This window comes from Pseudomonas sp. FP603 (genome assembly GCF_030687415.1).
Lineage (GTDB): Bacteria > Pseudomonadota > Gammaproteobacteria > Pseudomonadales > Pseudomonadaceae > Aquipseudomonas > Aquipseudomonas wuhanensis.
In genome coordinates, this window is the sequence record NZ_CP117431.1 from 6797003 (window position 1) to 6854349 (window position 57347).

Here is a 57347-nt window from a genome sequence, read left to right on the forward strand (position 1 = left end):
CACAAAAAAGTCGCGATCCTCGATGTCGATTACCACCACGGCAACGGCACCCAATCGATTTTCTATGAACGCAGCGATGTGCTGTTCACCTCGATCCATGGCCATCCGCAAGCCGAGTTTCCGTTCTTTCTCGGTTACGAAGATGAACACGGTGAAGGCGCAGGCGAAGGGTTCAACTTCAACTACCCTTTGCCCGCCGGTTCAGGCTGGGACAGCTGGAGTGCAGCGCTGGAGCAGGCCTGCAAAGAGATCGAAAAGTACGGCGCCGACATCGTCGTCGTGTCCTTGGGCGTCGATACGTTCAAGGACGACCCGATCTCCCAATTCAAACTCGACAGCCCGGATTACCTGGCGATGGGCGCGCGCATCGCGGGCCTCGGCAAGCCGACACTGTTCGTGATGGAAGGCGGTTACGCGGTAGAAGAAATCGGCATCAATGCCGTGAACGTTCTCGAAGGTTTTGAACGCGCTCAATGAGGAATTAGAACAGATGAACCGACTCAAGCGTCTCGCTCCAATGCTATGCGCCACAGTGTTCAGTGGCGCCATTCACGCAGAAGAACGTACTTTGCGGGTGTACAACTGGTTCGACTACATCACCCCCAAAGCGCTGGAAGATTTCAAGGCCCAGAACACCCAGACCAAACTGGTCTACGACATCTTCGACACCAACGAAGCGCTCGAGGCCAAGTTGCTGACCGGCAACTCCGGCTACGACGTGGTGGTGCCATCCAACGTATTCCTCGCCAAGCAGATCGAAGCCGGGGTATTCCAGCCGCTGGACCGCAGCAAACTGCCGAACTGGAACCACCTCGATCCGAAGCTGATGAAGCTGATCGAAGCCAACGACCCGGGTAACAAATTCGCCGTGCCGTACATGTACGGGACCATCCTGATCGGCTTCAACCCGGACAAGGTCAAGGCGGCTTTGGGCGACAACGCACCGCTGGACAGCTGGGACCTGATCTTCAAGGAAGAGAACATCAGCAAGCTCAAACAGTGCGGCGTAGCCCTGCTCGACTCGCCATCGGAGATCCTGCCGCTGGCCCTGCAACACCTGGGCCTGGACCCCAACAGCAAGAAGCCGGCGGACTACGCCAAGGCTGAAGCGCTGCTGATGAAGATTCGCCCGTACATCACCTACTTCCATTCGTCCAAGTACATGGCCGACATTGCCAACGGTGACATCTGCGTGGCGGTCGGTTACTCCGGCAGCTTCTCCCAGGCCGCCAACCGCGCCAAGGAAGCCAAGAATGGCGTGATCGTCGACATGCGCCTGCCTAAAGAAGGCGCGCCGATCTGGTTCGACATGCTCGCCATTCCGAAAGGCGCGAAAAACCCGGAAGACGCCTACACCTTCATCAACTACTTGCTGCAACCCCAGGTGATCGCACCGGTCAGCGATTTCGTCGGCTACCCGAACCCGAACAAGGACGCCACGGAAATGGTCGATCCGGCAATCCGCAACAACCCGAACCTGTACCCGACCGAAGCAGCGATGAGCACGCTCTACACCCTGCAACCGTTGCCTCGCGATGCCGAACGGGCACGGACCCGCGCCTGGACCAAGATCAAGTCAGGGACCTGATCCGGGCGGCGCAGTTCACACCGGGAGCCAGACCTCTCTGAGCCTTGCCAGTGCCGATTCGATAGCCGTCTCCGGCACTGCGGCGAACCCCAGGACCAGCCCAGCTCGCTGGTCCTCGGGGAGCGTCGTGTCCGGCAGCCAATAACTGCTCAGTCCATTGACCTCCACCCCGACGCTGGTGGCTTGTTCGATCAATTCGCGCTCACGGGCCACGCTGTCGACACGTACCGTCAGGTGCAAACCGGCCGCCACACTGGGCAGCTTACCGACGCCCGGGATACCTCTAGGCCAGCCATCAAGCAAAACGTTACGCCGACTCAACGCAGCACGGCGCATACGCCGGATGTGTCGCTGGAAATGCCCGGCCGCCATGAACTCAGCCATGACCGCTTGAGTGCTGACCTCCGAGTGCCGCACGTCCACCGCACGACGCTGGGAGAACGCCTCAACCAATCCGGGCGGCAACACCAGGTAACCCAGTCTTAATGCCGGGAATGCGACCTTGCCGAACGTCCCGACATACAGCACCCGCCCCTGCCGGTCGAGTGCCGCCAACGGCGCCAGCGGTGCGCCGCTGTAGCGGTATTCGCCATCGTAGTCGTCCTCGACGATCCAGCCTTGGGTGCGTTCGGCCCAGGTCAATAATTCAAGGCGCCGCGCCAGACTCATGACCACTCCGGTCGGGTACTGATGCGACGGCGTGACGTAAGCCAATCGACAATCGCTGAGCCCCGCCAATTCGGTGCAATCAATCCCCTCGCTGTCCACCGCTATCCCGTGCAATCGCGCGCCGGCTACAGCGAACGCATGACCCGCCGCTCGATACCCCGGATTTTCAATGCCCACCCCGTCGCCAGGCTCCACCAGCAACTGTGCACAAAGGCTAATCCCCTGTTGCGCGCCACTGGTGATCACTATTTGCTCAGCGGAGCACTGCATGCCCCTCGAACTGCGCAAGTACGCAGCAATCAGCCCACGTAATCGTGCATCACCCGCAGGGTCGCCGTAACACAGTTGCTGTAAATCCGGCTTACGCCAGAAAGCCGCGTTCAGCTTGGCCCAGACCTCGAAAGGAAATAGATCAAAGGCCGGTACGCCGACACGAAATGCTCGAGGCGGACCACTGGGAGGCAAGGCCAAATGGTTCTTTTCAACCCGGCCCAAAGCACCGCTGTGGATAACTTTACTGGATGAAACCACAGGTAAATCCAGCCAATTTGTGGATAAGGCTGTGGGTAACCCTGTTGAAAACCCTGTGGATACTTTTGTGGATAATTTTTTTACCGGTACCGTGGCTTGAGGCAATTGCGCGACATAAGTCCCGTCGCCAACACGCCCCTCGATGAAGCCCTCAGCGTAAAGCTGATCGTAGGCACGGACCACGCTGTTGCGGGAAATCGATAACGCCGCCGCCAGATCGCGACTGGCCGGCAGTCGTGTGCCGCTGGTCAATCGTCCGTCGAGCACACGCATTCGCAACGCTTGATAGAGCTGACGACTCAGACCTTGGCGGCGGTCGAGTTCGATACCCGCCGGATTGAACGACGAGGGAAGCGGCGGATTCGGCATGGTAATGGACCTATTAAATTGGTCATTAATGGCTCTTACAACAGACCATTAGCCTGCCTAGGATGCAGACATTCGCCAAGGAAAATTTCCATGTACACGCCCAGCAATTTCGCCATCGATGATTTGAATGAACTGCATCAGCAGATACTCGGCACTCGCCTGGCGGTCTTGGTCACCCGGGGTGAACAGGGCCTGCAAGCCAGTCATCTGCCGCTGCTGCTGAATGTTGACCAAGGCCCGAATGGCACCCTCTACGGGCACCTCGCCCGGGCCAACCCTCAATGGCGGGAATTGCAGAACGGCGCCGAGGCGCTGGTGATTTTTGCGGGTGCGGATGCTTACGTCAGCCCGGGGTTTTACCCGAGTAAAGCCGAGCATGGGAAAGTTGTGCCAACCTGGAACTACGTCGCCGTACACGCCTATGGCATGGCCGAAGTTTTCACCGACGCCGATCGGTTGCGCAATCTGGTCAGCGCCCTGACCGATCGTCATGAAGCGGGCCGTGCTAATCCGTGGAAAGTCGCCGATGCCCCCACCGACTACATTGACGGGATGCTCAAAGCCATCGTCGGTTTTGCCTTGCCGATCCAGCGTCTGGAGGGCAAACGCAAGCTCAGCCAGAACCGCAATGCTGCAGACATCGCCGGTGTGCGCGAGGGGCTGTCCGCCAGCCCTGATGTGCATGACCAGGCCCTCGCCCACTTGATGCGTTAAGGAACCCACATGAGTCAGATCGACATCCGCCAGGTCACCGCCGACGATCACGCCGCCTGGCTGCCGTTGTGGCAAGCCTACTTGCGCTTCTACAACACCGAACTGCCCGACGCTGTCACCCGGAGCACCTGGCAGCGCCTGCTCGACCCGAGCGAACCGACCCACGGGGCGCTGGCCTGGGCCGATGGCAAAGCGGTGGGCATGGTGCATTTCATCTACCACCGCTCGAACTGGAGTATCGAAAACTCCTGCTACCTGCAAGATTTACTGGTGACGCCCGAAACCCGTGGCACCGGTGTCGGTCGGCAACTGATCGAATTCGTCTACACCACGGCCAAGGCCGATGGCTGCTGCAAGGTTCATTGGTTGACCCACGAAACCAACGCCACCGCGATCCAGCTCTATGAGCGTATCGCCGAGCGTCCCGGTTTCATCCAGTTTCGCCACGCCCTATAAGGTTCAAGGAGAGCAGCATGTCGACTTCACTCGCGGACTGGAAAGGCGTTCCGCCGCCCTCGGTTCAACTGATCGAAGGGCGTTTCATCCGCCTGGAAAAACTTGACCCGGCGCGTCACGCCGACGGCTTGTGGAAAGCCCTTGAAGGCCCGGGCTCGGATCCGAAACTCTGGGACTATTTGCCTTACGGTCCTTTCCCGGAGCGCAGCGCGTTCAACGATTGGCTGAACAACCACGCGGCCAACAGCGACCCGTATTTCTTCACGGTGATCGACCGCGCCAGCGGCGACGTGCAGGGTATCCTCAGCCTGATGTCGATTGTGCCTTCTCAGGGTCGCATCGAGATCGGCCATGTGACCTTCGGCGCACCGATGCAACGTTCACCAAAAAGCACCGAGGCGGTTTACCTGCTGGCCAGGGAATCCTTTGCCTTGGGTTACCGGCGTCTGGAATGGAAGTGCAACAACGGCAATGCCCGTTCCAAGTATGCGGCGGAGCGGTTGGGGTTCAGTTTTGAAGGGGTGTTCCGCCAGCACATGGTGGTCAAGGGACAGAACCGTGACACGGCGTGGTATTCGATTCTGGATTCGGAGTGGCCGGCGATTGGCGCGGGGTTCGAGCGGTGGCTGTCCGATGAGAACCAGACGGAATCGGGGCAGGTGAAAACCCTGGTGGAGTGCCGCACCAGATGATCGTTCCCACGCTCCTGCGTGGGAATGCAGCCACGGATGCTCTGCGTTCGATCCGGAAGGCGACGCAGAGCGTCGCGGGATGCGTTCCTTTGCTGCGCGTGGGAATGATCTTTCAAACCAGTTTCTGGGCGAGCACTGCAATATGCTCCGGCCCGATCCCGCAGCAACCGCCCAAATGGCTGGCCCCACGCTTCTGCCAATCGGCCGCCCATTGCAGATAACCCGGCGGGTCGAGATCGTCGCGCAACGGGTCCAGCCCGTCATTGGCCGTGGCCTCTTTCGGCTGCGGCGGGAAGGCATTGGCGTATGCGCCGATGTGAATCTTCACACCCAAGCGTTCGAAGGTTTCCCGCGCCGCATCAATCGCCACGCCGATCACTTCCGGCTGGCTGCAGTTGAACAGCAATGTCTCGACGCCCAACTCAGCCGCCACCGCGGCAGCCTCAGCCACCGGCTCACCGGAACGCAGACGCGGCACTTCGTCGGTGTCTTCATCCTTCAGGGTAAACGACAGCCAGAGCGGCTTGCCGTCCTTCGGCAGCCCGGCATGGATCGCCCGTGCCTCGATAATCGAGCTCTGGGTTTCGGCCAGCCACAGGTCGACATGAGGCGCCAGGCCATTGACCAGAGGCGTCAGCAGTTCAGTCACCCGCGCAGCATCGAACAGGTCCGGGCGATAGGAGCCGAACAACGGTGGCAATGAACCGGCCACGCGCACCGGTTTGCCCGCCGCATCGACTGCACGACGGGCCAGCTCACCGGCCAATGCCGCGAGCGCCTGGCCCTCAGCGGCAAAACGCTCTTCGCCAATATGGAACGGCACCACCGCATAACTGTTGCTGGTGATCACGTTGGCACCGCTTTCGATGTAAGCCGCATGCACGGCCTCCACGGCTTGCGGCGCTTCGCTCAAAGCTAGCGCGGACCATTCAGGTTGCCTGAACGGCGCCCCTCGGCGTTGCAGCTCACGACCCATGCCGCCATCCAGAATTACCGTGCTGCCTGCGCCCATATGCTTTTCACTCATAAGCTTATGAAAATAACTCACTATCAGAGTCGTTCTTATAACTATTTAATACGCACCACCCGGTTAATAACAACCTCTTTTTTTTTCAGGGATCAACTGTGAAATTTCAACCACTGCTGGCCCTGGGCCTGACGATTTTGGCTGCCTCTACCCAAGCCTTTGCGGGCGCCACTCTGGATCGCATCGAGAAAAAGAAAGAACTGGTGGGTGTGTTGATGGAAAGCTATCCGCCCTTCTCATTCCTCAACGATCAAAACCAGCTCGACGGTTTCGACGTCGACGTGGCCAAGGCCGTGGCGGACAAACTGGGCGTCAAGCTGCGCCTTGAAACACCTTCTTGGGATGTGATCGCTGCCGGTCGCTGGAGCGGGCGTTATGACATCTGCATCTGCTCCATGACCCCGAGCAAAGCCCGCGCCGAAGTCTTCGACTTCCCGGTCGAGTACTACGCCTCCCCTGCTGTAATCGTGGTCAACGCCAAGGACAACAGCATTCACAGCGCCAAGGACCTGAGCGGCAAAAAAGTCGGCCTCACCAGCGCCTCCAGTTATGAAAGCTACCTGAACAAAAACCTGGTGATCGAAGGTGCCGAAGATACCCAACTGCAGTACCCGTTCGAGAATGTGCAGATCGCCCCGTATGACACCGACAACGTCGCGTTCCAGGATTTGGGCCTGGGCGCTGGCGTGCGTCTGGACGCGATCCTCACGAACCTGGTGACCGCGCAACCACGCCTGAACGAAGACAAACGCTTCAAACTCGCCGGTGACCCGCTGTACTCGGAGCCAAACTCGGTGGCCATCGAAAAAGGCGACGCCCAGTGGGACGCCAAAGTACGTGATGTGTTTGCCCAGTTGAAACAGGACGGCACCTTGAGCAAGCTGTCGCAAAAATGGATCGGCGCCGACATCAGCAAATGACTTCTTTCCCCAAACCACCTCAGCCGCCGCAACCGGTGGCTGAGTCATTACTGCAACGGGTCTTCGGTTTCCGCACACGGCTGTACCTGACCTGGGCGGCGATGTTCGGCTTGTTCGCGAGTTTCTTCCTGAGCTTCGACCTGAAGTTCTCGATCATCCTCGACAAACTGCCGAACCTGATCGGCCTGCACCTGGCGCCCAACGGCTTTCTACAAGGCGCGGCGCTGACGTTGTTCTTGTGCCTGTGCTCGATCGTGACGTCTTCGCTGTTGGGCTTCATCACGGCTTTGGCACGGCTGTCGAAAAGCGCGGTGGCGTTCGGTATTGCGAGCTTCTATGCCTCGTTCTTTCGCGGCACACCGCTGCTGATTCAGATTCTGCTGATTTACCTCGGCTTGCCACAACTCGGCATCGTGCCCGGCGCCATCGCCGCTGGCATCATCGCCCTGTCACTGAACTACGGCGCCTACCTGAGCGAAATCTTCCGCGCCGGCATCCTCGGCGTCCCCCATGGCCAACGCGAAGCATCATTGGCCCTGGGCATGCGCGAAACCGTGATCTTCTGGCGCGTCACCCTGCCCCAAGCCATGCGCACCATCATCCCGCCCACCACCAACCAGTTCATCTCCATGCTCAAGGACTCGTCACTGATTTCGGTGATGGGGGTTTGGGAAGTGATGTTCCTGGCGCAGTCGTATGGGCGCTCGAGCTATCGCTATATCGAAATGCTGACGACGGCGGCGGTGATTTATTGGGTGATGTCGATTGGGCTGGAGCTGATTCAGGCGCGGATGGAGCGGCATTATGGGAAGGCGTATTTGAGCCGTAGTTAGCGAAAGGAAGATGAGTTTCCGAGGTGCGATAGCCGACCGTTTCTCGATTTGTTGTAAGAAAAAGCGTCTGTCCGAACGGATAAAAACAACCTTCCTCAGGAGGCTGGCAATTTTCTACACAACCTTCTGACAACCCCCGCAAACCCGTCAGAAGCAGCTGACATCGGTACCTATAGCCTCCCTCTTAGAGTTGGCCTCCTTTCAAAAGAGGCCGTACTCGATGCCCGCTCAACACAAATACCGCCCGAAACACCTGGCGTTGGCCATTGCGTTTGCAGTGGGTTGCGCAGAATTTACAAACGCCCAAGAACTACCAGAGCATGCTGAACCGACGGGCCTCACTGAGGCAACCAAGCGGCCGGAATCTATACCGAACCCGTTTTCCCGGCTCCAAGCCTTTATCAATGCGGACAGCACCTTCAAAAAGGAGATTGATTCGCCCCAACCTGCTCGGCGAGGTATTTCTGTGAGACCGGAAGACAGAGATGACCTCATCATCGTCAAGAATGGTGGAAGCTTCGAAGGTCGGGTCGATGGCGGCAAAGGAACCAACGTCATACAACTTATTGGTACCGACGGTGGCCAATTGGGGAACACCCGCAACTTCAACGGTCTGTATGTTTCCCAAGGTTCTTGGACGTTGACCAGCACAGGAGATTTTCACGAAGGTGTGTTGGTGCTGAATGACGGGATACTGACCAATAAAGGAGAAATCGAAGGCGGAGCGATTGCAGCCGGAATGCTCTTCAACAACGGCGATATAAAGGGCCATGTGGACGTCTACGAGGAAGGTACTTTTGCAGGAGCAGGCACCATTGCTAGCCTGGATGTGCAGGGGCGTCTCACCGTCAACAGCTTGCATGGCGCCCCAAAGGTCAAAGGTGACTTGAATCTCTCCAAGACCGCTGTACTCGCCTATGAGGTCAATCCCGACGGCCGTCACGAAACGATCAAAGTCGACGGTACCGCCCGCCTCAGCGGTGCAACCCTGAAAATCGTCGCAGCATCGGGTGACTATCCGCAAACCACCCAGTACACCATCATCGAGGCCGACAAGGTCGATGGGCATTTCGGCAATATTGAAAACAATCTCGCATTCATGACGGCCACCCCGGACTACGGCGACGAAAAGGCCGTCCGCCTGACCTACGCTCGCAACGAAGTGACTTTCGAGAGTCTCGCGACGAACGAAAACGGTCGGGAACTCGCCCGCAGTATTGAAGAGCCCAAAGCCAGTCCGACGGCGCAGACACCTCCCAATACCGCTAACGCCGCTGTCACGGCCCTGCTCGCCTCCACCACCGAAACAGCCTCCCAGGCCATCAACCAACTGGACGGCGCCAACAACGCCAACCTTGCGAAAGCGACCCTGAACAGTGACAGCCCAATCAGCGCAACCATGCTCTCGGCCATGCGCCAGCTGGACAGCGCCCGTAGCTACAGCAATTCCACCAGGCGCAATGCACCACGCCTGGCCGCCGGCAGCGAAGACAATGGCCGAGTCTGGCTTCAAGCATTGGGTCACGGCGGGACGCTGGATCGCGACTATGACGCTCTGAAACACACAACCCACGGTCTGGTCCTGGGAGCTGATTGGGGCATCGATGAGGAATGGCGCATCGGGGTGATGAGCGGCAAATCCGAAACGCGCCTGGACAGCCGCGGACTCGACGGCGATCTCGACAGCTGGCATTTGGGAGCTTATACCCTACGTCAAAACGGACCGATGTCCCTGCGCCTGGGTGCGACCTACAGCAGTCACGATGGCAGCACTAAACGCCGGGTTGCCTTCAAAGGTTTCAGCGACCGCCCCGAAGGCCGTTACGGTGCCAACACCCAGCAAGCCTTTGCGGAATTGGGTTACAACCTGGGGCGGGCGAACATCAGCATCGAACCGTTTGCCAGCCTGGGCTACCAGCGCTATCAGCGCGACGCCTACACGGAAAAAGGTGGCGCAGCGGCGCTGAAGGTACACGGTCAAACGCAGAACAATTTAAACAGCACATTCGGCCTGCGGCTGGCGAAGCTCAACACTCTGGATAACGGCATGCAACTGACGCCACGGTTCAGTGCCAGCTGGAAACACACTTACGGGGACGTCTACAGCGATACTCGCCAACGATTGGTTACGGGCGGAAAAAACTTCACCGTTTCCGGTGCGCCGCTGGATCGTGACAGTCTGCTGGTCGATGCAGCGCTGGACCTTGGATTGTCAGCAAAACACACCTTGGGCGTCGGTCTCTCTGGCGAGATCGGCACCGACAGCCGCAACCACGGCGTGACGGGGCAATGGCGAATGAGTTTCTAACAGCCACAAACCCGGGGCGAAAAAAAAAGGGGAGCACATGCCCCCCCGAGGTTTAAAACGGTATATCGAGGCTGTTAACTCAGCCTTCGATCTCGATCAGAATCTCGCCCGGGTTCACCCGGTCGCCCTTGGCCACGTGGATGGCGGTGACTTTGCCGGCGATGGCCGATTGGACTTCGGTTTCCATCTTCATCGCTTCGGTGATCAGCACGGCCTGGCCGGCTTTCACGGTGTCGCCTTCCTTGACCAGCACATCGACGATGTTGCCCGGCATGGTGGTGCTGACGTGACCCGGTGCAGTGGCTTGCTTGCGCTTGCTGCTGCCACCGCTGACGAACTCGTTGAGTGGTTCGAACACCACTTCTTCCGGCATGCCGTCGATGGACAGGTAGAAGTGGCGCTTGCCTTCCGACTTGACGCCGACACCGGTGATGTCGACGCGGTAGGTCTCGCCGTGAACGTCGATGACGAACTCGGTCGGCACGCCTTCGCCGCCGGCCGACGCCACGCCGCCCGCTTCCGGAATCGGCAACAGCACTTCTGGCGTGAGGGTGCCGGCTGCGCGTTCTTCGAGGAACTTGCGGCCGATGTCCGGAAACATGGCGTAGGTCAGCACGTCTTCTTCAGACTTGGCCACGGCGCCAATTTCGGCACGCAACTTGGTCATCTCCGGCTTGAGCAGATCGGCCGGACGCACGTCGATCACTTCTTCGCTGCCGATTGCCTGACGACGCAGCTTTTCGTTCACGGTGCCCGGCGCTTTGCCGTAGCCGCCTTGCAGGTAGAGCTTCACTTCGTTGGTGATGGTCTTGTAGCGCTCGCCGGCCAGCACGTTGAAAAACGCCTGAGTACCGACGATTTGCGAGGTCGGGGTCACCAGCGGCGGGAAACCGAGGTCTTCACGAACGCGCGGGATTTCCGCAAGCACTTCCGCCATGCGATTCAGGGCGCCCTGCTCTTTCAACTGGTTGGCCAGGTTGGAGATCATCCCGCCCGGTACCTGGTTGACTTGAACGCGGGTGTCGACGGCGGTGAATTCGCTTTCGAACTGGTGGTACTTCTTGCGCACGGCGTAGAAGTACAAGCCGATTTCCTGCAACAGCTCCAGGTTCAGGCCGGTATCGAACTCGCTGCCTTTAAGGGCGGCGACCATCGATTCGGTGCCCGGATGGCTGGTGCCCCAAGCGAAGCTGGAGATCGCGGTGTCGATATGGTCGGCGCCGTTTTCGATGCCCTTGAGTTGGCACATCGCAGCCAAACCAGCAGTGTCGTGGGAATGGATGAACACCGGCAGCGACTGCTCGGCTTTCAGTGCCTTGACCAGCTCACCCGTAGCGTACGGGGTCAGCAGACCGGCCATGTCTTTGATCGCCACCGAGTCGCAACCCATGGCTTCCATTTGCTTGGCCTGCGCCACGAAAGCCTCGATGGTGTGCACCGGGCTGGTGGTGTAGGCGATGGTGCCCTGGGCGTGTTTGCCAGCTGCCTTCACTGCTTCGATGGCCACGCGCAGGTTACGCACGTCGTTCATCGCGTCGAAGATGCGGAACACGTCGATGCCGTTGACCGCGGCCTTGGCGACGAAGGCTTTGACCACGTCGTCGCTATAATGGCGATAACCGAGCAGGTTCTGGCCACGCAGGAGCATTTGCAGACGGGTATTAGGCAACGCCGCGCGCAGTTGGCGCAGACGCTCCCACGGGTCTTCTTTCAGGAAGCGTACGCAGGCGTCGAAGGTCGCGCCGCCCCAGCACTCCAGCGACCAGTAGCCGACTTTGTCGAGCTTGTCGCAGATCGGCAGCATGTCTTCGGTGCGCATGCGGGTGGCGAGCAGCGATTGGTGGGCGTCGCGCAGGATTGTGTCGGTAACGTGGATTTTCTTAGTCATTGGAATATTCCTCACAGGCCTGCGTGGGCGGCGATGGCGGCGGCGATGGCCAGGGCCAGCTCTTCGGGTTTGCGCTTGATCGAGTAGTTGGTCAGTTCAGGGTGGCTTTCAACGAAGCTGGTGTTGAACTGGCCGCTACGGAATTCCGGGTTACGGAGGATTTCCTGGTAATACGCGGCGGTGGTCTTGACCCCTTGCAGACGCATGTCGTCCAGAGCTCGCAAGCCACGGTCCATCGCTTCTTCCCAAGTCAGCGCCCAGACCACCAGTTTCAGGCACATGGAATCGTAGAACGGCGGAATGGTGTAGCCGGTGTAGATCGCTGTATCGGTGCGCACGCCGGGACCGCCAGGCGCGTAGTAACGGGTGATCTTGCCGAAGCTCGGCAGGAAGTTGTTTTTCGGGTCTTCGGCGTTAATCCGGAACTGCAGCGCGAAACCGCGGTGCTGGATGTCTTCCTGTTTCACCGAAAGCGGCAGGCCGGAGGCGATGCGGATCTGCTCGCGAACGATGTCGATGCCGGTAATTTCTTCGGTGATGGTGTGTTCCACCTGCACCCGGGTGTTCATCTCCATGAAGTACACCTCGCCCTCGGCGAGCAGGAACTCCACGGTGCCGGCGTTCTCGTAGCCCACGGCCTTGGCTGCGCGCACCGACAGGTCGCCGATATAGGCGCGCTGTTCCGGGGTCAGTTGTGGGCTCGGAGCGATCTCGATCAGCTTCTGGTTGCGACGCTGGATCGAGCAGTCACGCTCGAACAGGTGCACTACGTTGCCAAAGCTGTCGCCGAGAATCTGCGCTTCGATGTGCTTCGGATTGACGATGCATTTTTCCAGGAACACTTCCGCCGAACCGAAAGCCTTGGTGGCTTCGGAAATCACTCGTGGAAAGGCTTGTTCGAGTTCTTCGCGGCTGTTGCAGCGACGAATGCCGCGGCCGCCACCACCGGATGTGGCCTTGAGCATCACCGGGTAACCGATGCGGTCACCTTCGGTCAGGGCTTCTTCGATGCCCGACACGTTGCCTTCGGTGCCTGGGGTGACCGGTACGCCGGCCTTGATCATGCTGCGGCGCGCTTCGGTCTTGTCGCCCATGCGGCGAATCACTTCAGCCGATGGACCAATGAATTTGATACCGCGTTCGGCGCAGATGTCCGCCAGCTCGGCATTTTCCGAAAGGAAGCCGTAGCCAGGGTGCAATGCATCGCAACCGGTTTCCACCGCCAGATTCACCAGCTTGCGCGGGTTCAGATAGCCGGCCAGTGGTTCAGCACCGATGCTGTGGGCCTCGTCCGCACGCTTCACATGCAAGGCATGGCGGTCGGCGTCGGAATAGATCGCGACCGAGCGAATGCCCATTTCCGCGCAGGCACGCACGATTCGTACGGCAATCTCACCACGGTTGGCGATCAGGATCTTTTTTATCACTTGGAGGTTCCCTTGAGCCGGTGGTACCCACGACCTGTCACACCAGGTCGACGCGTGACCAAATGTTTCAATTCAGTCGCAGCTCCACACTAGCTCTCGCAAGGGATTAACAAAAATGAATAATAATTGGGTTACACATAAGCAAAGACTTATAGTTGAGGCATCAGCCTCCGCTCAGGATCTCTAGAAAATGCGTAAGTCATTGATGCGTATGACATTGCGTCAATTGCAGATCTTCAATGAGGTGTGCGATTTAAGGTCCTACAGCCGCGCTGCCGACGAAATGTCTCTCACACAACCTGCCGTGAGCCTACAGATTCGTCAACTCGAAGAGCTGATCGGACAACCGTTGTTCGATTATGTCGGCAAAAAACTCTACATGACCGAGGCGGCCGAAGCACTGCAGCGCGCCAGCCGGGATATTTTCGGGCGCCTGGAAAACCTCGATATGCAGCTATCGGACATGCAAGGCTCATTGCAGGGTCAGCTGAAACTGGCGGTGGAATCCAGCGCCAAGTATTTCGTACCGCATCTGTTTGCCGCCTTCAAGCGCCAGCACCCGGAAGTAAACCTGCACCTGACAGTGGTCAATCGTGGCCAGGTTATTCGGCGACTGTCGGACAACCGTGATGACTTGGTGATCATGTCGATGGTCCCACAAGACATGGGGCTGGAGTTTCTGCCGTTCCTCAACAACCCGATTGTAGCCGTGGCGCCGCCGGATCATCCGCTGTGCCACATGGGGCCGTTGCGCTTGCAGGATCTGGAACCCTACACGCTGCTGTTGCGCGAACCCGGTTCCGGTACGCGATTGGCGTGCGAAGAGTATTTCAAAGAGAAGCGCGTGCATTTCACCCAGACCCAGGAGGTCGCCTCGGCCGAAGCTCAGCGTGAATGCGTATTGGCGGGTCTGGGCCTGGCGCTATTGACGCGCCACGCCCTGAACCTTGAGTTGGCGACCGGCGCCCTGATTGAGCTGCCGGTCGAAGAGCTGCCGCTGCTGCGTAGCTGGTGCCTGGTGCAGGCCAAGGCCAAACGGCTGTCGCCGGTGGCCCACGCATTCCTTGCGTTTATCCGCAGCGAACGGACGCAGATCAGCGCGTTGGTTGGGCGTTTCGACGGGAAGCTACCGGTGCTGCCTGCCAATAGTTGAGTTCGAGGTCTTCAGGAAAATCGCCAATTTCGGCCAGTAGCTGGCGGCGTTCGCAGCGATCTTCGATGGCGCGGCGAAATTCCATGCGGCGCTGATCTTCTTGCTGACGACGGGTCTTGACGGCGCTGTTGCGTTCTTCGTAGGGCTGAGCCATTTCGAGTCTCCCAAGGCGAGTACGGGAGTTACAAGATAGGTGCGAGGGATGACGGTTTGGCGGCGGGAGGGTTACAGAGGTGTGAACATTGGCAGATGACAGGGTGTTTTTGAGGACGCCTTCGCGGGCAAGCCCGCGAAAAGGTCGGAACGACCTTCCGGCAATATCAGATCGAGCTCAATCGTCGAGGGCTTTTACTGACTTGGGCGACAGCCGCAAGCTGCGAAGGCTGCGTTTGACGCTTTTCAGGTGATTGACCAGGCTCGGACCGCGGGCCATGGCCACACCCATCGCCAGCACATCGATCACCACCAGGTGCGCAATGCGCGACGTCAGCGGCGTATAGATTTCGGTGTCTTCGTGCACATCGATCGCCAGATTGACGGTCGACAGCTCGGCCAACGGCGTCTGGCTCGGGCACAACGTGATCAACGAAGCGCCACTCTCGCGCACCAGATTGGCGGTGATCAACAGATCCTTGGAACGCCCCGACTGGGAAATGCAGATCGCCACGTCGCTCGGTTTCAGGGTAACCGCCGACATCGCCTGCATGTGCGGGTCGGAATACGCCGCTGCAGTCAGCAGCAAACGGAAGAACTTGTGCTGGGCATCCGCCGCCACTGCGCCCGAAGCACCGAATCCATAGAACTCGACACGCTGGGCCTGAGACATGAGCGACACCGCCCTCTGCAACTCCACCGGATCGAGTTTCTCGCGAACTTCCATCAGGGTGTGCAGGGTGGTGTCGAAGATTTTCAGGCTGTAATCGGCGACCGAATCGTCTTCATGGATCGCGAATTGCCCGAAGCTCGCGCCAGCCGCCAGGCTTTGCGCCAGTTTCAGCTTCAAATCCTGAAACCCGGAGCAACCGATGGCGCGGCAAAACCGCACGATGGTCGGCTCGCTGATGCCCACGCTGTGGGCCAGGTCGGCCATGGAACTGTGCATCACCGCCGCAGGATCAAGCAGCACGTGGTCGGCGACCTTGAGCTCCGACTTGCGTAACAGGTGGCGTGACTGGGCGATGTGTTGCAGCAGATTCAAGGGGCTGGACTCTTTGTTATTGGCAGGTGCCGGGGATGTAGCACGCTTGTAGTTATACTACATGAATCGGCTTTTTGCCTGCTCAATGCGTAACTCAATGTCCCCATTTCATGCATGATGGGCTTCATGTAGCCCTCTCGGTCCGTGTAGCAGCTGGCGAAGCCTGCGTTCGGCTGCGAAGCAGTGGTGAAGATGAATACGGTTTAACAGGAAAAATCCGGTTTCGCAGGTTTTACGACTGCTACGCAGCCGAACGCAGCCTTCGGCAGCTGCTACAAAGGGTTGGCGTCGCGACGTAAAAGCTCGGCCAGGTCGGCGGCCTCGACCGGACGGCTGACCCAATAGCCCTGTACTTCATCGCAGCGCTCGGCTTTCAGAAACTCCAACTGCTCCGGTCGCTCGACGCCTTCAGCCACCACTTTCAGCGACAGGCCATGCGCCATCGCGATAATCGCCCGGGTGATCGCCGCATCTTCACTGCTCTCCCCCAGCCCACGGATAAATGCCTGATCGATTTTCACGTAGTCCACGGGGATGCGCTTGAGGTAGTTCAGAGACGAATAGCCAGTGCCAAAATCGTCGATCGCCAGCTTCACCCCAAGGTCGCGCAACTGCTGGAAGGTCGCAATGATGTGCTCGACGCTGTCCAGCAACTGGCTTTCGGTGAGTTCCAGTTCCAGGTAGTGCGGCGCCAGACCGGTTTCCTCCAGCACCTGGCGCACCAGGCTGACCAGTTTTCCCTGACGCAGTTGATGCACCGACAGGTTGACCGACACCCGAATCGGCTCCAGTCCCTGACGCTGCCACTCACAAGCTTGCCAACAGGCCTGGCGCAAAACGAACTCGCCGATAGCACCGATCAACCCGGTTTCCTCGGCCAGACCGATGAAATCCCCCGGCGGTACCTGGCCCAGGGTCGGATGATTCCAGCGTACCAACGCCTCGGCGGCATTCAGCCGGCCGGTGGCGAGGCAGAGTTTCGGTTGATAAAACACTTTCAGCTGCTTTTCTTCGATGGCTTTGCGCAATTGGTTCTCGAGCTGCAAACGCTCGAGCGTGCTGGCTTGCAGGCTGTCTGTATAGAACTGGAAGTTGTTGCCGCCCAAGTGTTTGGCATGCTGCATGGCCATGTTCGACTGGCTGACCAGCGCAGAAATCTCCCGCGCGGTGTCCGGCAAGAGGCTGATGCCCATGGATGCGCTCATCACCAGTTCATGCCCCTGGACGGTGATCGGCAAACGCAGTTTGGTCGACAATCGGGTCGCCACACGCGCCAGGCTCGACAGGTTGCCGTAGGCGTCGAACAGCACCGCAAATTCATCGCCGGACAACCGGGCGATGGTGTCCGCTTCCGGCAGCGCATTGACCAGCCGCCGGGACATTTTCTGTAACAGCTGATCGGCAATTTCATGGCCGAGGCTATCGTTGAGCAGTTTGAAGCGATCCAGATTGATGTGCAGTAATGCCAGACTGCGCCGACCGCCCTGGCGCACCCGCTGATGAGCCTCACGCAGCCGTTCGTGGAACAACGAACGGTTGGCCAATCCCGTGAGTTCGTCGTAATGCGTGAGGTAGCGCATGCGCTCTTCGGATTCACGCCGAGCAGACAGATCGGCGAAGAAGCCGACAATATGGCTCACATTTCCCCGTGAATCGCGCACGGCATTCAATTGCAGCCATTGCGGATACAACTCGCCATTCTTGCGGGTCTCGACCAACTCGCCCTGCCAACTACCGTGCTGCTCCAGCGCCTGACGAATCGCTGCGTAATGCCGGCGGGCGTCGCGGCTGCAAGGCAAATCGACCACGTTGCGCCCAAGCATGTCGTCGATTTCATAGCCAGTCACCCGACTGAAAGCCTGATTGACCGCGATCAGCGCGTAATTCGGGTCGAAAATCACAATGCCTTCGCTGGCCGCCTCGAACACTGTCGCCGCCAGTTGGCGCTGTTCTTCCAGGCCCTTGCTGGCGCTGATATCGCGGCGGGTGCCGACCATGCGGATCACCCGGCCGTTCTCGGCGCGCTCCACCGCTCGACCACGATCCTCGATCCAGACCCAATGGCCATCGCCATGCCGTACCCGATACTCGATCTGGTAATCCTCGCTGCGGCCCTTCAAATGCTCGACCAGCGCCCGCTTCAGCGATGGCAAGTCGTCGGGGTGCAGCCTGGGCTTGAGGTGGCGGAGCATCGCTGTCACGTATTCCGGCTCCAGCCCGAACAGCTCCTGGAGTTGGGTGTGATGGACTTCGTCTGTCTGCAGGTTCCAGTCCCACAACCCGAGCTCGCTCGCCTTCAATGCCAGCGCCAGCCGCGCTTCGCTCTTGCTCAAGGCCTGGTTGGCGGCGTCCAGCTCCAGACTGCGTTGGGCGACTCGATTCTCGAGGTCGACCTGAGTTTCGCGCAATTCGTCTTCGGCTCGTCGGCGCTGGTCGACTTCCTTGCCCAGCTCTTGGTTGAGCTGATCGCTGCGACTTTGCGCCTGCTGCAAGTGCTCGATCAGGGCCTGATTTTGAAAGCGCCGCAGCAGCCCTTGGTTGATCAGCCGATTGACCTGCCAGGCGACCACGCTCAACGAACCCAGCAAAATCAGCCCAAACCAACCCCAGCCCTGTTCCTGCTCGTCCCCGCCCCAGAACAGATAGCCGATGGCCGGCAACAGACAGGGCAAGGTAAAGGACAGAAAAGCCGGCAAGCTGACAGCATAAGCGACACTGGCCGAGAGCGCCGCGGCGCCGATCAGGCCGAACACCCAGGCTTGCTGCATGAAATTGTCAGCGGGCACCAACGCGATACCGGCACCGGCCAGGGTCAGGCCAGTCATCGCAGAGCCGAGCATGAACATGCGACGCCAGACCGGATGGGCCTGACGGTTGGGGATCGCCGAATCGAAGGCCGCGACCTGAATCACCCGCAACGCCACCAGCGACAATAACCAAATCAACCAGACGCTGACCACAAAGTAACGCTGCGGGCTCCAGAGCAAGCCGGCGCACACCAGACCGTTGATCAGCATGAACAGCGTGGGCAACAGCGAGCCTTGGTACAGCAGGCGCGTGCGTTCGACCGCCATCTCCATGGCGTACTGTTTGCGGATAACCCGAGGCTCCACAGAGGGGCCCGACAGGTCGGAGCTGAGGGTCATAGGCAATGTTCTTGTTCTTATAGTTGAGCATGAGAGCCCGAATTGTGAACGGAGCATACACAAGCAAATGACCGGACCAAACAGTCCAAGGTCATAAAACAGACGAAAGTTTGAGCCGCCCGCCCCGGTCCAAAAGCGGCCAGACGCGCACCGCCCACGCTTGCAGCCGGTGACCGACCGGTCGTCATCGGTATTTCTTTCATCGGCTAATGCAAAGCTCGGTTTGCCCGGTGTGACGCCGCACCCTAGAATGCCCTGATGCGCGATGATCTCTCCCTTCTGCTGAACTCCCTCAACGATGCCCAACGTCAGGCCGTAGCTGCCTCCGTGGGTCGTCAGTTGGTCCTGGCCGGTGCTGGTTCCGGTAAAACCCGAGTGCTGGTGCACCGTATCGCCTGGTTGATCCAGGTCGAAAACGCCTCGCCCCACTCCATTCTGTCGGTGACCTTCACCAACAAGGCCGCTGCCGAGATGCGTCATCGCATCGAGCAGCTGATGGGTATCAACCCGGCCGGCATGTGGGTCGGCACCTTCCACGGCCTGGCGCACCGCTTGCTGCGGGCGCACTGGCAGGAAGCCGGCCTGAGCCAGACCTTCCAGATTCTCGACAGCGACGACCAGCAACGACTGGTCAAGCGGGTGATCCGCGAGCTGGGCCTGGACGAGCAACGCTGGCCGGTCCGACAGGCCCAGTGGTTTATCAACGGGCAGAAAGACGAAGGTCTGCGTCCGCAACATATTCAAGCCAGCGGCGATCTGTTCCTGGCAACCATGCGCAGCATTTATGAAGCCTATGAGGCCGCGTGCCTGCGCGCCGGCGTCATCGACTTCTCTGAACTGCTGCTGCGCGCCCTCGATCTGTGGCGCGATAACCCGGGCCTGCTCGCCCATTATCAGAAGCGCTTCCGGCACATTCTGGTGGACGAGTTCCAGGACACCAACGCCGTGCAGTACGCCTGGTTGCGTCTGCTGGCCAAGGGTGGCGACAGCCTGATGGTGGTTGGCGACGACGATCAGTCGATCTACGGCTGGCGTGGCGCGAAAATCGAGAACATTTATCAGTATTCGGACGACTTCCCGGATGCCCAGATTATTCGCCTGGAGCAAAACTACCGCTCCACAGCCGGGATCCTCAAAGCCGCCAACGCCCTGATCGCCAACAATACCGGGCGCATGGGCAAAGAGCTGTGGACCGATGGCGGCGAAGGCGAAGCGATCAATCTGTACGCCGCCTTCAACGAACACGATGAAGCACGCTACGTGGTTGAAACCATCGAAAGCGCGCTGAAAACAGGCTTGGCCCGCAGCGATATCGCGATTTTGTACCGCTCCAACGCCCAATCGCGCGTTTTGGAAGAAGCCTTGCTCCGTGAGCGCATTCCGTACCGCATTTATGGCGGCCAGCGCTTCTTCGAACGGGCAGAAATCAAGAACGCCATGGCGTACATGCGTTTGCTGGAAGGCCGTGGCAACGATGCGGCGCTAGAGCGGGTGATCAACGTTCCGGCCCGTGGCATTGGCGAAAAAACCGTCGAAGCCATCCGCGATCATGCGCGCCACAGCCATGTGTCAATGTGGGAAGCCATGCGTCAGCTGGTGGCCAACAAAGGCCTGACTGGCCGTGCTGCCGGCGCCCTGGGGGCGTTTATGGAGCTGATCGACGACCTCGCCGCCAAGTGCCTGGAAATGCCGCTTCACTTGATGACCCAAACCGTGATCGAGCAATCGGGGTTGATTGCTTACCACCAGGCGGAAAAAGGCGAGAAAGGCCAGGCCCGGGTAGAAAACCTTGAGGAACTGGTCAGCGCCGCGCGCAACTTCGAAAATCCGGAAGAGGATGAAGAGCAGTCGCCACTGTCAGCGTTCCTCGGTCACGCCTCACTGGAGGCCGGAGACACCCAGGCCGATGAGCACGAAGACAGCATTCAGTTGATGACCCTGCACAGCGCCAAGGGCCTGGAATTCCCTTACGTGTTCCTGGTGGGCATGGAAGAGGGCCTGTTTCCGCACAAGATGAGCCTGGAAGAACCCGGCCGTCTTGAAGAGGAACGCCGTCTGGCCTACGTCGGTATCACCCGGGCGATGCAGAACCTGGTGCTGACCTATGCTGAAACCCGACGCCTGTACGGCAGCGAGACCTACAACAAAGTGTCGCGTTTCGTACGTGAAGTGCCGAAAGGCCTGATCCAGGAAGTGCGGCTGTCCAACAGCGTCAGCCGTCCGTTCGGTGGTGGCCAGCAGCAGAGCTCCAGCAGCCTGTTCGGCGGCAGCGAGATCCCGGACACCGGGTTCAGCCTCGGCCAGACCGTGCGGCATTCGGTGTTTGGCGATGGTGTGATCCTGAATTTCGAAGGCGCTGGCGCTCAGGCGCGGGTACAGGTGAACTTCAGCGAAGGCAGCAAGTGGTTGATGCTGGGTTACGCCAAGCTGGAAGCGGTATAAAGACAACCAAGAGCCTTTTGTGGGAGCCCTGACTCCTACAGAACTTATCCACTCGTCCTACAGACCAAAGTTAACAGGCCTTATTGCGCTGACTGAAGCTGAACACAACCTGTCAGGCAAAAGCCCGAAACACTCTGCCGCTAGCCAGTAACACTTCAGCTGTGCAACATGGCGCGCGTGCCTTCCACAAATGGGAATTCCCTTTATGAAACGTTTTCTTAGCATCGCCATGGCGTTGTGCATTGGCCTGACGATGAGCCTCGACGCCAATGCCGCCAAGCGCTTTGGTGGTGGCAAGAGCTCCGGCGCTGCGCCGACTCACCAGACCAGCCAAATGGCTCCTTCTTCTGCTGCAGGCGGCGCTGCTGCCACTGCGGGCGCGGCCGGTGCTGCTGGCGCCGCTACCAAGGCCAGCGGTGCTTCGCGCTGGCTCGGCCCCCTGGCCGGTATCGCGGCTGGTGGCCTGCTGGCCTCCATGTTCATGGGCGATGGCTTCCAGGGCATGCAGATCTTCGACATCCTGATCATGGCGGTCATTGCCTTCCTGGTCTTCCGTTTCATCGCCGCTCGTCGTCGCAAGCAGCAGGAGCACATGGCTCCAGCCGGCGCGCCGATGCAGCGTGAAGTCTTCGAACAGAAACCAACAGCCATGGGTTCGATCTTCGGCGGCTCGGCCGCACCTGCTGCCGCTCGTCCGGTGATCAACGCGCCAGCCTGGTTCAATGAAAACAACTTCATTGAAGCGGCCCGCAACCACTTCCAGTCCCTGCAACAACACTGGGACGCCAACGAAATGGACAAGATCGCCGAGTTCGTGACTCCACAACTGCTGGAGTTCCTCAAGCGCGAACGTGCCGACCTGGGCGACGGCTTCCAGTCGACCTACATCGATAACCTCCAGGTACAACTGGATGGCGTTGATGACCGTGCGGACAAGACCATCGCCACCCTGACCTTCAGCGGCGTGTCGAAGTCCTCGCGCTTCGACCAGGGCGAAGTGTTCAGCGAAAGCTGGAACATGGAACGTCTACAGGGCGAAAACCAGCCTTGGCTGGTGGCCGGTATCCGCCAGAACGGCTGATCACTTCCCGCGTTTCACCTGTTGTAATAAAACCCCGGCCTCGGCCGGGGTTTTCTATTTCGCGGTTGCATCTATAGCGAGCTACTGTATAAACCGCCCCAACTAAACCGCGCCATCAAGCAAGAGGATCCCGGACGTGGAAGAAATCATCGAACAACTGCGTGAAGCCAACGAACCGGTACCGGTCCCCTTGGAGTTACCCGACGAAGATCAGATTGTGGAAATCGAAGAACAACTGTTCATCGACATCCCGTTCGTCTTCAGAGAATTTTTGCTGACCGTCAGCGATGTGGTCTACGGCAGCCTGGAGCCGGTGACTGTCACCGACCCGCAGTCCCACACCTACCTGCCGGACGTTGCCGCCAACGCCTGGGATGCTGGCGTCGATCGCAGCATGATTCCGATCTGCCAGGACGGTGACAATTACTACCTGGTCGAAGAAGACGGCACCGTGGTGCTGTGGCTGGCCGAGGAAGAATTGCTTGCCGAAGAAACCTGGGAATCGGTCTGGCACTGGGCGCGGGACGTCTGGCTGGAAAGCTGATCCGTCCTGATGCATTGCGTGGTCAATGCCCGGACGAGTCCTTGTGATTGTCCAGCGTTTCCAGTAAGGCCACCTGCATCCGCGTATGCACGCGAATGAACCAGCGCCAGAGCAGCGCCGCCACCGCGGCCGCGACTATGACGATCAGCACCAGCAACTTGTTGGTCGGCAGAATACTGGCCGACAAGGCTGCCAGCAGCAGGAAAATCACTAACAGCGAGAGTATCGGGATCACTTCGGCGATCACCCGACGCACTCGCTGCGTGTGGCGGCCAGCCATTTCCGGCTTCACGCCCATCTCTGCCAGCAACATCGACAGTGCCTTGAGCTTGCGATAGGCGGCGATCAGGAACGGCAGCGACAACAGCAACGCCCCGCCCCAGATCAATGCTTTCTGCCAGCTCGGATCGCTGATCCAGTCCTGCAGGTAAACGGACATGCGCTCGGCGAAGAACGCGCCTGAGAGAAAGATCGCAGTCACCAACGCCAGATTGACCCCTACCTGCAATAGAATCCGCCGAATCATCGACGCCAACAGTGCGCCCTCGCCCTGAGGCTGAATGCTGCGCAGCCATTCGCCATACATCCCCAGCACACGACCCAGACGCTGCGGCATCACCGCAGCAAGCTTGATCGACAGCGGATCGGCCGCGCGAATCAGATACGGCGTCAACAGCGTGGTGATCACCGAGACGGCCACCGCCACTGGATAAAGGAAGTTGCTGGTGACCTGCAGCGTCATGCCCAGCGCCGCGATGATGAAGGAGGAGAATTCGCCAATCTGTGAAAGCCCCATCCCCACGCGCAGTGAGGTGCGTCCGTCATTACCGGCGATAAAGGCACCGAGGCCGCAGGACAACATCTTGCCCAGCACCACAGCCACGGTGATCACCGCGATCGGCCAGGCGTATTGCAGCAGGATCGTCGGGTCGAGCATCAGGCCGATGGCGACGAAGAAAATCGCACTGAACAAGTCGCGAACCGGCTCGATCAACTGCTCGATTTTCAGCAGTTGCCGCGATTCGGCCATGATCGCGCCGATCAGGAACGCGCCGAGGACCATGCTGTATTCAAGTTTGACCACTAGCAGACAGAAGCCGAAACACAGGCCCAGCACGGTGATCAGCAACATCTCGTTGCTCTCGAATTTAGCCACGTAAGCCAGCAGTCGCGGCACCAGCAAAATGCCAATAACCAGTGCGACAATCATAAACAGTGAAAGCTTTCCGACCGTGGAAAACACTTCGCCGGAACTGACCGTGCCGCTGACCGCGATGCTCGACAGCAACGCGATGATGCCGATGCCGAGGATGTCTTCGACGATCAGTACGCCGAAGATCAGCTGCGCAAAACGCTCATTCTTCATCTTCAGGTCGTTGAGCGCCTTAACGATGATGGTGGTCGAGGAAATCGCCAGGATCGCACCGAGGAACAGCGAATCCATGGTATTCCACTCGAACCAGCGGCCGATTTCATAGCCGATCCAGATCATCAGGACGATTTCCAGGAACGCTGCGATGAACGCTGTGGCGCCGACCTTGAACAGCTTGCGCAGGCTGAACTCCAGGCCCAGGCAGAACATCAGGAAAATCACCCCGAGCTCGGCGAGGGTTTTAATGGTTGCTTCGTCGTGGATCAGGCTGAACGGCGGCGTGTGCGGGCCGATGATGAAGCCGGCGACGATGTAGCCAAGCACCACCGGTTGTTTGAGACGATGAAAGAGCACGGTCACCACCCCTGCGATCAACATGATCACTGCCAGATCCTGAATGAAACTGATGGCGTGCATGGTGTGTGGCTCCTTGGGGTGGGCTTTTGAAGGGTAACATCGCGACTTCCGGCGGGAAGAGGGTGCAATATATGGAAACAGATCGATTCGGGCGTGACGGCGGCCCCCCGCCCGGCGTCCCGATAACTGTTGGTTTGAAAATCAAGCACCCACAGAGGTGTAACCCTGAAATCCTGCCTTGAACCCGTGAGTACGTTATGGAACCCGGAAACGCCCAGCTGTCGATGACGGTATTGATGACCCCCGACATGGCCAACTTCTCTGGCAATGTCCACGGCGGCACCCTGCTCAAATACCTCGATGAAGTGGCCTACGCTTGCGCCAGCCGGTACGCCGGCCGCTATGTAGTGACCCTGTCGGTGGATCAGGTGATTTTCCGCGAACCGATTCACGTCGGTGAACTGGTGACCTTTCTGGCCTCGGTCAACTACACCGGCAACACCTCGATGGAGGTGGGCATCAAGGTCGTGACCGAGAACATCCGCGAGCGCTCGGTGCGTCACACCAACAGCTGCTTCTTCACCATGGTCGCGGTGGATGACCAGCGCAAACCGGCCGCAGTCCCGCCGCTGCAACCGCAGAACAGTGAAGACAAGCGTCGTTACATGCAGGCCCAGCAGCGTCGGCAGATTCGTCAGGAACTGGAAAAGCGTTATCAGGACATCAAGGGCGACGCCTGAGCTGTTCAGTCAGTTTGACGGTGGTCATTGAATCGTCTTCGCGAGCAAGCCCGCTCCCACAATAGATTTTCAGCGCACACAATTTTCGTGTACGACAGAGAACTCGTGTGGGAGCGGGTTTGCTCGCGAATGGGGTCGACGCGAAGCTCAGAGGCTGATCGCTGTCGCCTCGAACCGCACCCGCGGATGGGCGATCCGGTCCTGCGCCCGCACCAGTTCCAGCTCATAGCTGGCGCAAGCCTGGGTTTCCAGCAGCACTTCATGCACCGCCGCCGCGGTGAATTCGAAGGCGCTCACCAGATTGTCACCCTGCAGCACACGCGCCAGGAACAACCCGGCAGTCAGATCGCCAACGCCCACCGGCTGACGCGGAAACGCCAGCAGCGGCCGACGCAGGTGCCAGCTGCCTTCAGTGGTCACCAGCAACATCTCGAAGCCCTCCGCCGGTTTGCCGGGATAGTCCAGATGCTTGACCAGCACCGCCTTCGGGCCGCGCGCCAACAGCGCGCGAGCCATCGCCAGGCAATCGAACAACGACTGCGCCTTGTGCCCCGAGAAACTGTTCAGCTCCAACTGGTTCGGGCACATGAAGTCGGCCATTGCCGCCGCCTCTTCCAGCAGAAAATCGCTGACCTCAGCTGGGACGGTGCAGCCCTTCTCCGGATGACCCATCACCGGGTCGCAGAGGTACAGCGCTTTGGGATTGATCGATTTGATTCGTTCCACGCCCGCGAGTATCGCCCGGCCCTGAGCCGCGCTGCCGAGGTAGCCAGACAACACGGCGTCGCAATTACCCAGCTCGCCGATCGCCGCGATTCCTTCTACCAATTCCGGAATCTGATGCGGGGCCAGCACCTCTCCGGCCCACTGGCCATATTGCGTGTGGTTGGAGAACTGCACGGTATTGAGCGGCCACACGTTCACCCCGACCCGCTGCATCGGGAAAACCGCGGCGCTGTTGCCAGCGTGGCCGAACACCACGTGGGACTGGATGGCGAGCACATGGGGCGTACGTTTCATGCGGTGAGTTTTCCGTCAAACGATTGAAATTCAAGCCGCGCAGTATGCGACTAAACGCAGCCTGTACGACAGACCGGCGACACAGTTAAGCTGGCACTATCTTGTTGGAGCACCCTGTTGATGCTGACCCTCGGAAATATCTTTGTGCTGATGCTGCTCGCCACCGGTGGCGCGTGGTTGTGGCACAACCACGGCTTGCGCGAACGCGCGCTGGAGCGGGTCATACAGCATTGCGCCAAGCTGCGAATCGAGCTACTGGACGGCAACGTAGCCTTGAAGAAGATCGCCTTTATTAAAGACGCCAATGGCCGTCGGCGCCTGGCCCGTGTGTATAACTTCGAATTCACCGTGACTGGCGAGACCCGCCATACCGGCACCATCATCCAGTTCGGCGCCCATAGCGCACAGATCGAGCTCGCGCCCTACCCGATGCCGTTCGACGACACACCGCCGGTGGTTGATATCGCGAAGCCCAGAGCCGAGGTGATTGAATTGAGTCAGTGGCGGCAAGAGCACACCAAGTGGCGTCCTTGAGTCGGGTGTCAGTCTGTTAAAACCAATCGCGGGCAAGCTCGCTCCCACAAGGTTCACACTGCACCTGTGGGAGCGGGCTTGCCCGCGATGAGGCCTTCAAAAACCGCACAAAAACTCGCTAATTTGCCTAGGTGCGGCACCTCGCCAAACCTTCCTGCAGTTCTTGGACAGCCTGCAGCTCACTGAAAATCAACTCGATACGCGAATCCCGACGCCATTCGCTGGCTTGCCAATCCAGTACCGAGTTATCCACCGCATTCGCCGACACCCACCCCTCAACACTGTGGATAACCAGCTTCGCCCGCCGCCATTCAAGGCGCTCAAGCCACTCCCCGATCAATACGGAGTCGAATACCTGACTCGGATGCCACCGCCATCCAACGCTCCAGCCACCCTCCTGCGCCTGACTCAAGCAAATCGGCAACGTCGAATCGGTCCAGATGGCCGGCATCTGCGCCAATCCCTTGGGCACGACAAGGTTATCCACACCCCCGACAGCCTGAGCCCCGAGCCCCGGCAACTCACTCAACGGCAAGACCGCTTGCTGCGTCCAGTACAAGGGGCGCACCGGCAACTGTGCGGCGATTCGCTGGCGATCACTGTCGTCGAGGTCTTCGGCCTTGTTCAGCAACAGCAACCCGGCACTGTTCAAGGCTTGCTGTTGCGCCTCAGGCAGCGGTTTTCCCGCCGCGAGCGCTTGCGCGTCCAAAACCAGCACGCACGGCTGCACCGCCAGGACGCCTTGCCACGGGGGCTCACTCAATTGGCTGAGCAATTGCGCCGGATGTCCTAGCCCCGAGGGTTCAATGAACAGTCGATCCGGTCGTGCCTTGCGCAGCAATCGCCCGAGGCCGATCTGAAACGGTGCACCATTGACGCAACACAAACAGCCCCCGGCCACTTCCCCCAGTGCGATACCATCGGCGTCCTGGGTCAACAGCGCGGCATCCAGGCCGATCTGGCCGAACTCGTTGATCAGCACCGCCCAGCGCTCACCCGCGGGCCGTTGCGCCAGCAGGTGCTTGATCAGGCTGGTCTTGCCGGCCCCCAACGGGCCGGCAATGACGTGGGTGGGAATGTTGTGCAACATTGTCGAGGTTTTCTGAGGAGGTAAAGAATGCGGTTGATGGGATGGTCGTTGCTTCTGGCGCTCACATCGGGCGACGCGCTGGCCCAGGCCTGCGTGGTGCACAGCACGGCTGAGCGGCTCGACGTGAAGGTTTGTCAGCAAAACCGCAACATCCCGGAAAAACTGTTCGCCGACGGATTCTGCCAGCCGAATCTGCCGGGGCAGAAAGTCGAGGTGCAGTACGTCGATCAATGCCCTACTGGCGCGTTCGGGGTGTGCAGCAACGCTCAAGTCGCCAATATGCCTTACCGGCAGGATATTCACTATTACGGCGTGGCCACCGATGCGGCGTATTTGAAGCCGTTTTGCGAAGCCCAGAGCCAGGGAACCTGGCTCAAACCTTGAGCCACTAACTCAGCCAGTCCAGGGTCAGAATCAAACGACGCTCGCCCGGCGCCGGCTGCGGCGAGCGGTGGATCAAACCGAAGCCTTCGTTGCCGTGCCACTTCTCCCCTTTAAGCAGCGCCACTTCGCCACTGGTGATCTGCTGAATCAGCGAATCGTCCTGCGGTTCGGCCTCAGGTTTGCCTAATTGCCGACGATCCATCGCCCCTTCTTTCAGCCACTGGCTGCCGATACCTGCATAGGTGGTGATCAACCGCACCGGCACATGATCGACGTGGAAACGCGGGCACATGGCTTTATCCAGAACCCGCAGGCGTAGGCCGATACGCTGGGCGCCCAACAAGCAGGCGAAAGCGCTGACCAGCCAGGAAACATCAGCGATAAAGCCTTCGTAGCCCTCAAGGTCACTGAAGCCTGAGGCTAAACCGTGGAGATTGGGTTCGGCGTCATCGCTGGGCATTTCCAGGGACAGCGACTCAGCCAGCGGCTCGTTCAGGGACAACAACAAACGACCGAAATCGGCAATGTGTGCCGGGAGTTGGCGTTGCCAGAGGGCGAGGTTCACGCCGTCGTCCAGAATCCCGGTCAGCGCTTTTGGCGTATCACCTTGAACCTGGCGAATGACCGGTCGCAGCTTCAGACTGGGCGCCAGCATCAAGCAGCCGCCTCTTCATGCCAAGGACCAAACGGATCGGGCAATAACTGCCAGCCCTCGACACCCAAGGCCATTTCAGCATCCGTCAGCAGGCAGTTATCTAGCTCGACGGTGAGTTGCGCGAAGTCGATGTTTTGGCCGATGAACACCAGTTCCTGGCGGCAGTCGCCGGTGGTGGTCGTCCAGTTTTCCATGATCCCGGCGGTGCTTTCTTCATCTTGCGGCCACTGGTTTTTCGGCACGAAACGCCACCAGCGTCCGGCAAAACCGTGACGCATCAAGCCGCCGGCCTGGGACCAGCTACCAGCGTCCCGGTGTTTGCTGGCCAGCCAGAAATAGCCCTTGGAACGCAGTAGTTTGCCGTTCACCCACGGACGATCGATAAAGTTGAAGAAGCGTTGCGGATGAAACGGTCGCCGTGCCCGATAAGCCGTGGAGGCGATACCGTATTCCTCGGTTTCCGGCACGTGTTCACCGCGCAGTTCCTGTAACCATCCCGGCGCCTGAGCGGCCTTTTCGAAGTCGAAGCGACCAGTGTTGAGAATCTTCTTGAGCGGTACTTCGCCCATGACCATCGGAATGATTTCAGCCTGGGAATTGAGCCGTTCGAGGATCGCGATCAACTCCTGGCGCTCGCTACTGCTGATCAAATCGATCTTGCTGATTAGAATCACGTCGGCGAATTCGATCTGCTCGATCAACAGGTCGGTGATCGAGCGTTCGTCCTCCTCTCCCAGGGTTTCGCCACGGGACGCAAGGCTTTCGGCGGCCTGATAGTCGAGCAGGAAGTTCATGCCGTCGACCACGGTGACCATAGTGTCGAGCCGCGCGATGTCCGCCAGGCTCTGCCCTTCTTCATCGCGAAACGTGAAGGTTTCCGCCACGGGCAGCGGCTCGGAAATGCCCGTGGACTCGATCAGCAGATAATCGAAACGACCATCCTTGGCGAGTTTGCTGACTTCTTCGAGCAAGTCTTCTCGCAAGGTGCAGCAGATGCAGCCGTTACTCATTTCCACGAGTTTTTCTTCGGCACGGTTCAGGCTGACATCGCGTTGGACTTCGCTGCCATCGATATTGATTTCACTCATGTCGTTGACGATCACTGCGACCCGCAAATTATCGCGATTACGTAGTACGTAATTAAGAAGTGTACTTTTTCCGGCGCCGAGAAAGCCCGACAGGACGGTCACAGGGAGACGATTGGGCATCAGGTATTCCTCATCAGGATGTGGCCGGTCAAATCGCCCGTTGATGGCGTTCGCGCAGCTCTTCACGTTCTTTGGCTTCAATGCACAGAGTGGCGGTGGGTCGCAGCAGCAGGCGCTTGAGGCCGATCGGTTCACCGGTTTCGCGGCACCAGCCGTACTCGCCGCGAGCCAGGTGTTCGAGGGCTTCGTCGATCTTGTCCAGGAGCTTCTTTTCCCGCTCCAGCAGGCGCAGTTGCCACTGGCGCTGTTCTTCGGCGCTGCCGATGTCGGCGGGATCGCTGTGGGGTTCCTGCTCACGCAACGCGTCGAACTCGCCGGCAATGCGCTCCTGCAGCTCGCTGCGCTGAGCCAGTAGCAGCTCGCGAAAGAAGCCTTGCTGGGCGTCGCTCATGTAAGCGGCGGCGGGTTGAGCGAGGAGTTCTTGTTCAGTCATGGCGATGGATCATCAGAGCGGGTGTATTTTTATGTTATAGTATAACAATACAATTAAGCCACTCCCCTCTTGCTCGCCACTACAAAGGGCACGATGCTTTAACCCGTCCGCCCCTTTGAGAAATGCCATGGGAAACGCCCTGAAATTCTCGCTGTTGAGCCTTTCGCTGCTGATCGCGGTCGATGCCTGGGGACAAATTCCGAGCCTGGCCAACTGCACCCGTAGCGCCAATCTGCTGGCCTGCGTAGATCCCGACGGCAATGCCTACAGCGTTAACACCGTCGGTAGCACGATCTATCTGCGCGGCTTCGAAGTGGCCGGCAAACGCTATTGGGCGCAAACCAACAGCCGCTATGGGCAACTGACGTTCTTCACGGGCATCGCGTCCGATGGCGAAGCCTGGGTCGGCTACAACCGCCGGGTTGGCTGGACAACCATCAATCGGTTTTCCAGCTCCGGCGGCAGCAGCGGCAAGTTCACGTGTAGCCGGATGACCGGCTGCTAGGCCTGCGCCTTTTTCTGTTCCTGCTGCCAGGCGATATAGCTGTTCATCGGTGGGTTCTTCTGAAAATAGCGCTGCAAACCTTCGAATAAACCATCCGCCACGGCTTGCTGATGGCGGGCAGTCACCAGTCGCTGGCTGTCGCGGGCGTTCGAGATAAAGCCGGTTTCCACCAGAATCGACGGCACATCCGGCGACTTCAACACAGCGAATCCTGCTTGTTCCACGCGCTTCTGATGCAGCGTGGTGATGCCCGCCAGGCTGCCGAGCACCGTGCTGCCCAGCTGCAAACTGGCGGCGATGGTGGCGTTCATCGACATGTCGAGAATTACCCCGGCGAGCATCGGATCCTTGTCCTTGAGATTGAGCAGGCTGGTGGCGCCCAGCAGGTCTGCACCGTTCTCCCGTTGCGCCATGAAGCGCGCCGTGGCCGAGGTCGCGCCACCTTCGGACAGGCAGTACACCGACGCACCTGAAGCGGTCAGACGCGGCGCTGCATCGGCATGAACCGAGATGAACATGTCGGCCTTGTGCTTGCGGGCAATCTCCACGCGCTTGCGCAGCGGGACGAAGAAGTCGTCGTTGCGCACCAGTTTCACGTCGAAGCCCTTCTCGCGCTTCAGTCGCTTGGCCAGCAATTGGGCGATCGACAGCACCACGTCTTTTTCCCGCTCGCCTTTGGCACCGACCGCGCCCGGGTCTTTGCCGCCGTGACCAGGGTCGACCACCACGATGATGTCGCGCTTGGGGTGAGCCTTGTCGGTGACGGGTTCAGGTTTTTCCGACGGCACCGCCGCGATATGCAGCGGCGCAGCGCTCTTCAGATCGAGCACCAATCGGTGCCCCTGCCCGTCCTGGGGCGGCAGCAGGAAACTGTTGAGCTGCACCGGGCCGCTGAGGTCGAGGACGATCCGCGTATCGCCCTGGCCGAAATGTCCGGAGCGAATTGAGCGAATCACCGTGTTGCTGAGTGCCAACTGACTGAAGTCGCCACTGTGATTGGCGCCACTCAGATCGATGATCAGCCGCTCCGGAGCGCTCAGGGAAAACGTCTTGTATTGCACCGGCCCGCTCAGATCGAACACCAGTCGCAGCTTGTCGTCCGAACGCCACAGTCGTGTATTGCGAATTTGCGTGGCCGATGCCCCAAAAGGTAACGCGAAGGCCGCGCTGGCCAGAATCAGGTTGAGCAAGTGACGTCTGTGCATGATGAAAGCTCGTTCACGAAAAAGGCATCGTCGATTTGATTGTTATAATATAACATGCCAAATCAACTCCCACGATGGACCTGCTCATGAACGCGCTGACTCTGCCGGATATCGCCGCGCAGGCCTCACGCCAAGCCCTGCCACTCGATTGGGTGGGCATGTGCGGCATTGCTCTTCCTGTTTTATTCGATGGCCAGCGACTGAGCGCAAAGGTCGACGCTGGCGTTAGCCTCGACGATGGAGAGGCGCGCGGCATCCATATGTCGCGGCTGTATCTGGCGTTGGAAATGCTTGAGCAGGAAAACCTTTCGCCCGCGTTATTGCGGCGAGTCTTGCAGAGTTTTCTTGAGACCCATGAAGGGCTTTCCCATAACGCTTACCTGAAAATTCACACCGAACTATTGCTCAAAAGACCTGCGCTTATCAGTCCGCTAGCCGGTTGGAAAACTTATCCGGTGAGCATCGAAGCCAGTTTGAAAAACACGATGTTCCACGTGGAACTAAAAATCGACGTTCCTTATTCCTCAACCTGCCCGTGCTCAGCAGCACTTTCGCGGCAGTTGATTCAGCAACAATTCGTTGATGACTTTGCCAACAAGTCGCTGCAACACGCCGACGTTCTGGCTTGGCTCGGCTCCACGAAAGGAATCGTCGCCACGCCGCATAGCCAACGCAGCAATGCGCAATTGCAGCTGCGACTGGACGACTATCTGGATGACCTGCCGCTGATCGCCACGATCAACGATGCCGAAGCAGCCCTCGGCACTGCCGTGCAAACCGCCGTGAAACGCGCCGACGAACAAGCCTTCGCCCTCGCCAACGGCCAGAACCTGATGTTCTGCGAAGACGCCGCCCGACGCTTGAACCTGGCCCTGAAACGCTCACCGGGCATCAACGCCTTTCACGTGCGAGTCGTTCACGCCGAAAGTCTTCACGCCCACGATGCTGTCGCCGAAAGTCGCTGGAATTGGGAGGTCGCATGATCCAATGCCAAGCGTTGCGCTGGGGTGCACCCGGTCAACCGCTCACTCCGTCGATGGATTTCCAGTTACCCAAAGGAAGTCTGACCGCCGTCATCGGTGCCAACGGATCGGGTAAAAGCAGTCTGCTGAAAGTCATCGCCGGTCTGCAAAAGCCATTGACCGGCAAAGTCATCATTGATGTTCCACGCAAAGGCGGCCTTTCGTTCCTGCCTCAGCAACAACACCTGGACCGGCAATTCCCCATCAGTCTGCAAGAGTTGGTGGCCGCGGGTTTCTGGGGCAACAAGCAAGCTCCGGAAATTCGCAGCCAGCGCCTCAAGTCTGCGCTGGAAGACTGGTGCCTGACCGGCCTGGAACATCGCCCCTTGATGGCCCTCTCCGGAGGCGAATTGCAGCGTGCCCTGCTCGCCCGGTTGAGTCTCGCCGAAGCGCCTTTGTTGTTGCTCGACGAACCCCACGCCGCGCTCGACGAACTCGGCCAGGCGCTGCTCTGGAAACACATCCACGCTTGGCATGCCGAAGGCCGAACCTTGGTCGTTGTGTGTCATGACTTGGCCGCCGTGCGCCAACACATCCCACATGCCCTATTGATCAAAAGCAGCGGCTGCGTCCTCGGTCTCAGTACCGATCTGATTCGCCAACAGCCCCAGACGCAGGTGGCTTGATGATCGCTGCCGCTCAGCTTTGGCAACCGTTCCACGAATTCGTATTCATGCGCCGGGCGTTGCTTGGTGGTCTCGTTCTGGCATGCAGCACCGCTCCGCTTGGGGTGTTTCTGATCCTGCGGCGCATGAGCCTGATCGGCGACGCGGTGGCTCACGGCATCTTGCCCGGTGCCGCATTGGGCTTCTGGTTTGCCGGGTTGAGTCTGCCCGCGTTGACCATCGGTGGCCTCGGCGCTGGCCTGAGCATGGCCGGACTGGCCGCCTGGATCACCCGGCGCACCGGCCTGCGGGAAGACGCGAGCCTGGCCGCGATCTACCCGATATCGCTGGCCAGCGGCGTGCTGATCCTCGGCATCGCCGGCAAGCGTCTGGACCTGTTGCACCTTCTGTTTGGCTCCGCACTGGCGGTCGACGGGCCGACTTTGACCGGCATGATTTGGGTTTCAGGCTTCAGCCTGATCGCCATGGCCCTCATCTACAAACCCCTGTTGCTGGACACCCTCGACCCGCTCTTTCTGCAAACCGTTAGCCGCCTCGGGCCTCTGGCTCACGGGGTATTTCTGACGTTGGTGGTGCTGAACCTGGTGATCGGTTTCCAGGCAATCGGCGCGTTGATGGTGGTCGGTTTGATGATGTTGCCGGCCGCGGCTTCTCGCTTCTGGAGCCGCCGCTTGCCGGTACTGATCGCGATCGCCGCGCTGCTCGGCTGCCTTTCGGTCTGGCTTGGTTTACTGCTGTCGTTCTACTACTCGCTGCCCAGCGGCCCGGCGATCGTGCTGGTGGCTGGCGCTTTATATCTGCTGTCCGTGGTGTTCGGTCCGGTGCACGGTTTGCTACGCCGCCCGCCTTTGCTCACATCCCAATGAGGTGTTACCCGATGCGCGCTTTACTCGTGCTGTTCAGTTTGATGCTGTCGATGTCGGTGTCTGCCGCGGAAAAACTCCAGGTAGTCACCAGCTTCAGCATCCTCGCCGACATGACTCATCAGGTCGGCGGCGACCATATTCAGATCACCAACATGGTCGGCCCGGACGCCGATGCCCATACTTACGAGCCGACTCCGGACGATGCCAAGGCATTGCTCAAGGCCAGACTGATCATCAAGAACGGGCTAGGTTTCGAGCCATGGCTGGACCGTCTGGTGACCAGCACCGAGACCAAAGCTGCAGTCATCAGCGCCAGCCATGGTGTCATTCCACGCTCGCTGGATGAAGACGGCGAAACCATTCCCGACCCACACGCCTGGCACAACCTGGCGAACACCGAGCTGTACATCAGCAACATCACCAAAGCGCTGATCGCCGCCGACCCGGCCAACCAAACCGACTACGAACACAACAGCCAGGCCTACCTGAAAAAGATCTACGCCTTGCTCGCCGTAGCCAAAGCCAAGCTCGGCTCGCTGCCGCCGGGTAATCGCAAAATCGTGACCTCCCATGACGCCTTCGGCTATCTCGGTCAGGCTTACGGCATCGACTTCATGGCGCCACAAGGACTGTCCACCGAACGCGAACCGTCGGCCGCCGAAGTCGCTGCGCTGATCACGCAAATCCGTCAGGCCAAGGTCAAAGCGGTGTTCATGGAAAACATCAAGGACGCGCGCCTGCTCAAGCAAATCGCCGATGAAAGCGGTGCGCATATCGGCGGCACGCTGTACTCCGATGCCCTCGCGGCGACCGGCCCGGCCAGCACGTTCGCCGGGTTGTTCGAATACAACCTCAACACCTTGTATGAGGCGTTGAGCAAACCATGATCCGCAAGAATCCTTCAGGCGATCTGCCGTCGATTGCAGAGTCGGCGTACGTGGATAAAACCGCCATCATCTGCGGCAAAGTGGTGATCGGCGAGAACGTGTTCGTCGGTCCGTACGCGGTCATTCGCGCCGATGAAGTGGATGACTCGGGCGAGATGGAAGCGATCACCATCGGTGCCAATTCGAACATCCAGGACGGCGTGGTGATTCACTCCAAGTCCGGCGCGGCGGTGACCATCGGCGAGTTCAGCTCCATCGCCCACCGCTCCATCGTGCACGGCCCCTGCACCGTCGGTAACCGCGTGTTCATCGGGTTCAACAGCGTGCTGTTCAACTGCGCCGTGGGCGATGGTTGCGTGGTGCGGCACAACTCGGTGGTCGACGGTCGTGACTTGCCCGAAGCCTTCTACGTACCCTCCACCACGCGCATCGGCCCCAACACTGACCTGTCGCAGTTCCCACCGGTGAGCGTCAGCGCCTCGGAATTTTCCGAGGACGTGGCGCGCACCAACGTCGATCTGGTGCGGGGCTACAAAGCCCTGCAAAACGAGTTCTGACCATGAGCAGCGTGCTGATTCGCAACGCCCGGCTGGTCAATGAAGGTCGTGAATTCGACGGTGATTTGCTGGTAAGCCACGGTCGCATCGTCAAGATCGCCAGCAGTATCGAAGGTGAAACGGCCACCGTGGAAATCGACGCCAACGGCCAATGGCTACTGCCGGGCATGATCGATGATCAGGTGCATTTCCGCGATCCCGGAGCGCCGGACAAAGGCAGTTTCCATACCGAATCGAGGGCAGCTGTAGCCGGCGGCATCACCAGCTTCATGGACATGCCCAACACCTCCCCGGCCACCCTGACCCTCGCCGCGCTGGCCGACAAGAAGCGCCGAGCAGCGACCAGCTCAGTGGCCAATTACGGTTTTCATTTCGGCGTGAGCAATGACAATCTCGACACCGTCGCCGCGCTCAATCCTAGCGAGGTGGCCGGGGTCAAAGTGTTCATGGGCGCCTCCACCGGCAACATGCTGGTGGACAACCCACGGATACTCGAGCGGCTCTTCGCCGAAGTGCCGACCATTTTGTTGGCTCACTGCGAACACACGCCCAGCATCGAAGCCAATGCCGCGAGCCTGCGAGAACTGTTTGGCGAGCACCTGCCGCCCGCCGCCCATCCGCTGATCCGCAACGCCGAAGCGTGCTTTCGATCCTCCTCGATGGCCGTCGATCTGGCCCGGCGACACGGCACTCGCTTGCATGTTTTGCATCTGACTACCGCCCGCGAACTGGCGCTGTTCGAAGACAAGCCGCTGGCACAGAAACACATCACTGCCGAAGTCTGTCTGCACCACTTGCTGTTCGACGACCGCGACTACCCGAGCCTCGGCAACCTGATCAAATGCAACCCGGCGATCAAGACCCGGGCCGACCGCGACGCCTTGCGCAACGCATTGTTGAGCAATCGACTGGATGTGATCGGCAGCGATCACGCGCCTCATACCTGGGCCGAAAAACAACGGCCCTATAGCCAAGCGCCGTCCGGCTTGCCGTTGGTGCAACACACCCTGCCCGCGTTGCTGGAGCTGGTGGCCGATGAGGTCTTGCCGATCACTACCCTTGTGGCCAAGACCAGTCACCGGGTCGCCGATCTGTTTGCCATCCCCGACCGCGGCTACCTGCGCGAAGGCTATTGGGCCGACCTGGTGTTGATCAAACCCGAGCCCGATGGCGTTGCGGTTTCCCGGCAACCCATCCTCTCGCAATGCGGCTGGACGCCCTTCACCCACCATCGTTTTCGCCACAGCGTCAGCACCACGGTCGTGTCGGGGCAAATTGCCTGGCACAACCAACGTCTTAATGACAGCTGCCAGGGTTTAGCCCTACGGTTTATGCGCTAGCGCGCGTTATCGAAAACATTCGAGAACACCGATCATGATCCACATCACCCTACCCGATGGTTCATTGCGTGAGTACGATCAGCCGCTGACTGTGTATGAAGTCGCTGCAACTATCAGTCTCGGGTTGGCCAACGCGGCGGTGGCCGGTCGAGTCGACGGCGTGTTGGTGGACTGTGGATTCCTCATCGAGGGCGATGCCCGGGTCAGTATCGTCACGCCCCAGGAGCCCGATGGTCTGGAGATTCTTCGGCGTTCCTGCGCGCTGATGCTGGCCATGGCCGTCAAACAACTCCATCCGAACGCGCAGTTGCGGGCCGGATCGTCGCTGGGTGATGGCTTCTTTTATGAGTTTGCTTTCCAGCGCTCCTTGACTCTGGCCGAGCTGCCCCTGATTGAAGCGCGCATGCATGCACTGGCGGCGACCAACCATTCGATCCGTCCAACTGAACGGTTATCGCTGTATCGCTTGGGGGATTTTGAAAGTTTCGCTGCAGGCCCGCATGTTCCCACCACCAAGGTGTTACAAGCCTTCGCTCTGGACCATATCAGCGGCACGTCGCAGCAACGGATCTACGGCACGTGCTGGTCCAGCCAACAGGAGCTGGACAACTGGCGAGCACCGCCGCAGGTGATGGTCGTGAACATCGATGAGCGTCAGACCGCTTATGCACACTCGGTGACCGAGACGCTGCGCCGCCGCGGACTGCGGGCCAACTCGGACCTGCGTAACGAAAAAATCAGCCACAAGATTCGCCAGCACAGCCGGAAAGTGCCGTATCTGTTGGTGGTGGGAGAGAAGGAAAAGGAAGGCAGGTTTGTCAGTATTCGCAGCAGCAGCGGAGAGGACTTCGGGGAGAAAGGGATTGAAGCGGTGTGTGAATTGTTGAATCCGCCCAAGACTGGAGGCGTCTGAGCGAATGCCTTCGCGAGCAGGCTCGCTCCCACAGGGATCGCGATGACCTTGTGGGAGCGAGCCTGCTCGCGATGCTTTTAGGCCCTTGGCTTCACTGTGCCGCAATCCTGTCCCAGCCATACAGCGCGAGTATCGAGGCTACCCTTCTGCTGAATGCCGGTGGCGTTGAAGGTGCCATTGACCTTAGTGGTGAACTCGCGATCGCTGAGGAATGTGGCGACCCCCGCACCTTGCGCTTTCGGACAGCTGAAACGGAATTTCCACTGGTTACCGGTACGCTCGGTGATTTCCTGCTTGCAGCCCGATTGTGGGTCCGTCAGTGGAATGTTGTCGGTCTTCACTTGCTCAGGCGTCAGGCAAGCCCGAATCCCTTTGCCGCCCATGGTGATGCCCTGCTTTTCCAGCATCGCCCGCTGTTCCGGGGTGATCTGGTTCTGTATCTGGCCGAGGATCAGCTGCAGATCCGGCAGGTTCTGGTCATCGACTTTCATGTTGCTTGAGGTCAATTCCCACAAACCCGGTTGCAGCATTTGCGCCTGAGCAGCCACAGGAAGTGCCAAACCAAACGCAATGGCCAAACCCAGCAGACGAACGTTCATCGAGTAACTCCTGATCATTAGTGGCCGTTAGACGTCAGGCACGGGCTTCGGTTCATGGGCCAATTAAATAGCGACATTCTGCCCGGAACATGGTCTGTTAAGCATTGAATCTTCAGGAGCAAGGCAGCCCCCATGGATTATTTTGGACCGCATGTTTTCGGTTACCTCATCGCTCTGCTGCACGCGCTGGGCTCGATTGCCGCCATCCATGCCGTATTGACCGTTCGGACCGCTCAGGGCTCGATCGCCTGGGCTCTGTCACTGCTGTTCATTCCCTACCTCACGCTTATCCCTTATCTGGTCTTCGGCCGCAGCACCTTCGATGGTTACATCAAGGCCCGGCGGCAAGCCAACGAGGAAATGCGCAAGGCAATCTCTGAGCTGAACTGGCGCCCCTGGGGTAGAAGAGGCGCTGGCTGCTCGCGCCTCCAGCGCCTACGCGTCTTTGAGGGCCATGCCGAAACTGGGACGCATGCCGTGTCTGGCCAACAACGAAGTCCGCTTGCTGATCGACGGCCAAGCCACCTTCGAGGCGATTTTCGACGCCATCAGCAACGCCCGGCAAGCGGTGCTGATCCAGTTCTTCATCATCCACGACGACCGCCTCGGCCAACGCCTGCACACCTTGTTGACGAAGAAAGCTGCCGAAGGCGTGGCGATATACCTGCTCTACGACCGCATCGGCAGCCACTCCCTGCCCCACAGTTACGTTCAACCGTTGCGCGATGCCGGCATCGAGGTCAAAGCCTTCGCCACCCGCAGCGGTTGGCTCAACCGCTTTCAGGTCAATTTCCGTAACCACCGCAAGATCGTCGTGGTCGACGGAATAGTGGGTTTTGTCGGCGGGCTCAACGTCGGCGACGAATACATGGGCGAGAAACCACCCCTTGCGCCATGGCGTGACACCCACGTACTAGTGCACGGGCCAGTGGTGGCCTGCATGCAGGAATCCTTTGCCGAAGACTGGTTCTGGGCGGCCCGTTCACTGCCGCCATTGATCCTGCCGGAGGTTTATCCGGATGACGGCGTGCTCTGCCAATTGCTGGCCACCGGCCCGGCGGATTCCTACGAAACCTGTTCGCTATTCTTCGTCGAAGCCATCCATGCGGCGACGGAACGGGTGTGGATCACCACCCCTTATTTCATCCCCGACGAAGCGGTGTTCGCCGCGTTGCGACTGGCAGTATTGCGTGGCGTGGATGTACGGATTTTGTTGCCGTCGCGGCCGGATCACCGGATCGTCTACGCTGCTTCCAGCCTTTACGCCTTCGAAGCGGTACGTGCTGGCGTGCGTCTGTTCCGTTACCAGCCGGGGTTTATGCATCAGAAAGTGGTGCTGATCGACAGCGAGATCAGCGCCATTGGCAGCGCCAATATGGACAACCGTTCTTTCCGGCTGAATTTCGAAGTGATGTTGCTGACGGTCGACAGCGTATTTGCCGCCGAAGTGGAACAGATGCTCAACGATGACTTTGCCCAGGCTCACGAAATCGCCAAAGAAGAAAGCCGGGAGACCCACCGCCTGCAACAGGTCGGCATGCGGATCGCCCGGCTTATTTCGCCGATTCTTTAAGGGTTGTAAATGTCATCGCGGGTCCATGGCAGTTCATGGCTGCCATCGGGATGGGCTTTCACCGCGAGGATTTGATGCAGGTTGATCCAGCCTCTGGCGAACGCATAGGCGCATCCCGCCAGATACAACCGCCAGATCCGTAGTGCCTGCTCCGGTACCAGTTTGGCGGCGGCTTCCAGATTGTCTTCCAGGCGTTCGCTCCAGTGGTCCAGGGTTCGCGCGTAATGCAGGCGCAGGCTCTCGACATCGACGATCTCCAGCCCCGCTTCGCTGATCTCGGCCGAGATCATCGCCAGGTGCGGCAGTTCGCCGTTGGGGAACACGTACTTCTCAATGAATTCACCGGCACCCCGCCCAACCGGACGACCATCGGTGTGCTTGGCGGTGATCCCGTGGTTCATCACCAGGCCACCCTCTTTCACCGCGCCGAACAAGGTTTTGCAGTACTCGGCAAGATTCGCATGGCCAACGTGTTCGAACATGCCGACGCTGACCACCTTGTCGAAGCGACCGTCCTGAGGCAAATCGCGGTAGTCGAGCAGTTGCAGTTCGATCTGATCCTCCAGGCCTTCGGCTCTCACCCGTTCGCGGGCCAGTTCCAATTGCTCCTTACTGAGCGTGATCCCGAACACCTTCGCGCCGAACTCCCGAGCCGCATACCGCGCCAACCCGCCCCAGCCGCAACCGACATCCAGCAGATATTCGCCTGGTTGCAACCGCAGCTTGCGGCACAAGTGGCGAAACTTGGCTTGTTGGGCTTGCTCGAGGGTTTCACTGCCGGTCTCGAAATAGGCGCAGGAATACGCCATGTCGCTGTCGAGCCACAGTTGGTAAAACGCATTGGAGAGGTCGTAATGGTAGGAGATGGCCTTGGCATCGGTTTCTTTGTCATGAACCGTGCGCACCGGTTGCCCATCTTCGTCTTCATTGATCAGCGCCTGACTCCATTCATCGCAGACACGAATCACGTCGCTGATAGAACCTTCCAGCTCTAGCTTGCCTTCGACAAACGCCGCCCCCAACGCGTCGAGGCTGGGATGGGTGAACTGGGTAACCATGTGGGGGTCCTTGACCACAATAGTGACGCTGGGCGTCGGCCCCAGATTGAACTCATGGCCGTCCCAGAGTCGCAAGCGAAGCGGTAATTGCAGGTTCTGTAAGGCCGGTGGAAGTTGCGCGAGCATGAAAAGTCCCCCTTGTTTCAGACGTCAAATCTGAGGGTAGACCATCCTTGAAAAATAGCAGGCTATCGAATTAATAGCCTTTTTCTATTCCCGGTGTTGCCTGCCACACTGAAACCATCCAACGGGCGATCGTTGAAAATGATCGCCTTACCCTAGATGACTACAAATCCGGCACACAGTTCTGAAAAGTTGTAGACGCTCACACCTCATCCTTAAGCTTGAGTAGGGGTTCCTCAAAGCGTAGCAAACGTCCGGCATTACCGAGCACTAATAACGTGCTCAAGTTATGCAACAAGGCGGCAATCATCGCCCCTGCCGCGCCAAGCCAGCCGAATGCGGCGAACGCGACGATGGCCAGGGTCCAGCCCAACCCGATGATCACGTTGACCTGCAAGGTCTGGCGGCATTGGCGACTCAAGCGCACGCAGGTTCCGAGCCGGCGCAGGTCGCTACCGATCAGTACGATATCGGCCGAGGCCAGCGCGATGTCCGCACCGCCTGCGCCCATGGCCACGCCGACCACACCGGCCTTGAGCGCCAGGGAATCGTTGATGCCGTCTCCCACCACCATCGGCCGGAATCCGCTGCCGATTTCTTTCAGCACACGATTGAGTTTGTCCTCGGGCAAGGCCTGGGCTTCGACATCGCTGATACCCACATCCCGGGCCAGCGTATGCGCAACGCTTTGCCGATCCCCGGTGAGCAACAACTGACGACCCAAACCCAGCTCACGCAATTCGCTCAGGGCAAACCGCGCCTCAGGTTTGATACTGTCAGCGAGCAACAGCCAGGCGAGAAATTCACCGTTGAGTGCCAGCCCCGCAATCGGGCCGTCGTGTTCGGGAACCGCGGATGTAGCGATGCCTAATTGCGCGAACAGCTCCCGACGACCGAGGGCCGCCTCGCCCTGCTCGGTCATCGCCACTACACCCAGCCCCTGACGCTCGTGAATATCGGAGAGCAACAGAAAGTGTTCCTGAGTGACCAACCCGGCCAAGGCACGGCTGACCGGGTGGCTGCTGGCGGAACCGAGGCTGGCGGCGAGTTTCAATACGTGACTGCGATCCTCCAGCGGGCTGTCGATGGACTGCAGGCGCAAGGTGCCGAACGTCAGGGTTCCGGTCTTGTCGACCACCAACGACGTCAAGTCAGCCAACTCTTCGAGGAACGCCGAGCTGCGAATCAGAATCCCGTGCCGAGCCGCCACCGCCACCCCGGCAATGGCCGTGGCCGGTGCGGACAACACCAACGCACAAGGGCAAGCCGCCACCAACACTGCGAGCATCGCTTGCGCGTCGTTGGTTATGAACCAGGTCACGGCCGCCAGCAACAACACCAGCACCATGTAGCTGCCGGCGTAGCGTTCGAGCAAACGCGTTATCGGAGGTTTGGAACGTTCGGCGCTTTGCATCAGCGCGATGACTTTACCCAGGGTCGATTCCTGCCCCGTGCGGGTCACTTCGATGCGCAGCAGGCCATCAAGATTGATCGCCCCGCCGAACACCGGCATGCCCACGCCGGCTTCTATTGGCACCGACTCACCGGTGATTGACGCGGTGTCGAGGCTTGCCTGACCGGACAATACCCGGCCATCCGCCGGCACTCGATCACCGGCACGCACCTCCACAAGGTCGCCAGCCCTGAGTGTGCCGTTGTCGACTTCAACCACGGAACCGTCAGCCTGAATCTTGCGTGCATGGCTGCGAGTCAGTTTGCCGAGGGCATGAATCGCTTCCTGGGAACCGATCACGCTGCGCTCCTCCAGCACGTGACCGAAGATCATGATGATCGGCAGCAGAGCCGCAGTGAGCAGATCGCCTGTCGCCCAGGCGCCGATCATGGCCAGGGCAATCAACTGATCGGTGATCCCGTGCAGGCTCGGATAACGCAGGCTGTACCACGCCGAACGCATGACCGGCACGGCCACCAGCAAGGAGGCAAAACCCAGCAGCAATTGGCTGACACCGGTCTGCTCCGGCGATAACCAGCGCCAGATCAGGCCCAGCGCAAGCAACCCCAGCGCAAGCATGGCCAGGGTCAACTGGCGCGCGGCGCTACGTTGTTCAGCCGAGGAAAGCATGCTCGGCGCGGCGGCGGTTTGGGCGGTCATTGCGCTGCTCCCTGAATGATCAGGCGGGAATCGTCTTTCGGATCAACCGTGGTCACCGAGCCGGCTTGCCCGAGAATCTTCGGCATCCGTTCACGGTAAATACGCAGCAGCATTTGCGGGTCGGTGCCCTGCTGTTGCGCCTTGGCCAAACTCAGCACCGTGGCGGTGTCGGCAGAGGCTTTAGCCAAGCGTTCGCTGGCTTGGGCGTGAGCCACTTGCAGCGTGCGGTCGGCTTGTTCATTGGCGCTCTGAGTCAGCTTCTCGGCTTCAGTGCGCGCGTTGGCCACGGCTTTGTCGGCCTGCTGGCTGGCGGTTAATACTGCGTTGAACGCATTCACCGCCGGAGCGGGCAGACTCGATTGCACATCGACCCGCTCCACTTCGATGCCCAACCCCTGCCCGGTCGCCGTCAGTTCGGCCAAGCGTTGATTGATGCCCCGCACCAGATCGCCGCGTAGACGTTCGCGGCGCTCAGCGGCCTGATTGTCGGCACCGATCAGTTCCGGTCGCGCCACCAGAATGGTGTCCAGATCTCGTGCGGCAGTGAGCGCCACCGCGCTGCGGGTCACCAGCCGATCTAGGGCCGGCAGCACATGCTCAGCCTGAAGAACAAAGGCATAGGGCTCGGTGACTTTGTAGAACACCCGCACATCCAGTTGCACCACCCCTGCATCACCGGTCAACAAATAGCCGGAGCCGGCGAGCGCATCGCTGATGGGTGTGGCGAAACTCGCCACTCTATCCGCCTGCAATGCAGCATCCGTGCGCAGCAGATTTTCCACCCGACGCTCGATCACCCGATCCGCTGCCGGCAACAAGATTACCTGCTCAAACGGGCGCGGCCATGCCAACAGCAAACCGGCATTTTGAATGCGATCCAGTGCGCCGAAGTGCAGCACCACGGCACGATTTTGCGGGTCGATTTGCCGCACATTGGAGAATGCCCAAGCCAAAGCAGCCAACACGGTCACGGCGTATAGCGCCAAAAAAGCCAAGCGCCCGGCCTGAATCCAGGGACTGCTCAACTCATGTGTTCCACGTGGAACTAAACTCATGGCTGCGACCCGGACTTGTTATCGAGCGTCGGCGGACCGTCAACCAACACCCGGAACGGTGCCGCATCGGTGCGCAAAATCAGTTTGGTACCCGGCGTGACGATGGTGCCCAAGGTGTCGAGAGAGCGCAGCAAGTTATAGAGCTGCGGCGAACCGGCGTAGGCACGGCCATAAATCTGAGCGGCTTCGACGCGGGATTGGGCTTCAATGTCCGCGGCTTTCACTGTCGCATCGGCTTGCACGATTCGCGCATCACGCTCGGCCGCGGAGCGAATTTGCGCAGCTTCACGCTTGCCGATGGCCGTGCGCTCAGTGGCGATGGTTTCACGCTCGGCGCGCATACGATCGACAGTCGCGGTGAGCGTCACCGACGGCAGGGTCAAACGCTCGATGCCGACTTGCAGCACTCGCACGCCATAAGTGGTGAGCAACTGCTGATCGATCTGCTGACGCAGCTGCGCTTCAAAATCGGCGATGCGCACTTGGTTGGCATCGGTGTTCACCAGGTTGGCCAGATCGAAACTGCTGGCGGTGGTTTCCAGCGCCGAGCCGACAAAAGTGCGAATCTGCCGCGCGGCTTCATCCGGCTGGTTCTGCACGGCGCGCATAAAGCGTTGCACGTTGTCCGGATCACCCTGCACCTGCCAGGCCACGTAGGCTTGCACAATGATGCGCAGACCATCGCGCGTGCCCACATCCTGCAAACCGCTGGAAGTTGTGCGCAGGCGCAGATCTACCGGAATCGCCGCCTCGAACGGTGCCGGCCAGCGCCAGCCAAGACCGGGTTCCAGCAACACCCGCGATGGATTACCGAAGCGAGTGATGACCGTGGCCTCTCCCGAACGCACTTGCACCAGGCTCGCCGCCGCAATGGCAAACGCCATCAGTAGCGCCGCCCAACCCATTCGCCGCCACGGGAAAGGGCCAGCTTCGTGTGGATCACCGTGGTGATGATGGTGATGGCCGTGGTGATGCCCGCCATGGCCGTGATCATGGCCGGCGTGATCATCGTGATCGCGATTGTGTGTAGGCTTCGGCTGGCTCAATGGACGGCTCCTGGCTGAACGGTATTACGCGCCGGCGCAGGGTCAGCCGGCAGCGTGAAAGTACGTAGGTCGATGGTCGGCGCATTGCTGCTGCCGCCCAGACGATGATCGAGAACCAGCAGCTTGGCGTTGGCCAAACCTTGAGTCAGTTGACTGAGGTATTGCTCCAGCACGAAGGCCTGGCCGGCGCTGGAGTAAGCCTTTTGCTCGGCGGCAAATTTCAGGTCGGCAGCCTGAGCGGTCGAGTTGATTTCATGAGCACTGGCCGTGGCTTGATCGTGAGCGATACTGGCTTGCAATTGCGCTTGGTTGGTCGCCTCCGCCGCAGCACCGCGCTCACGGGAAATCAATGCCTGAGCACCAATCTGCGCCGCTTGCACGCCGTGATAAGCGTTGGCCGCCCCCGCTGGCGGGTGGATGGCTTCAACCACCGTGGCCAGAATTTCCACGCCGCTGTCGAGTTTTTGCAGGTCAGCCTGCACGGCGCGGCCGATCTCTTCGGCGAGCCCTACCCTGTCCTCGCCGAGCAAACCATCGAGCGTTCGCGAGGCGAAGTCGTGGACCAGAATCCGGCTAGCGGTGCTGCGGATCAACGTTGGTACGTCGGCGCTGTTGTAAGTCGCGGCCAGCGCCGCCTGATCACTCAAGCCGATGCGATAGACGAAGCGCACGTCCATGTTGACGATCTGGAAGCTCTGTTTGTCAGCGCGGCGGCTGGCGATGACCTGGGATTTGTCGTTCACATGGCTGGCGTCCCACAAGCGATTGGCAATCGCTGGTGCGGGGCCTTCAGCTGGTTCGGTCGCGACCGGTGCCGATGTTTCGCCCACGCTGGTGGCCAACTCGTGGACCACACCGTTTTCGACGCTCAGCACGCGACCCAGCGGCCATGGCAAACCGGCGTGCAAACCAGGACCGAAAACTTCTACCGGTTTGCCAAAGCGCTCATAGATACCGCGCCCTTGCAGCGCAATTTCGTGAATGCCGGTGAGCGACCAACCGATGATTACCACCACCACCAGCACCGGCAAAAACGCCCGACGCATGTAGGTGAAGGCCCAGATTTGTCGCAGGTCGATACCGAAGCGGTTGTGCAGTTCGTGCTGCAATGCGAGCAATGGTTGCGGCGGCCAGCGCAGCATGTCGGCGACGAAGCTTCGCGCCAGCAAGGCTGGTTCCAACTGTTCACGACGAGGACTGAACAGCGACAACACGGCCCGCAGCAGCAACTCGATGGCGACCAGCCCCGGCAGCAAGCCGATCAGTACCGCCAGACGCACCGGCCAGACCGATGTTTCGCTGCCGAACAACAAACACAGGGCGCTGAGCACCAGGCAACTAATCGCGACCCGCGTCAGCTGCGCCAACGGCTCCGCTTCGGGCCATTGGGCGATATTTTCCTGCGCCAGTTGCCGCTCCAGCACCAGCAAACCAAAAGCCAGCAGCAACGATAGCGCGGCGCCGACACTGGCCGACAACCCTAACGCGGCGGGCGGCAAGGTCAGATTCCAGACTTGCTCGATGCTGTACAACGTCAACAACGCCCAGCCGCCAAGCCAAAGCGTCGGGGCACCGATCTGCCCCAGCAAGCGCAACCAACGCTGGCTGATCCGGTCCAGCAACCGCTCATACCAGCCTTCAGCGGCAACGACTTCCTCGGCGACAACCACCGGCACTAACACAGCCGGATTCATCGCCCGTGCGCGCCATAGCGTCACCCACCAGGCCGATTGCAGGCCGGCGACCAGCACCAGCAAACCCGCGCTCTGATTGACCAACAACGCCGGCCAAAGCGACTGCGGCGCAAACAGTCCGACAAAAAACGCCAGTACCAATCCTGTTGCCGCCAAGGCCCCGAAACCGATAGCGAATTGCCGCAATCGACGTCCTTGAACGACTGCCTGCTGAAAGCGCGGCAGCCCTGTTATCTGTGCTCCATCGCCATCGAGATCGATTTGCATACCATCTCAGCCTCACATCGCAATTCGTTACGATATAACGAAAGTAGTGAAATTTTCGTGCTAAATCGTTCTATCTAAAAGCACCAAACCTGTCGCCAGGCTGAAGCCTTGACCGAAATGGTTCGAAACGCACATATTACGTTCGTAATTTTATCGAAGACTAACTTTATCGATCCCACCCCTTTCACCAGGAGTACCACTATGAGCACCTATGACGTCGTGATTCTGGGCGCAGGCCCCGGCGGTTATAACGCAGCGATCCGCGCCGGCCAGCTGGGCCTGAAAGCGGCGTGCGTGGAAGGCCGCGCCACTCTGGGCGGGACCTGCCTGAATGTCGGCTGCATGCCGTCCAAGGCGCTGCTGCATGCCTCCGAACTCTACGACGCGGCCATGGGGGCGGAATTCGCCAACTTGGGGATTGAGGTCAAACCCGTCCTCAACCTTGCTCAAATGATGAAGCAGAAGGATGAAAGCGTTACCGGGCTGACCAAAGGCATCGAGTTTCTGTTTCGCAAAAACAAAGTCGACTGGATCAAGGGCTGGGGCCACATCGACGGCCCGGGCAAAGTCACGGTGACCGACAGCCAGGGCGCCAAGACCGAGCTGAGCACCAAGGACATCGTTATCGCCACCGGTTCCGAACCCACTCCCCTGCCCGGCGTGGACATCGATAACAAACGCATCCTCGACTCCACGGGCGCGCTGTCGCTGAGCGAAGTGCCGAAACACCTGGTGGTGATCGGGGCCGGGGTGATCGGCCTGGAGCTGGGTTCGGTATGGCGGCGCCTGGGTGCTCAGGTGACGGTGGTCGAATTTCTTGATCGGATCTGCCCCGGTGTGGATGGCGAAGCGGGCAAGAGCCTTCAGCGCTCATTGAGCAAGCAAGGCATCCGCTTCAAGTTGAGCTCGAAAGTCACCAGCGCCACGACGTCGGCGAGCGGTGTTCAGCTCAGCGTCGAACCGGCCGCGGGTGGCACCGCCGAGTTGCTTGAAGCCGATTACGTGTTGGTGGCCATTGGTCGGCGCCCTTACACCCAAGGCCTGGGACTGGAAAACGTCGGTCTTGCCACGGACAAACGCGGCATGCTCGCCAATCAGGGCCACCGCACCGAGGCCGCTGGCGTCTGGGTGATCGGTGATGTCACGTCGGGGCCGATGCTCGCCCACAAGGCCGAGGACGAAGCCATGGCCTGCATCGAGCAGATCGTCGGCAAGGCCGGCGAGGTCAATTACAACCTGATCCCCAGCGTGATCTACACCAAACCGGAGCTGGCCAGCGTCGGCAAGACCGAAGAACAGCTGAAGGCCGAAGGTCGCGCCTATAAAGTCGGCAAATTTCCCTTCACCGCCAACAGCCGGGCGAAAATCAACCATGAAACCGAAGGCTTCGCCAAAGTATTGGCCGATGAGCGCACCGACGAAGTCCTCGGCGTGCACCTTGTGGGCCCGAGCGTCAGTGAAATGATTGGCGAATATTGCGTGGCCATGGAGTTCAGCGCCTCGGCCGAAGACATCGCCCTGACCTGTCATCCACACCCGACCCGCTCCGAGGCATTGCGCCAGGCGGCAATGGATGTGGAGGGGATGGCGACGCAGATGTAGGGCCGATGATTTGGCGATGACTGAACTGACGCTTTCGCGAGCAAGCCCGCGCCCACAGTAGATCTTCAGTGAACACAGGTTCTGTGTTCGACAATGATCGAATGTGGGAGCGGGCTTGCTCGCGAATGGGTCGACTCGGTCTAAAGCGGCAAATGCTCCAACGGCAATGCCCCCGGCGTCTTCACCGTGTGAATCGCAAAGTTGCTGCGGATGTCGCTCACACCCGGCAATTTCAGCAGTCGCCCGGTGAGAAAACGGTCATAGGCGCGCAAATCCGGCACCACCACTTGCAGCAGAAAATCCGACTCTCCTGACACCAGGAACGCCGAAATCACCTCAGGCAATGCCGTCACGGCCAAGCGAAACGCTTCCGCCTGTTCATCGTTGTGTCGTTCGACTTTGACCCCGACAAACACCGTCAGCCCAAGGCCCACTTCATCTCTATCCAGATTGGCCTGATAGCCGCGAATCACTCCCGCTTCTTCCAGCATCCGTACCCGACGCAAACAGGGCGAGGCGGACAAACCGATTTCGTCAGCCAATTGCACGTTGCTCAGGCGACCGTCCCGTTGCAGCGCCGCGAGAATCTTGCGGTCGTAGGCGTCCAGTTTCATGGTTTGGCAGATCCCGATGGTTCGATCGTCACAAAATGGCAGGTTATGCCAAATATGGAAGCTTTAGAAGCTGACTACGCAACCACCTGCCCTGCTCTTCAGCCATAGACTGATCCGACCAAATCGACAACGAATGGGGTGCAACATGGCAGGTCTCTGGCTGTTTTTCATGGCGCTGGCGGTGGTGTACCTGTTGCCCGGCCCAGACATGATTCTGCTGTTGCAGACCGGCGCGCGTCAGGGCAAAAGCGCGGCACTGGCCACGGCGTTGGGGCTGGGCATCGCGCGTGGTTGTCATGTGGCCTTGGCCGCGTTGGGTTTGGCGGCGCTGTTCAAGACGGCACCCTGGACTTTCGACGTGGTGCGCCTGGTCGGGGCCGCGTACCTGCTGTGGATCGGCATTCAGTGCCTGCGAAGCACGATGCTGCCGAGCTTGAACGGTACAGGCGCAACCACCGAAAAACCGCATTGGCGCGAGGCGATCCTGCGCGGTTTGCTGACCAATCTGCTCAACCCCAAGGCGCTGCTGTTTTGCTCGGTGCTGTTGCCACAATTTATTGAGCCGCACGCCGGGCCAGTGCTCGCGCAATTTGCAACGCTGGGCATGATGCTGGTCGGTGTCGGGTTGTTGTTCGACAGCGCCTACGCGCTGGTCGGCGCCGCACTGGGCCGCTGGCTGCAACGCAGTCCATCGGCCCAGAGGGTGCAGCAGTGGTTGTTCGGCAGCCTGCTGATCGGCTTCGCGGTGCGGCTGACCTTTGTGCAGCAGGGTTGAGGGTAATCGCGCTCTACGACGGCGGCGACTGATCAGCAGTAAAGCCGCCGCCGTGATCGCCACAATAGCGCCTACTTGCACCGGTTTCTTGTAAGGCCGCAGCGTCGAACGCGTAGCATCAGTAGCCTGGGTGACATAACGCTTGCTGGCGTTTTCAAAGTCGGGATAAGGGCATTGGTGACCGAAGTTCTCCGCCCAATCCACGTATGGCCCTTCTTTCACATACCGTTGATAGAACGCACGTTCTTCTTCAACGCTGGTGTTCCACCCCGCCGCCGCACACAACACTGCCGCAAAAGCCTGGCTGGTATGAGGCAGATTATCGGCAGCACGACTGGCCAAATCCGTTGCGACATAACGATAGTGATAGCGCTGATCGGGTTGAGCGGCGTTGGCTTGCTGACGCAGGACTTCATCTTCAGCCACTAACGGGCCGACCTTTAGCTCACGGCTCTCAAGGCTGTAATTACCGCCGAACGTGGCGTAATCCGGCGCCATTTCATAGCCGAGAAGCTCCATGCCCCATTGGCGTGCCGTCGATGCGGCATTGAACAACGCCGCGGCACGTTTGGTCGGCCACCAGGCAGCGTCCGCATCCTGACGATACTGACCATACGCCTTGGCCTTGTTCTGCAGTTCAACGTTGTCGAAGTAAGCCGGGGCTTCGTCATAGCGCCCTTCACGCAGCAGACGCCGCCCGAGCAAATTGCGCAGGTTCGCGGCTACCGACAACGGCACATAATTGTCGCGATCCTGTTGGCTGAGCGGCGGCGGTGCCGGCACCTGAGTGTCGACGTACTGCTTGAGTTCATCGAGGGTCAGCACCCGCTCGGCCACGGTGGCCGCGTCGTACCAGTAAATGCTTTGGCTGCGATAGAGCTGATCAAAGGCTTGCAGATAATCGCCGCGTTGCAGGGCCAGGATCGCGCTTTCGCCGTCGACCCGGCACTTGGGCTGGAGCGTTTCATAATCCCAATCCGGGGTCCGGCGATCGCCCCAGGATTCATTCTGCGGGAACGCTTGGGCGGCCTTGGCATAGGCCGCCGCGGCAGCGTTTTTGTCGCCATCACGCAACGCCAGTTTCGCCCGCAGCCACCACGCGAGGCCGCCGTCTCCGGCCTGTTCGAGGAAAGCTTTGGCGCTGGCGTAATCGCCCTGTTGATAATTCACTGCCGCCAGGCGATCAGCATTATCCAGGCTGCCACGGGTGCTGGTTTGCAGCAGTTTGATCAGTTTCTGTTCGCTGGGCGGTTGATCACCGAATGACCAGCCCTGTCGGCTGATCAAGGAGGCCGTCACCAATTGCTGTACCCGTTTGCCCTTGAGCAATCGGGCCAATTGATCGTCAGGCATCGCCGCCAGATCGGTCATCAGCCACTTCAGCGAGCTGTACCCCACCGCCGAACCATGGAGGTTTTGCGTGGCGTAGAGTTCGATGGCGTTGTCCCAGTCGCCGGCGGTGCGGGCCACTCGCGCTTCTTCGCCGAGGCTGGCAACACCCAATTCCAACGGGTCGCTGAAGCCGTCGATACTCAGCTGACGAGTCTTTTCGAAGGCTTTGCGCGATTGAGCCAGCAGGTCCGGGCCGGCATCTGCCTCTGAACTCATGGCAAACAGTGCCCGGCCCAACGAGTACGCCGCCCAGGTGCTGCGAAACGCCCGTTGATCCGCCGGCAGCGCCAGCACTTTCTGAAAGTATTCGGCGGCCAGGCCATGATCACCGGCGTTGAACGCCACAGCACCCGCCAGATAGAGCGAGTGCTCGGCCGGCAGGCTCGCGCCTTGCTCTTCAACCTGTTGGGCATCGGTCAGGCTACGCAGCTGTTGCACTAGTGCTTGCTGTTCAGGCGTCAACCCGGCCTGTTCGGCAGTGTTACGCTGATCGGAGTAATCGGGCGCATCGCCGTAGCCGTCATCCGGATTATGGGTGGCCGCCGTGACGTTCTTCAGGCCCGCGATAGCATGCCCGAGGCGACTGATCTCAAAATTGAAGTTGCCTTCCGGCAGCTCAGCCAGCGACTGGCCACGGTTGTCCAGCAGGCGCATGGGAAAGTCCGGCCCGCAGGCCAGCGCCGAACCCAACGGCAGGCTGAGGCTCAGGCAAAGCACATGGCGGGGCCAGTTACGGGTGAACATTCGAACCTCCTTGATCAATAGTTGCGCAGCGTGCCCAACCGATGGCGCGCTGCCCGCCGGCCGGGATTCGCCCCTCGCGCAGGCGGGTGAAGGTAAGCAGATCCGGGCGTTGTTGCAATGCATAACCGGCCAATGCATCGGCGCCATCGCAGCCCTGCACCGCCAGTGTCAGGCGTTCGGGCCAGGCGCTATCGAGGTTGCCTTGGTTGCTGACGCTGATGTCATAGAGGCCGTCCTGCGCCGAGAGCTTCAGCCCCACGCGGCTGTCGAGCGTATCGCCACGCGCCACCGCGATTAGCGTCGTCAGGCTCCAGGCCCTGCGATCATTGGCCAGCGGCAGGCGAAACCAGATCAGCCCGGCCAGATGAGCCGGCGGATCGGCGCGTAACTCGGCGCCGAGTTTGCTCAGTTGCAGCGGATCCGCCATTAGCTCCCGGCGCTTGCCGCCTCGCTCGATGGGCACTTCACTTTCCACCACCGGCGCGCCACTGGCCCCTGGCAACAACGCCACGCCATAAGCCGGCAGCGCCAGATAAAACGGTTTCGACGTGATACGGCTCCAGGCCTTGGCCCATTGCCGTGCCTGATTCGGATCGAACAGCCCACGCCGTGGATCGCTCACCGCGTGCACCTGCAATACGCTGCTGTCGACCGTCGCCAGCAGCGCCGGCAATTCTGGGCTGTCGAGCCAGGCCGGCAACGCGGTGATGCTCAGTGGCAAGGAGGTTGGCAGAACAGCGCGTAAATGCGTGAGAAATTCGCGGTAGGCCGGTAGCCGGGCGTTGCCCGCATCGTGGTCGATTTCCACGCCGGAGAGGATCAGCCCCTGCCCTTGCCAATCGCTGAGCACCTGCTGGATGTGCGCCGTGACCTCGCCCTGATCCAGTCCCTTGAGCTGGCCATCCAGACGAATCACTGCAATCAGCGGCCGGCCATCACGCTTGAGCAGCGCCGGATCGATCCGCGCCCGGCTCCAGCCGGCCTGCGGAAACGCCTGCAAGGCCAGTACTCGTAAGGTCGAAAAATCGGCACGGCTGTCGCGCAGCGCGGCGTCATGGGCCTGCGTCCATTGCCGTTGCCAGACATAGAGTTGCTGATCGAGCGGCGTCGCGTCCGGTTGCTTGCAACCGTTGAGCAACACCGCCGCCAGCAAAACGATCAAGCGCGTGAAATAAACCATGAAAAACCTTATCCCTGAAATGCAAAAAGGGCCTCTCAAGGCCCTTTGTCGCTCTGCTCGCTACCCTACTCAGCCATTGGCTTGCGGGCAATGATCACCTGATTTTTCGCCATTACCGCTCCCACATCAAATCAGCTGTGTGGCGCAGGTTTTGGTATGGCGACGTTATCCAGCATCCGGTTCACCGCCAGTTCCGCCAGCATGACGATCTGTTGAATCGCCATCGCCGTATGCCGGTGCGGCCCTTCCAGATACCCCGCAAAGTCACTCGCCATCACACTGGCCTGGGCCAACGACTCACAGGTGTGGGCCAACAGGTCTTCGTCTTTGATATCCGGCGCAACCATAAACATCGTGCTCGGCTTGCGGGCGACCGGTGCTTTGAGGGCCGAGGGGTTGAGGTAGTGATCGAGCGCGCGCTCGGCGGCTTCGTTGAGCTTTTTTGAATTGGGGGATTCGTAGGGGGAAACGTCGTCGGTTTCCGGGGGATTCGGTGTGGCTTTGAACATGGTGAAACTCCATTCGAGAACTGGAGTTCGCCAACACTGCGACCAAGCAGAAGGGTGGCGAACCGTACGCGGGTTGGTCGACCAGGGAATGGAACCCGGCAGGGCCTAAGCCCTCCCACGCACAGCTCGCCATGAAGCAAGCACAAAAGTGCGCCATTCTAAACCTGAGCGACCAAACCCGATCACTGAATTTGCAGTGACTCCCAAAGCCTATCCCTCGGACTTCTGATACGAAAACCGCTAGAACTTGTCGGATTTGTCCTTCAGAACAGCCAAATTTGTAGGATGTTCGCAAATATTTTCAGGCCAGCCGAGATCGAATGTGGGAGCGGGCTTGCTCGCGAAGGCTGTTTAACATTCAACGTGGAAGTTGTCTGAGACACCGCTTTCGCGAGTAAGCCACAGGGGATTTTCTGTGTTGTCTGGTTCAGTTACAGATCCAGCACCAACGGCTGCGAACCCTGCGCCGGCACCGCACAACAAATCAGCACCTCTCCCGCATCGGGAACCTCCGCCGGAGGCTGTGGATAATTCACCTCTCCGCTGATCAACCGGGTTTTGCAGGTCCCGCAGGAACCCCCGCGGCAACTGAATTCCGGGCGCAGGCCACGGCTTTCCGCCAACTCCAGCAAACTGCCGCCGTCCGGCTGCCAACGCGCCTCTTTCGCCGAGCGCTGGAACACGACGGGCACCGAAACGGTGGCGGCCGGTAATTGCTCGATGACCACCGCGCCCGGGTCCGGCTTGCGACGCAGTGTGGACGGGCCAAAGGTTTCGGCATGAATCCTTGAATCAGGGACATCCAGATCCCTCAGGCTGTCGTAAAGCCCTTGGGTAAAACCTCCCGGACCGCACAGGACAAAATCCACCTGGTCGTAGTCCTCCACCTCAAGAATGGTCTTGAGCAAGTCGGCGTCGATGCGCCCTGTCAGGTCGTAATCTTCACCCTCACGGGCATCGGACTCCGGCTGACTGAGCAAACGCAGCACACGCACCCCATCACCGAGGCCGTCGAGCAAGCGATCCAGCTCAGGACGAAACGGTTGATCGGCCAAAGGTCCGCGAGCTCTGGAAGAACCACACAGGACGGATGCGCCGCGTACGCAGGCCTTGATAAACCACCTCACGCAGCATCGACAGCAGCGGCGTGATCCCCACGCCGGCGGCCAATAACACCAGCGGCCGACGCTCATTCGGCACCACGGTGAAATGCCCTTGAGGCGAGCGGGCTTCAAGCACATCGCCGACACGAATTTGCTCATGCAGGTGCGAGGACACCAGGCCTTCACGCTTCACGCTGATGCGGAAAAAGTCATCGGATGGCGCGCTCGACAGGCTGTACGTGCGGATGTGCACATCGCCGGCGATGTTGAACCGCAAGGGCAAATGTTGCCCGGCTTGAAACACTGGCAACCCGGCGCCATCGGCAGGCTCCAGATAGATCGAACGGATGTTGTGGCTCTCCTGCTCGATGCGCATCACTCGCAGCGGCCGCCAGTGATCCCCCAGCGCCTGGGCTTGCAGGCGTGCGTTCGCCTGCGCCCAGGTGCCGGTCAGCAAACTGGTGGGCGACACACCGTCAAAGCGCCAACGCAAGGCCAGCGCCGCAGGCCGACGCACCACGCGCTCAACCTCGAAAGTCCACAGCCGCTCGGCCCCTTGAAAGGCTTCGATCTGCGGGCCTTCGAGGATGACTTGCGTGCGACCGCTGAGGTGCAGCAGGTCGCCCGAATCGAAATCGATGAACAGCAAACCGGCCCGAGGGTTGATCAGCAGGTTGCCCAAGGTATTGAAGAACAGGTTGCCGGCGAAGTCCGGGATGGTCAGGCGATTGCCTTCTATCTGGACGAAACCGGCCTGGCCGCCCCGATGAGAAACGTCCACCGAGCGTTGGCCATCGACGTCCACATAGCTGGCGACAAAGAAGGTATCGGCGCTGGTAATCATGGCTTTGGCCGCGTCATCCAGCCCATTGAGATGCTGCGCGATACGGGTCTCCGGATCCGCCAATGGCACCGAGCGAAACTGGCGCAATTGAATGTATTGCGGGCAATTGCCGAAGGATTGCTCCACCGTCACCTCGAAGCCGCTTGCCGTTACAGCGCCGACTCGACCATTGAGGCGGTTGCGACGTCGGGTGTGCAGTTCGATACCGAGCAGACCGATCGCCGCCCCGTCTTGCAGTTGTGCAGGGTCGTCGCGGCCGGGCAGGCTACCGAGCTGCAACAGCGCGGGCTCGGGGGATTTCGCAAAGCCCGGCGCCCCTTCAAGAATACTGGCCCAAGGGTTGCCGTCAGCATCCA

General features: G+C 59.8%; 48 protein-coding genes and 3 pseudogenes (2 of these 51 running past the window's edge). 26 read left to right on the forward strand and 25 right to left on the reverse strand.

Features of this window, described 5'->3' with window-relative positions; genetic code table 11:
• Both PSH65_RS31320 and PSH65_RS31325 read left to right on the forward strand, forming a co-directional pair.
• A protein-coding gene (locus PSH65_RS31320; protein ID WP_305424334.1) for a histone deacetylase family protein crosses the window boundary here: on the forward strand, nucleotides 1-477 show its end. It extends 555 nt beyond the left edge of the window; the window shows 477 of its 1032 coding nt (coding positions 556-1032); the start codon falls outside the window, past its left edge; the stop codon is at nucleotides 475-477.
• A 13-nt stretch (nucleotides 478-490) separates the two neighbouring features.
• Nucleotides 491-1588, forward strand: a complete 1098-nt coding sequence (locus tag PSH65_RS31325; protein WP_305424335.1) for a polyamine ABC transporter substrate-binding protein — start codon at nucleotides 491-493, stop codon at nucleotides 1586-1588.
• Nucleotides 1589-1603: 15 nt separating this feature from the next.
• Here PSH65_RS31325 and PSH65_RS31330 read toward each other — a convergent pair whose 3' ends face one another.
• Nucleotides 1604-3157 carry a PLP-dependent aminotransferase family protein gene (locus PSH65_RS31330; protein ID WP_305424336.1) on the reverse strand — a complete coding sequence of 518 codons (1554 nt, stop codon included), beginning with the start codon at nucleotides 3155-3157 and terminating at the stop codon, nucleotides 1604-1606.
• A 90-nt stretch (nucleotides 3158-3247) separates the two neighbouring features.
• Between PSH65_RS31330 and PSH65_RS31335 the strand changes: the two genes are divergently transcribed.
• From PSH65_RS31335 to PSH65_RS31345, 3 genes are read left to right on the forward strand one after another with little or no spacing between them, the layout of a single operon-like run.
• On the forward strand, nucleotides 3248-3871 hold the full coding sequence (locus tag PSH65_RS31335) for an FMN-binding negative transcriptional regulator (protein ID WP_305424337.1): 624 nt from the start codon (nucleotides 3248-3250) through the stop codon (nucleotides 3869-3871).
• Between the two features lie 9 nt (nucleotides 3872-3880).
• Nucleotides 3881-4327, forward strand: coding sequence for a GNAT family N-acetyltransferase (locus PSH65_RS31340; protein WP_305424338.1), 447 nt, complete (start codon nucleotides 3881-3883; stop codon nucleotides 4325-4327).
• A gap of 17 nt (nucleotides 4328-4344) precedes the next feature.
• Nucleotides 4345-5019 carry a GNAT family N-acetyltransferase gene (locus tag PSH65_RS31345; RefSeq protein WP_305424339.1) on the forward strand — a complete coding sequence of 225 codons (675 nt, stop codon included), beginning with the start codon at nucleotides 4345-4347 and terminating at the stop codon, nucleotides 5017-5019.
• 112 nt (nucleotides 5020-5131) lie between these two features.
• Here PSH65_RS31345 and PSH65_RS31350 read toward each other — a convergent pair whose 3' ends face one another.
• Nucleotides 5132-6031 (reverse strand): homocysteine S-methyltransferase family protein, encoded by a 900-nt coding sequence (locus PSH65_RS31350; RefSeq protein ID WP_305424340.1) that lies wholly within the window; start codon nucleotides 6029-6031, stop codon nucleotides 5132-5134.
• Nucleotides 6032-6144: 113 nt separating this feature from the next.
• On the opposite strand from PSH65_RS31350, the gene PSH65_RS31355 reads away from it, so the two are divergent.
• The 3 genes from PSH65_RS31355 (at nucleotide 6145) to PSH65_RS31365 (ending at nucleotide 10107) form a co-directional block, all read left to right on the forward strand.
• Nucleotides 6145-6966, forward strand: a complete 822-nt coding sequence (locus PSH65_RS31355; protein WP_305424341.1) for an ABC transporter substrate-binding protein — start codon at nucleotides 6145-6147, stop codon at nucleotides 6964-6966.
• Entirely contained in the window at nucleotides 6963-7799 is an 837-nt protein-coding gene (locus tag PSH65_RS31360; RefSeq protein WP_305424342.1) for an amino acid ABC transporter permease, read from the forward strand. Before PSH65_RS31355 ends, PSH65_RS31360 begins: the two co-directional genes overlap by 4 nt.
• A 220-nt stretch (nucleotides 7800-8019) precedes the next feature.
• Nucleotides 8020-10107: an autotransporter domain-containing protein gene (locus PSH65_RS31365; protein ID WP_305424343.1), complete on the forward strand. Its 2088-nt coding sequence runs from the start codon at nucleotides 8020-8022 to the stop codon at nucleotides 10105-10107.
• 79 nt (nucleotides 10108-10186) lie between these two features.
• On the opposite strand, the gene oadA is transcribed toward PSH65_RS31365, so the two are convergent.
• Nucleotides 10187-11995, reverse strand: coding sequence for a sodium-extruding oxaloacetate decarboxylase subunit alpha (gene oadA, locus PSH65_RS31370; protein WP_305424344.1), 1809 nt, complete (start codon nucleotides 11993-11995; stop codon nucleotides 10187-10189).
• 11 nt (nucleotides 11996-12006) lie between these two features.
• On the reverse strand, nucleotides 12007-13422 hold the full coding sequence (locus PSH65_RS31375) for an acetyl-CoA carboxylase biotin carboxylase subunit (RefSeq protein ID WP_007896523.1): 1416 nt from the start codon (nucleotides 13420-13422) through the stop codon (nucleotides 12007-12009).
• Nucleotides 13423-13612: 190 nt separating this feature from the next.
• On the opposite strand from PSH65_RS31375, the gene PSH65_RS31380 reads away from it, so the two are divergent.
• On the forward strand, nucleotides 13613-14575 hold the full coding sequence (locus tag PSH65_RS31380) for a LysR family transcriptional regulator (protein WP_305424345.1): 963 nt from the start codon (nucleotides 13613-13615) through the stop codon (nucleotides 14573-14575).
• On the opposite strand, the gene PSH65_RS31385 is transcribed toward PSH65_RS31380, so the two are convergent.
• The 3 genes from PSH65_RS31385 to PSH65_RS31395 form a co-directional block, all read right to left on the reverse strand.
• The gene (locus PSH65_RS31385; protein ID WP_123357127.1) at nucleotides 14517-14729 is read right to left on the reverse strand and encodes a PA3496 family putative envelope integrity protein; all 213 of its coding nucleotides are present in this window, start codon (nucleotides 14727-14729) and stop codon (nucleotides 14517-14519) included. The two genes, PSH65_RS31380 and PSH65_RS31385, sit on opposite strands and share 59 nt — an antisense overlap.
• Nucleotides 14730-14906: 177 nt before the next feature.
• On the reverse strand, nucleotides 14907-15773 hold the full coding sequence (hexR, locus tag PSH65_RS31390; RefSeq protein ID WP_007896526.1) for a transcriptional regulator HexR: 867 nt from the start codon (nucleotides 15771-15773) through the stop codon (nucleotides 14907-14909).
• A gap of 272 nt (nucleotides 15774-16045) precedes the next feature.
• Nucleotides 16046-18919, reverse strand: a complete 2874-nt coding sequence (locus PSH65_RS31395; protein WP_305424346.1) for an EAL domain-containing protein — start codon at nucleotides 18917-18919, stop codon at nucleotides 16046-16048.
• A 258-nt stretch (nucleotides 18920-19177) separates the two neighbouring features.
• Between PSH65_RS31395 and uvrD the strand changes: the two genes are divergently transcribed.
• From uvrD to PSH65_RS31410, 3 genes are all read left to right on the forward strand, one after another.
• On the forward strand, nucleotides 19178-21361 hold the full coding sequence (gene uvrD / locus PSH65_RS31400; protein ID WP_305424347.1) for a DNA helicase II: 2184 nt from the start codon (nucleotides 19178-19180) through the stop codon (nucleotides 21359-21361).
• Nucleotides 21362-21566: 205 nt separating this feature from the next.
• Nucleotides 21567-22442 carry a Tim44 domain-containing protein gene (locus PSH65_RS31405; RefSeq protein ID WP_305424348.1) on the forward strand — a complete coding sequence of 292 codons (876 nt, stop codon included), beginning with the start codon at nucleotides 21567-21569 and terminating at the stop codon, nucleotides 22440-22442.
• A gap of 136 nt (nucleotides 22443-22578) precedes the next feature.
• On the forward strand, nucleotides 22579-22986 hold the full coding sequence (locus PSH65_RS31410) for an SMI1/KNR4 family protein (RefSeq protein WP_008073570.1): 408 nt from the start codon (nucleotides 22579-22581) through the stop codon (nucleotides 22984-22986).
• 22 nt (nucleotides 22987-23008) lie between these two features.
• Here PSH65_RS31410 and PSH65_RS31415 read toward each other — a convergent pair whose 3' ends face one another.
• Nucleotides 23009-24775, reverse strand: coding sequence for a cation:proton antiporter (locus tag PSH65_RS31415; RefSeq protein ID WP_305424349.1), 1767 nt, complete (start codon nucleotides 24773-24775; stop codon nucleotides 23009-23011).
• 197 nt (nucleotides 24776-24972) lie between these two features.
• Here PSH65_RS31415 and PSH65_RS31420 point away from each other — a divergent pair, with 197 nt between their 5' ends.
• Entirely contained in the window at nucleotides 24973-25455 is a 483-nt protein-coding gene (locus tag PSH65_RS31420) for an acyl-CoA thioesterase (RefSeq protein WP_007896533.1), read from the forward strand.
• A gap of 147 nt (nucleotides 25456-25602) precedes the next feature.
• On the opposite strand, the gene pdxY is transcribed toward PSH65_RS31420, so the two are convergent.
• Nucleotides 25603-26475 (reverse strand): pyridoxal kinase PdxY, encoded by an 873-nt coding sequence (pdxY, locus tag PSH65_RS31425; protein ID WP_305424350.1) that lies wholly within the window; start codon nucleotides 26473-26475, stop codon nucleotides 25603-25605.
• 120 nt (nucleotides 26476-26595) lie between these two features.
• On the opposite strand from pdxY, the gene PSH65_RS31430 reads away from it, so the two are divergent.
• Entirely contained in the window at nucleotides 26596-27009 is a 414-nt protein-coding gene (locus PSH65_RS31430; protein ID WP_305424351.1) for a DUF3301 domain-containing protein, read from the forward strand.
• 127 nt (nucleotides 27010-27136) lie between these two features.
• On the opposite strand, the gene PSH65_RS31435 is transcribed toward PSH65_RS31430, so the two are convergent.
• On the reverse strand, nucleotides 27137-28099 hold the full coding sequence (locus PSH65_RS31435) for a GTP-binding protein (protein WP_305424352.1): 963 nt from the start codon (nucleotides 28097-28099) through the stop codon (nucleotides 27137-27139).
• A gap of 27 nt (nucleotides 28100-28126) precedes the next feature.
• Here PSH65_RS31435 and PSH65_RS31440 point away from each other — a divergent pair, with 27 nt between their 5' ends.
• The gene (locus PSH65_RS31440; RefSeq protein WP_030132506.1) at nucleotides 28127-28483 is read left to right on the forward strand and encodes a hypothetical protein; all 357 of its coding nucleotides are present in this window, start codon (nucleotides 28127-28129) and stop codon (nucleotides 28481-28483) included.
• Between the two features lie 4 nt (nucleotides 28484-28487).
• Here PSH65_RS31440 and PSH65_RS31445 read toward each other — a convergent pair whose 3' ends face one another.
• The 3 genes from PSH65_RS31445 to dksA are packed head-to-tail and all read right to left on the reverse strand — an operon-like array spanning nucleotide 28488 to nucleotide 30779.
• Nucleotides 28488-29138, reverse strand: coding sequence for a DUF1826 domain-containing protein (locus PSH65_RS31445; protein WP_305424353.1), 651 nt, complete (start codon nucleotides 29136-29138; stop codon nucleotides 28488-28490).
• Nucleotides 29138-30346: a zinc metallochaperone GTPase ZigA gene (gene zigA, locus PSH65_RS31450; RefSeq protein ID WP_305424354.1), complete on the reverse strand. Its 1209-nt coding sequence runs from the start codon at nucleotides 30344-30346 to the stop codon at nucleotides 29138-29140. Before zigA ends, PSH65_RS31445 begins: the two co-directional genes overlap by 1 nt.
• Before the next feature lie 28 nt (nucleotides 30347-30374).
• Entirely contained in the window at nucleotides 30375-30779 is a 405-nt protein-coding gene (dksA, locus tag PSH65_RS31455) for an RNA polymerase-binding protein DksA (protein ID WP_305424355.1), read from the reverse strand.
• 127 nt (nucleotides 30780-30906) lie between these two features.
• Between dksA and PSH65_RS31460 the strand changes: the two genes are divergently transcribed.
• Entirely contained in the window at nucleotides 30907-31284 is a 378-nt protein-coding gene (locus PSH65_RS31460; RefSeq protein WP_305424356.1) for a glutamine synthetase, read from the forward strand.
• On the opposite strand, the gene PSH65_RS31465 is transcribed toward PSH65_RS31460, so the two are convergent.
• Nucleotides 31281-32489, reverse strand: coding sequence for an N-acetylmuramoyl-L-alanine amidase (locus PSH65_RS31465; RefSeq protein ID WP_305424357.1), 1209 nt, complete (start codon nucleotides 32487-32489; stop codon nucleotides 31281-31283). The genes PSH65_RS31460 and PSH65_RS31465 overlap by 4 nt on opposite strands.
• Before the next feature lie 86 nt (nucleotides 32490-32575).
• Here PSH65_RS31465 and folE2 point away from each other — a divergent pair, with 86 nt between their 5' ends.
• Genes folE2 through PSH65_RS31500 form a run of 7 tightly spaced genes read left to right on the forward strand, consistent with a single transcriptional unit; the run spans nucleotide 32576 to nucleotide 38700 of the window.
• Nucleotides 32576-33472, forward strand: a complete 897-nt coding sequence (gene folE2, locus PSH65_RS31470) for a GTP cyclohydrolase FolE2 (protein WP_305424358.1) — start codon at nucleotides 32576-32578, stop codon at nucleotides 33470-33472.
• A complete protein-coding gene (locus PSH65_RS31475; protein ID WP_305424359.1) occupies nucleotides 33469-34137 on the forward strand; it encodes a metal ABC transporter ATP-binding protein in 669 nt (222 codons plus the stop codon). Before folE2 ends, PSH65_RS31475 begins: the two co-directional genes overlap by 4 nt.
• On the forward strand, nucleotides 34137-35003 hold the full coding sequence (locus PSH65_RS31480) for a metal ABC transporter permease (RefSeq protein WP_305424360.1): 867 nt from the start codon (nucleotides 34137-34139) through the stop codon (nucleotides 35001-35003). The genes PSH65_RS31475 and PSH65_RS31480 overlap by 1 nt, the downstream gene beginning before the upstream one ends.
• Before the next feature lie 11 nt (nucleotides 35004-35014).
• Entirely contained in the window at nucleotides 35015-35890 is an 876-nt protein-coding gene (locus PSH65_RS31485) for a metal ABC transporter substrate-binding protein (RefSeq protein ID WP_305424361.1), read from the forward strand.
• Nucleotides 35887-36447: a DapH/DapD/GlmU-related protein gene (locus PSH65_RS31490; protein ID WP_305424362.1), complete on the forward strand. Its 561-nt coding sequence runs from the start codon at nucleotides 35887-35889 to the stop codon at nucleotides 36445-36447. The genes PSH65_RS31485 and PSH65_RS31490 overlap by 4 nt, the downstream gene beginning before the upstream one ends.
• A 2-nt stretch (nucleotides 36448-36449) precedes the next feature.
• The gene (locus PSH65_RS31495) at nucleotides 36450-37787 is read left to right on the forward strand and encodes a dihydroorotase (RefSeq protein ID WP_305424363.1); all 1338 of its coding nucleotides are present in this window, start codon (nucleotides 36450-36452) and stop codon (nucleotides 37785-37787) included.
• Nucleotides 37788-37821: 34 nt separating this feature from the next.
• Entirely contained in the window at nucleotides 37822-38700 is an 879-nt protein-coding gene (locus PSH65_RS31500) for a His/Gly/Thr/Pro-type tRNA ligase C-terminal domain-containing protein (protein ID WP_305424364.1), read from the forward strand.
• A gap of 77 nt (nucleotides 38701-38777) precedes the next feature.
• Here the strand turns inward: PSH65_RS31500 and PSH65_RS31505 are convergent, their stop codons facing one another.
• Complete coding sequence (locus PSH65_RS31505) at nucleotides 38778-39299, reverse strand: DUF3617 domain-containing protein (protein ID WP_305424365.1); 522 nt, start codon at nucleotides 39297-39299, stop codon at nucleotides 38778-38780.
• A gap of 132 nt (nucleotides 39300-39431) precedes the next feature.
• Here PSH65_RS31505 and cls point away from each other — a divergent pair.
• Nucleotides 39432-40872 (forward strand): annotated as a pseudogene (gene cls / locus PSH65_RS31510) (cardiolipin synthase).
• On the opposite strand, the gene cfaB reads toward cls, so the two are convergent.
• From cfaB to hflK (PSH65_RS31535), 5 genes are all read right to left on the reverse strand, one after another.
• Complete coding sequence (cfaB, locus tag PSH65_RS31515) at nucleotides 40869-42056, reverse strand: C17 cyclopropane fatty acid synthase CfaB (protein ID WP_305424366.1); 1188 nt, start codon at nucleotides 42054-42056, stop codon at nucleotides 40869-40871. The pseudogene cls and the gene cfaB sit on opposite strands and share 4 nt — an antisense overlap.
• 199 nt (nucleotides 42057-42255) lie before the next feature.
• Complete coding sequence (locus tag PSH65_RS31520; protein ID WP_305424367.1) at nucleotides 42256-44166, reverse strand: heavy metal translocating P-type ATPase; 1911 nt, start codon at nucleotides 44164-44166, stop codon at nucleotides 42256-42258.
• Nucleotides 44163-45221 carry a protease modulator HflK gene (gene hflK / locus PSH65_RS31525; RefSeq protein ID WP_305424368.1) on the reverse strand — a complete coding sequence of 353 codons (1059 nt, stop codon included), beginning with the start codon at nucleotides 45219-45221 and terminating at the stop codon, nucleotides 44163-44165. Before hflK (PSH65_RS31525) ends, PSH65_RS31520 begins: the two co-directional genes overlap by 4 nt.
• Entirely contained in the window at nucleotides 45218-46267 is a 1050-nt protein-coding gene (hflC, locus tag PSH65_RS31530) for a protease modulator HflC (protein WP_305424369.1), read from the reverse strand. The genes hflK (PSH65_RS31525) and hflC overlap by 4 nt, the downstream gene beginning before the upstream one ends.
• Entirely contained in the window at nucleotides 46264-48228 is a 1965-nt protein-coding gene (gene hflK, locus PSH65_RS31535; protein ID WP_305424370.1) for a protease modulator HflK, read from the reverse strand. The genes hflC and hflK (PSH65_RS31535) overlap by 4 nt, the downstream gene beginning before the upstream one ends.
• A 201-nt stretch (nucleotides 48229-48429) precedes the next feature.
• Between hflK (PSH65_RS31535) and lpdA the strand changes: the two genes are divergently transcribed.
• On the forward strand, nucleotides 48430-49830 hold the full coding sequence (gene lpdA, locus PSH65_RS31540; protein WP_305424371.1) for a dihydrolipoyl dehydrogenase: 1401 nt from the start codon (nucleotides 48430-48432) through the stop codon (nucleotides 49828-49830).
• A gap of 140 nt (nucleotides 49831-49970) precedes the next feature.
• Here lpdA and PSH65_RS31545 read toward each other — a convergent pair whose 3' ends face one another.
• Nucleotides 49971-50444, reverse strand: a complete 474-nt coding sequence (locus PSH65_RS31545; protein ID WP_038980472.1) for an Lrp/AsnC family transcriptional regulator — start codon at nucleotides 50442-50444, stop codon at nucleotides 49971-49973.
• 145 nt (nucleotides 50445-50589) lie between these two features.
• On the opposite strand from PSH65_RS31545, the gene PSH65_RS31550 reads away from it, so the two are divergent.
• The gene (locus PSH65_RS31550; protein WP_305427076.1) at nucleotides 50590-51219 is read left to right on the forward strand and encodes a LysE family translocator; all 630 of its coding nucleotides are present in this window, start codon (nucleotides 50590-50592) and stop codon (nucleotides 51217-51219) included.
• 6 nt (nucleotides 51220-51225) lie between these two features.
• On the opposite strand, the pseudogene PSH65_RS31555 reads toward PSH65_RS31550, so the two are convergent.
• The 4 genes and pseudogenes from PSH65_RS31555 to PSH65_RS31570 all read right to left on the reverse strand — a co-directional run.
• Nucleotides 51226-53355 (reverse strand): annotated as a pseudogene (locus PSH65_RS31555) (hypothetical protein); the annotation flags it as partial.
• Nucleotides 53342-54535, reverse strand: coding sequence for a DUF3142 domain-containing protein (locus tag PSH65_RS31560; RefSeq protein ID WP_305424372.1), 1194 nt, complete (start codon nucleotides 54533-54535; stop codon nucleotides 53342-53344). The gene PSH65_RS31560 and the pseudogene PSH65_RS31555, both read right to left, overlap by 14 nt.
• A 131-nt stretch (nucleotides 54536-54666) precedes the next feature.
• On the reverse strand, nucleotides 54667-55044 hold the full coding sequence (locus tag PSH65_RS31565; protein WP_305424373.1) for a DUF6124 family protein: 378 nt from the start codon (nucleotides 55042-55044) through the stop codon (nucleotides 54667-54669).
• Nucleotides 55045-55475: 431 nt separating this feature from the next.
• Nucleotides 55476-57347 (reverse strand): annotated as a pseudogene (locus tag PSH65_RS31570) (pyridoxamine 5'-phosphate oxidase family protein) (it continues 160 nt past the right edge of the window).

Excerpts from the sequence above, each read along its gene's own strand:
- PSH65_RS31325 (WP_305424335.1), top strand. The coding sequence starts at position 491 with ATGAACCGACTCAAGCGTCTCGCTCCAATGCTATGCGCCACAGTGTTC.
- PSH65_RS31330 (WP_305424336.1), bottom strand. The coding sequence starts at position 3,157 with ATGCCGAATCCGCCGCTTCCCTCGTCGTTCAATCCGGCGGGTATCGAA.
- PSH65_RS31335 (WP_305424337.1), top strand. The coding sequence starts at position 3,248 with ATGTACACGCCCAGCAATTTCGCCATCGATGATTTGAATGAACTGCAT.
- PSH65_RS31340 (WP_305424338.1), top strand. The coding sequence starts at position 3,881 with ATGAGTCAGATCGACATCCGCCAGGTCACCGCCGACGATCACGCCGCC.
- PSH65_RS31345 (WP_305424339.1), top strand. The coding sequence starts at position 4,345 with ATGTCGACTTCACTCGCGGACTGGAAAGGCGTTCCGCCGCCCTCGGTT.
- PSH65_RS31350 (WP_305424340.1), bottom strand. The coding sequence starts at position 6,031 with ATGGGCGCAGGCAGCACGGTAATTCTGGATGGCGGCATGGGTCGTGAG.
- PSH65_RS31360 (WP_305424342.1), top strand. The coding sequence starts at position 6,963 with ATGACTTCTTTCCCCAAACCACCTCAGCCGCCGCAACCGGTGGCTGAG.
- PSH65_RS31365 (WP_305424343.1), top strand. The coding sequence starts at position 8,020 with ATGCCCGCTCAACACAAATACCGCCCGAAACACCTGGCGTTGGCCATT.
- oadA (WP_305424344.1), bottom strand. The coding sequence starts at position 11,995 with ATGACTAAGAAAATCCACGTTACCGACACAATCCTGCGCGACGCCCAC.
- PSH65_RS31380 (WP_305424345.1), top strand. The coding sequence starts at position 13,613 with ATGCGTAAGTCATTGATGCGTATGACATTGCGTCAATTGCAGATCTTC.
- PSH65_RS31385 (WP_123357127.1), bottom strand. The coding sequence starts at position 14,729 with ATGGCTCAGCCCTACGAAGAACGCAACAGCGCCGTCAAGACCCGTCGT.
- PSH65_RS31395 (WP_305424346.1), bottom strand. The coding sequence starts at position 18,919 with ATGACCCTCAGCTCCGACCTGTCGGGCCCCTCTGTGGAGCCTCGGGTT.
- uvrD (WP_305424347.1), top strand. The coding sequence starts at position 19,178 with ATGCGCGATGATCTCTCCCTTCTGCTGAACTCCCTCAACGATGCCCAA.
- PSH65_RS31405 (WP_305424348.1), top strand. The coding sequence starts at position 21,567 with ATGAAACGTTTTCTTAGCATCGCCATGGCGTTGTGCATTGGCCTGACG.
- PSH65_RS31415 (WP_305424349.1), bottom strand. The coding sequence starts at position 24,775 with ATGCACGCCATCAGTTTCATTCAGGATCTGGCAGTGATCATGTTGATC.
- PSH65_RS31420 (WP_007896533.1), top strand. The coding sequence starts at position 24,973 with ATGGAACCCGGAAACGCCCAGCTGTCGATGACGGTATTGATGACCCCC.
- pdxY (WP_305424350.1), bottom strand. The coding sequence starts at position 26,475 with ATGAAACGTACGCCCCATGTGCTCGCCATCCAGTCCCACGTGGTGTTC.
- PSH65_RS31430 (WP_305424351.1), top strand. The coding sequence starts at position 26,596 with ATGCTGACCCTCGGAAATATCTTTGTGCTGATGCTGCTCGCCACCGGT.
- PSH65_RS31435 (WP_305424352.1), bottom strand. The coding sequence starts at position 28,099 with ATGTTGCACAACATTCCCACCCACGTCATTGCCGGCCCGTTGGGGGCC.
- PSH65_RS31440 (WP_030132506.1), top strand. The coding sequence starts at position 28,127 with ATGCGGTTGATGGGATGGTCGTTGCTTCTGGCGCTCACATCGGGCGAC.
- PSH65_RS31445 (WP_305424353.1), bottom strand. The coding sequence starts at position 29,138 with ATGCTGGCGCCCAGTCTGAAGCTGCGACCGGTCATTCGCCAGGTTCAA.
- zigA (WP_305424354.1), bottom strand. The coding sequence starts at position 30,346 with ATGCCCAATCGTCTCCCTGTGACCGTCCTGTCGGGCTTTCTCGGCGCC.
- dksA (WP_305424355.1), bottom strand. The coding sequence starts at position 30,779 with ATGACTGAACAAGAACTCCTCGCTCAACCCGCCGCCGCTTACATGAGC.
- PSH65_RS31460 (WP_305424356.1), top strand. The coding sequence starts at position 30,907 with ATGGGAAACGCCCTGAAATTCTCGCTGTTGAGCCTTTCGCTGCTGATC.
- PSH65_RS31465 (WP_305424357.1), bottom strand. The coding sequence starts at position 32,489 with ATGCACAGACGTCACTTGCTCAACCTGATTCTGGCCAGCGCGGCCTTC.
- folE2 (WP_305424358.1), top strand. The coding sequence starts at position 32,576 with ATGAACGCGCTGACTCTGCCGGATATCGCCGCGCAGGCCTCACGCCAA.
- PSH65_RS31475 (WP_305424359.1), top strand. The coding sequence starts at position 33,469 with ATGATCCAATGCCAAGCGTTGCGCTGGGGTGCACCCGGTCAACCGCTC.
- PSH65_RS31480 (WP_305424360.1), top strand. The coding sequence starts at position 34,137 with ATGATCGCTGCCGCTCAGCTTTGGCAACCGTTCCACGAATTCGTATTC.
- PSH65_RS31485 (WP_305424361.1), top strand. The coding sequence starts at position 35,015 with ATGCGCGCTTTACTCGTGCTGTTCAGTTTGATGCTGTCGATGTCGGTG.
- PSH65_RS31490 (WP_305424362.1), top strand. The coding sequence starts at position 35,887 with ATGATCCGCAAGAATCCTTCAGGCGATCTGCCGTCGATTGCAGAGTCG.
- PSH65_RS31495 (WP_305424363.1), top strand. The coding sequence starts at position 36,450 with ATGAGCAGCGTGCTGATTCGCAACGCCCGGCTGGTCAATGAAGGTCGT.
- PSH65_RS31500 (WP_305424364.1), top strand. The coding sequence starts at position 37,822 with ATGATCCACATCACCCTACCCGATGGTTCATTGCGTGAGTACGATCAG.
- PSH65_RS31505 (WP_305424365.1), bottom strand. The coding sequence starts at position 39,299 with ATGAACGTTCGTCTGCTGGGTTTGGCCATTGCGTTTGGTTTGGCACTT.
- cfaB (WP_305424366.1), bottom strand. The coding sequence starts at position 42,056 with ATGCTCGCGCAACTTCCACCGGCCTTACAGAACCTGCAATTACCGCTT.
- PSH65_RS31520 (WP_305424367.1), bottom strand. The coding sequence starts at position 44,166 with ATGACCGCCCAAACCGCCGCCGCGCCGAGCATGCTTTCCTCGGCTGAA.
- hflK (WP_305424368.1), bottom strand. The coding sequence starts at position 45,221 with ATGAGTTTAGTTCCACGTGGAACACATGAGTTGAGCAGTCCCTGGATT.
- hflK (WP_305424370.1), bottom strand. The coding sequence starts at position 48,228 with ATGCAAATCGATCTCGATGGCGATGGAGCACAGATAACAGGGCTGCCG.
- lpdA (WP_305424371.1), top strand. The coding sequence starts at position 48,430 with ATGAGCACCTATGACGTCGTGATTCTGGGCGCAGGCCCCGGCGGTTAT.
- PSH65_RS31545 (WP_038980472.1), bottom strand. The coding sequence starts at position 50,444 with ATGAAACTGGACGCCTACGACCGCAAGATTCTCGCGGCGCTGCAACGG.
- PSH65_RS31550 (WP_305427076.1), top strand. The coding sequence starts at position 50,590 with ATGGCAGGTCTCTGGCTGTTTTTCATGGCGCTGGCGGTGGTGTACCTG.
- PSH65_RS31560 (WP_305424372.1), bottom strand. The coding sequence starts at position 54,535 with ATGGTTTATTTCACGCGCTTGATCGTTTTGCTGGCGGCGGTGTTGCTC.
- PSH65_RS31565 (WP_305424373.1), bottom strand. The coding sequence starts at position 55,044 with ATGTTCAAAGCCACACCGAATCCCCCGGAAACCGACGACGTTTCCCCC.